Raw genomic sequence first — 57,671 nt, forward strand, 5'->3', positions numbered from 1 at the left:
TCGGATTGTCCGCGTATATTTTCACTCTCGTAATCTCGGAATTGAAATCGAGGAACACCTTGAATTTGGTATAGCTCCAATAAGCGTCCACGACTTGAAAAACGTCCTGGTACCGCGTCGTCGCCACGTCCTCCATATCGGTATCCAGGGAAAGCTGGTTCGAGAGCAGCATCGGCACGCCGAGCATCTCGAGCACGCGGCTTTTCACCCGCTCCACCGTGCTCTCCGCCTGTTCGGCCGCCCGCGTCAGCGCCGTTTGCCTGAATTCGTGCACGACGAAAAGCCCCACTATGATGAAGGGGAGAATAAAAAACAGCATATACGACCATACCATTTTGTTGCGGAGCTTCATATCGTTGAACCTTCTGGCGTATCCCCTCACCGCCCCTCCCCCTTTCACTACTAGTTATAGGCGGGTGCCAAAAACAATGCAAGCGGTTTCCCGATGTTATGTGATTGTCCGCTTCCTTAGAGGCGGTCGAGAATTCGTTCGGATTGTGCAAAAAGGGGCTGCTCCATAAGTAAGGTCGTATAGGATGATCGATGAAAAAAAAGAAGCATCCGTCTCCTGGAGACTGCCTCATACGTTCCTGAAATGACCCCTTCACGGGTTTATCGGTTCAACACTTCAGGATCGTATAGCAGCGGAAGAAGATAGATGCGACTTGCCTCATTCCATCGCTCATCGTTCGGTACGACTCTTTGGACTTATGGGACAACCTCTTGATTCCTTGCCTATTCAGCCCCGGCGCCGGCAAAGCTGCCCGCGCGCTCGGCAATCTGTCCGATCGAATAACGCTCCAGCACGTGCAGGATGGCGCGATCCATCTCGCCGGTCACCTCGTCGAAGATCGCGTTCATCTCCTGGCCGAAGGCGTGATCGCCCGCCGTCTCCCGGATGCCCGAGCAGAGCGGGTCGGCAACTTGAAGCACCGAGAATACCTCGGCAAGCGTGATCGAATTCGGATCTCTTCTCAATCGGTATCCGCCATCCCGTCCTTCGCGGGTTTCCAAAATTCCGCCTTTCGCGAGCAGCGACAGGATGCGTCTTAGCAAGGTCGCTTCCGATTGCAGCAGCTTGGCGAGCTCCGCGCTGGGACAGGTGCGTATGCAATCCTTCGACAGAACCACAAGCGCCTGCAGCGCCAGCCCGAACCACTTGGGATGGTAGGAACCGACGCACTTCTCCGGATTCATGCAATCGCCTCCAATTGCCTTGAATTGTACCGGATTGCTCTCTCCGGGGCAAGTGGCAAATTCTTATCTTTGCCGAAAACCCCGGCCGCATCAAGCCCGACAGCGGCCGGAACCTCCCGCTTTTTTTAAGGCTGGCGCATCGTCAAGCTGACGCGCCCCTTCTTCAGATCGACGCCGAGCACCCAGACGGTAACCGTATCGCCGACGGCAACCGCCTCCGTCGGATGCTTGACGAATTTATTGCTGATCTGCGAGATGTGCACCAGTCCGTCGTTCTTGATGCCGATATCGACGAAAGCGCCGAAATCGACGACGTTGCGCACCGTTCCCTGCAGTTCCATGCCCGGCTTCAAATCCTCGATGTCCAGCACGTCCGTATGGAAGATCGGGGGCGGCAGCTCGTCGCGCGGGTCCCGTCCCGGGCGCTGCAGACTGTCCGCGATGTCGCGCAGCGTCGGGATGCCGACGCCGAGCCGCTCCGCCACTTCCTCCAGGCGCATCGCGCCCAGCTTCGCCTTAAGCTCCTCCGTACCGATGTCCGCCGGCTTCAGCCCGAGCTCCTTGAACAGCTTGCCGACCACGCCGTACGATTCGGGGTGGATCGGCGTCCGGTCGAGCGGGTTCTCGCCGTCGGAAATGCGCAGAAACCCCGCGCACTGCTCGAACGTCTTGGCGCCGAGACGCGGCACCTTCTGAATCTGCGAGCGGTCGGTAAACTTGCCCTTCTCTTCGCGAAGCTTTACGATGTTGCGGGCCATCGTCGCGTTGACGCCCGACACGTAAGACAGCAGCGAAGGCGAGGCGGTATTGACGTCGACGCCGACGTGGTTAACCGCCGATTCGACAACCCCGGTCAAGCTCTCGTCCAGCCTCTTCTGCGTCACGTCGTGCTGGTACTGGCCGACGCCGATCGCCTTCGGCTCGATCTTCACCAGCTCGGCGAGCGGGTCCTGAAGCCGGCGGGCGATGGAGACCGCACTGCGCTCCGACACGTCCAGATCCGGGAACTCCTCCGCGGCCAGCTTGGACGCGGAATAGACGCTCGCTCCGGCCTCGTTCACGATCAAATACTGCAGGCTGCGCTCGGGCATCGCCTTGATGATGCCCACGACGAACTGTTCGGTTTCCCGCGACCCGGTGCCGTTGCCGATGACGATCAGCCCAACCCCGTACTGGTTGATCAACCGCCGGAAAACAACCTCCGCCTCCGCTTTCTTGTTATGAGGCGGAGTCGGATACGTAACGGCCACCTCGAGCAGCTTGCCCGTATCGTCGACGACGGCCAGCTTGCACCCGGTCCGGTAAGCCGGATCGACGCCAAGCACGACCCGGCCTTTGACGGGCGGCTGGAGCAGCAAATTGCGCAGATTTTCCGAGAAAATGCCGATGGCATGCTCCTCGGCCTTCTCCGTCAGCTCGCCGCGCAGCTCCCGCTCGATCGAAGGGGAGATCAGACGCTTGTAGGCGTCCTCCGCCGCCGCGGCCAGCACGTCGCGAGCGGGGCCCGGCCCCTTGATCGTCCTGCGGTTGATCTCGTCCACGATCCGGTCGGCCGGCACGTCGATCGAGACGGACAGAAACTCTTCTCGTTCCCCGCGGTTGATCGCCAGCACACGGTGCGGCGGCAGCCGCCGAACCGGCTCGGAATACTGGTAATACATCTCGTAGACCGACTCCGCTTCCGCGTCCTTGGCCTTACTGACCAGCACGCCCTGGTCCCAGGTGAACTTGCGCACCCAGCGCCGGATGCCGGCGTCGTCGGCCAGCCCTTCCGCCACGATGTCGGACGCGCCCTGGATCGCATCCTCAGCGGTGTCTACGCCCTTCTCGGCGTCGATGTATTTCGCCGCCTCCGCGCGCACGTCGCCCTGCCGCGGCTGCGCCAGCAGCCACAGCGCGAGCGGCTCCAGGCCGCGCTCCTTGGCCACGCTGGCCCGCGTCTTGCGCTTCTGCCGGTACGGCCGGTACAGGTCCTCGACCTCCTGCAGCTTAACCGCCTTCTCGATGGCCGCCCGCAGCTCGGGAGTCAGCTTGCCCTGCTCCTCGATGAGGCGAATGACTTCGCCCTTGCGGTCCTCCAGCCCTTTCAAGTATGTACGGCGGTCGTCGATCGCGCGAAGCTGCACCTCGTCGAGCTCGCCGGTCATTTCCTTGCGGTATCGGGCGATAAAAGGAATCGTGTTCCCGTCGTCCAGCAAAGCGGCGACCGTCCTGATCTGTCCCAGGCCCAGCCCCAGCTCGCCCGCGATCTGCTTGATCATTCTCTCCTGCGTTTCCTGCGCGGCGTTCTTTACCGCGCTCTCATTCCCCACGCTCATCGCTTCTTGCCCCCCGCAGCTCTAATATGCATCCTTTTATTATGTCTTTCCGCACGCGGTTAGGCAAGCCACTCCCCGTATTCGGGCCGCGCCGCGTCCTTCGCATCGCCTTCCGTTCCGAAACCTGTGGATCGCCGCTCCGTCAGCGGGTTACAATGGAATACAGCTTATTCCTTAGAGAAGTGGAGATGCACAGCCGATGCTTCATCTGAACGAGCACATCCAATTATGGAACCTGGCCCGCATCCGGCGGATCGAGGTTCGCAAGCTTGCCCTGAAGCCCGGGGAACGCGCTTCTTTCGCCGTTCGATCCGCCGGCTTCCTCTGCATGAGCAAGGGCGAAGCCTTGATTCTATTAAACAGACGCGCCTATTCCGTGAAAAACCTGCAAATTTTCCATATGCCTAAAAAAAGCTATTGCGAAATGAATGCCGGGGTAGACGGAGTCGAATATATGATCGTGGGCTACGAGGCCGATTGGGACAATCCGCCGACCGACGAAACGTTATCTTTGCTCAACCGATGCAGCCCGTTCGAGACGGTATACGATGTGATCCCCCATCAGCCGGTCGTTCTCTACGATCTCCTTGGCGAAATGCTGGCATTAAGCCGGCTCCCGGAGCAGACGGTATCCCTGCGGCTTAAAGGCGTTTTCTATCAATGGCTGTCCCACGTCATCGAGCAATTCCATGGCGGTCCCTCGCCGTCCAGAGCGTTCAGTCCGGCCGAACTGGTGACGATGACTCTGGAGTATATGCTCAAGCATTATTCCGAGCCGCATACGCTGGACACCTTGGCGCTTGCGGTCCATAGAAGTCCCGGCTATCTGTCGAATTGCTTTAAGCAGGTTCTGGATCGCGGGCCGATCGACTGTCTCATTCGCTTGCGGATTCGCAAGGCGTGCGAGCTGCTCGCCGGCACCCAGCTTCCGCTGCGCACGATCGCGGCCGCGGTCGGCTACCAGGACGCCTATTATTTCAGCAATGCCTTCAAGAAGCATGTCGGAATATCGCCGCATCGTTATCGAAAGCTGCCCCGAGAGGAAGATGTTACATTCCCGGAAGGGAGAAATCCCATTGTTGACCCTATGGCGTCGTGCTATATTCCTATACGTGATAACGAGAATCATTATCAACGTACAGATGGAGGGTCTACTCACATGTTCAATCACTCGACGAAGGTTCCGGCCAGCCTTCTGCTGGCTTTTGGTCTGCTGCTCGGAGGATGCGGAAGCAGCGCCGTTAACGATGCATCCCCAAGCGCATCTTCAAGCGTATCTCCGTCCCCGACGGCTTCGCAGGCCTCCGAATCCGCGAGCGCCGCTGCGTCCGCAGAGGCAGGCACGAGAATCGTCGCGACGTCGATGGGAGAGGTCGAGGTTCCGGCCGCGCCCGAGCGGGTCGTTACCGATTTCTACCTGGGCTACCTGCTGGAGTTGGGCGTGAAGCCCCTGGGAACCAATCGCATGTTTATGGAAAATCCTTATCTGGAGGATCAGGTCGAAGGAATCGCGGACATCTCCGACAATTTGGAGGCGATCGTGTCGCTTAATCCCGATCTGATCGTGACGGGCGATGCCGCCAAATACGAAGCCTATGCCAAGATCGCCCCTACCGTCTATCTCGAAGTGAATGCCAATATCCGCGAGCAAATGGATCAATTGGGCGTATTTCTGGGCAAATCGCCGGAAGCCTCCGCCTGGCTCGCGACCTTCGAAGAAAAGCTCGCCAAAGCGAAGGAACGGGTGAAGGCGCACCTGTCGGAAGGAGAGACGGTCACCGTATTCGACGGCGGCATCGACAAACAGATAACGCTCTACGGAAACGCCTATACGGGCAAAACCATTCACGGAGAGCTGGACATGCCGATGAACGAAAATGTCGTGCGGGACATCGATTCCAAGGTGGGCTGGATGAGCATCTCCAACGAAGTTGTCGACAAGTACGCCGGCGACCATATCTTCATGGCGGTGGACGCCAAAGCCGAGTCGTACGATTATGCCGGCGACTCCATCTGGGGAACGCTGCCGGCGGTTATCAACGACGAGCTGTACGAAATCGACGGCTACCGCTTCTACTTCTCCGATCCGATCTCGGTCATGGGACAGATCGAGGATGTTGCCGACATGATGGACGAGCGGGCGCAAGCCAAGGCCGCGCAATAATACCTTCGCCGTAAGCTTAAAACCCAGTTGCCCCGTGCCCCCCCCGGGGGAGACAGGCCGAGGTCCTGTCCCGTCTGCGTATGGCCTAAAACCCGCTGCCCCGAGCCTCCCCGGGAGACAGGCCTCCGTCCGGCACCCTCGCGACCTCTGTCCCCGCGGCAGCCCCACGGCACGACAGCAGTCCGGACGCCTCTTGCGCGCCCGGACTGTTCTGCTGCCGCCAGCCGATCCCAAGGCGCCGCTCGGCGCTTCCGGATCGCTTATTCGTAGATCGCGGCCTGGATCTCCTCATTGTCGATGTTAGATTGATCGTACCAGAAGAAGCCGGTGTCGATAATCGGATCGACCTTCTCGCCCTTCACCGCGGCGACAGCCGCCTTCACGGTTTCGTAGCCGATGCCAACCGGGTTTTGGGTAATCGCGCCGGCCATCTTGCCCGACTTGATCGCGTCGATCTGCTGCTTGCCGGAGTCGAAGCCGATGACGGTAATTTTGCCGTCAAGCGCGAGCTCCGTCACGGCGTTGAACACGCCGATCGCCGAGCCTTCGTTGGAGCCGAAAATGCCTTTCAGATTCGGATGGGCTTGAATAATCGCCTTCGCGAGGTCGGTCGACTTCAGATGATCGCCTCCGCCGTATTGGATGTCGACGATCTTAATGTTCGGATGATTCGATTCGATCTCGTTCTTGAAGCCGTCGCGGCGATCGACGCCGGTGCGGCTCGTCTGGTCGTGAACGATCATCGCGATCTCGCCTTCGTTGCCGATCAGCTCCGCCATCTTCTTGGCCGCCAGCGTGGATGCCGCCATGTTGTTCGTGGACGCGGTCGTGACCGGAATCGGGCTCTCGACGCCGGAGTCGAAGGCGACGACCGGAATGCCCGCGGACTGCGCCTGCTCCAGATATGGCCCCGACGCCTGGCTGTCCAGCGCCGCGAAGCCGATGGCGGACGGCTTTTTGTCCAGCGCCGCCTGCAGCATTTCGAGCTGCTTGTCGACCTGCGCTTCCGTCTCCGGACCTTCGAACGTAATTTCTACGCCCAGCTCGGTCGCGGCCTTCTCGGCTCCCGCCTTGACCGCCTGCCAGAATTGATGCTGAAACCCTTTCGAGATGATCGGAATGTACAGCTTGCCTTCGCTTGGCGCCGGAGCGCTGCCGCCGGCGGCCGGAGAAGCCGCCGAGCCCGATTCCTTATTGCCGCCGCAGGCGCTCAGCGTCAGAGCGACGAGCAGAGTCGTTGCGAGAAGCATGGTCCATTTTTTCATAACCGAAAGTCTCCCCTTTTCCCTTAATGGTTGTATGGAAACTCCGGGCCGCGGCCGCGGAGAACCTACCGTTTCAATGGTCACTTCTTCCGTCTGCGCAGCATGTCCGTGTACACCGCCAGCAGGATGACCAGGCCGACGACGACGGTCTGCCACTCCTGCGGCACGGACAAAATCCGCAGGCCGTTCGTCAGCACGCTCATGATCAAGGCACCGATGACGGTGCCGACGATCGTGCCTTTGCCGCCGCTCAGCGAGGTTCCGCCGATGACGACCGCCGCGATCGCTTCGAGCTCGTAGCCCGCTCCGAGCGCCGGCTGGGCGGAGCTGAGACGGGACGCGATCAGCACGCCCGCCAGGCCGGTGAACAGCCCGGTAATCGTGTAGATGACGACTTTCCAGAAATTCACGTTAACGCCGGACAGCCGCGTCGCTTCTTCGTTGCTGCCGAGAGCGAAGTTGTAACGGCCGATGATCGTGCGGGACAGAATAACGCCGGCGACGATCGCCGCCAGGAAAAAGATCAGCACCGCGTTCGGAATGGTGAAGCCCGGGATGAGCTCGCCGAGCACCGAGCCTTGCGCGATTTTGCGGAACCCCGGATCGTCGTTGAAGTAGATCGGTTTCGTCCCGGAGATGACGAGCGCCAGCCCTTTGGCGATCATCATGATCGCCAGCGTCGCGATGAAGGGCATAATCTTCAGCCTCGCCACGAGCGCTCCCGACAGGAAGCCGCACAACGCGCCGGTCAGTATGCCGCCGATCACGCCCAGCCAGACGGGGAAATCCCAGAAGGTGATGAATACGCCGGTCATGACGGCGCTCAGCGTCATCACCGTGCCGACGGACAAGTCGATGCCCCCGGTAATGATAACGAAGGTCGAGCCGAGCGCCAGAACGCCGATGACCGCGGTGGAGAGCAGGATGCCGACAATATTGGAAAACTGAAAGAAATTTTCCGATGCGAACGAAAATACCACAATAAGAACGATCAGACTCGTAAACGCCAGCAGCTGCTGCAGCATGCCCGAGCCCAGCTTTAGCGTCTTTTTCGCTTCTGCGGGTTGCATGATGACTTCCCCCTTCGATTGCTTGAATCAGCCGATTCGCGCGGTGGCCAGACTCATAATTTTCTCTTGCGTCGCTTCCTCGCGGGCCAGCTCGCCGGTAATCCGTCCCTCGCACATGACGACGACGCGATGGCTCATCCGCAAAATTTCCGGAAGCTCGGAAGAAATCATGACGATCGCTTTCCCCTGACCGGCGAGCTCTTCGAGCAGCTTGTAGATCTCGCTCTTGGCCCCGACGTCAATGCCCCGCGTCGGTTCGTCGAAAATCAGAATGTCGCAGTCCCGGGTCAGCCACTTGCCGATGACGACCTTCTGCTGATTGCCGCCGGACAAATATTTGACCTCCTGGTCGACGCTCGGCGTCTTGACCTTCAGCTTGTCGACGACGGACGCGGCGGCTTCGCCGATCGCTCCCGCCTTCATCCAGCTTCCGAGCCGCGTAAATTCGCGCAGGCTGGCGACGGCGACGTTCGTCTTCACGTCCATGTCGACCAGCAGGCCGAAGCGCTTGCGATCCTCGGACAGGTAGCCGATTCCGGCCCGAACCGCGTCGTGCGGACTCCGGATGCGCGCCTTGCGCCCGTGGACGCGAATCTCGCCCGAATCGACCGGGTCCGCCCCGAAGATCGCTCTGGCCAGCTCCGTTCGGCCCGCGCCGACCAAACCGGCGAAGCCGAGAATTTCTCCTTTGCGCACGGAGAAGCCGATATTTTGCAGCGCTTTGCCGCGGCTCAGCTCCGTAACCTCAAGCGCCGTCTCCCCGTACGACGCCGATTGGGCGCGGGACTCCTGGTAGACGGCCCGCCCGACCATCATCGAGATAATCCGCTCGATCGTCACCTCGTCCGTGCGGACCGTGTCGATATAAGCGCCGTCGCGCATGACCGTCACGCGATCGGTAATCCGCTTGATCTCGTCCATCCGGTGGGAGATGTAGACGATGCCGACGCCGCTTATCTTTAGCTCGCCGATGATCCGGAACAGGTCGGCGATCTCGCTGTCGCTCAGCGCCGCCGTCGGCTCGTCCATGACCAGCACTTTGGCGTTGAAGGACAGCGCCTTGGCGATCTCCACCATCTGCTGCTTCGCCACGGTCAGCTCGGCAACCGGAGCATCCGGCTCGAGAAACAGGTTCATTCGTCTTAGCAGCGCGCGAACCTGCTCGTTCAGCTTCTTCTCGTCGGTGAACAGCGGAAAGCCCTTCCTCCGCGGCTCCCGGCCGATATAAATGTTCTGGGCCACGGTCAGATCGGGCGCCAGATTCAGCTCCTGGTGGATGATACTGATGCCGGCGTCCTGCGCCGCCTTCGTGTGGGGAAACTCCGCTTCCTTCCCCAGATAACGGATCGTTCCGGCATCCTTCCTGTATACGCCGGTCAGCACCTTCATCAGCGTCGACTTGCCGGCGCCGTTCTCTCCCATCAGCGCGTGCACCTCGCCGGCCAGCAGCTCGAAGCGCGCCTGCTGCAGCGCCTGAACGCCCGGGAACGCCTTGTCTATGCCTTCCATACGGAGCAACAGCTCCTCCATCCTCTCACCCCTTTTCGCTCGCCTTGCGGCGTCTTTTTGGTCTATCCGAATTGTAATTTGAAACGTTTACAGGAGAAATGGAATATTCTCTTCGCATGGTTGAAAAATCTCTGATGATCGGAGAGCGCAGCAAAAAACCGCTTTTCCGATAACGGCGGTCGTCACTGGACGCCATTGCGGAAAAACGGTTTGGGAGACGATAAGCCTTAATTAAACGGAAAGACGAGCTGCTGGTTTTCCTCCTCGTACATGTTCGCTTTCGTAATGACGAGAGAGCCGGTGTCGATCGAGGCCGGCACCTTGCGGCCGGCGATCAGGTCGACCGCCGTTTTCACACCGAGATAGCCCATATTGAACGGACGCTGGACGACGGTCGCCTGAATGACGCCTTCCTCCAGCAGGCGGACTTCGTCGACCGAGCTGTCGAAGCCGACCAGCAGCGCTTCGCCGCCCCGCCCCATATCCCTGATCGCCCGGCCCGCGCCAACGGAGGAGGGCTCGTTCAGGCCGACGAAGCCTTTCAGATCCGGGTATTTCCGCAGCAGCTCCTTCGTCGTTTCGTAGGCGACGTTCTCGTCTCCGTCGCTGTAATACGTGCCGACGATCTCGAAGCGGGGATCCGCCTCCAGCACGCTCCGGACGCCGCTTTCCCGCTCGATCTGCGTGGCGGTCTCCTTCACATAGCTGATGATGGCCACGCGGGCCGGTCCGTCGAGCAGCTCCGCCAGCTTAAGCGCGGCCTTCTTCCCGGCTTCGACATTGTCGGTGGCAATAAAGCTCCGCGGTACCTCGCTGTTCACCGCGGAATCGATCGTGATGAGCGGAATGCCCGCGCGGTCGATCTCCTCGGCGAGCGGCGCCAGCCGGTTGTAATCGGCGGCGGCCATCAGAATGACGTTCGGCCTCTCGCTTACGGCCTGCCGCAGCATGCCGATCTGGATGTCGATGTCGGTCTCCCGCTGGGGACCGACGACGCTGGCGTTGACGCCGAACTCCTTGGCCGCGGCATGGACGCCTTCCATCAGCACCTGCCAGAATTCCATCTCCTTGGATACCGACTTGATCACGACGGTGACGCTGAGCGGCTTGGCCGCGTCTTCCCCGCGCAGCGCGCCCAGCCCGTAAATCCCCGCCAGCGTGAGGGCGACGACCGCCAGCACGAACGTCAGCAGCCGCTTCGTATCGCTTCGTCTGGCCATTACGCTTCCCTCTCCTTCCCCGGCGGCTCCGCGACGGCCGCAGGGCCGTCGAGAACCGGTATCGTCACCGTCACCGTCGTGCCCTCGTCCGGCTCGCTCTCGATCGTAAGCCCGTACGCCTTGCCGAAATACAGCCGGATGCGTTCGTGGACGTTCGTCAGCCCCACGCCTTTGCCCTGCTTCGGGTCGGCCGCCGGAGTCAACAGCGCTCTGCGGGTCGCTTCGTCCATGCCCACTCCGTTATCGCTGACCTGCAGCACGATCGTCTCTCCTTTTCTCTCTCCCGTAATCCGGATCGTCCCCGTGCCGTACCTGTTTTTGACGCCGTGGTAGATCGCGTTCTCGACCAGCGGCTGCAGCAGCACCTTTAAGGTCAGGCTGCTCTTGATGGCGTCGTCCACGTCGATGCGGAAATCGAGCTTGTCGCGGTAGCGCATTTTCTGAATCGTCAAGTAATTGCTGATATGCTCGATTTCGTTGCGAACGGGCACCAGTTCCGAGCCCTTGCTGATCGAGGCGCGAAACAGCCGGGCCAGGGCGGAGGTCATGCGAACGACCTCCGCCGACTTGTCGTTCTCTGCCATCCAGACGATCGAATCGAGCGTATTGTACAGGAAGTGGGGATTGATCTGCGCCTGCAGCGCGTTCAGCTCGCTCTTGCGCTTGAACTCCTGCTCCTTGACCACCTGCGCCATCAGCTCGCGAATGCGTACGACCATCAGATTAAAGGCGCGGGCCAGCATGCCGATCTCCCGCGTCGCATCGACCGGCACCTGGATGTCGAAGTTGCCCTTTTCCACCTCGCTCATATGCCTCTGCATCTGATGGATCGGACGGGTCAAATTGCGCGACAGCAGGAAGGACAGCAGCAGCGCCACGACAAGGCTGATGCCGCCCAGCGTAAAGAAAGACGTCTGCATCCGCCCTTTGTTGTTGACCAGCTCGCCGACGTAGGAGACGCCGACGATCTTCCAGCCGAAGCCGGAATCCTGAACCGTATAGATGCGGCTCTGGCCGCCTTCGTCCGTAATAAAGCTGCCGTTGCCGAGCGCCAGCACCTCGTCGATCTTCTCCGTCTTGAGGTTGCTGTAGAGCAGCTGCTGCTGCGGGTGATAGACGACGCGCCCGCCTCGGTCGAGGATATACACGTACCCCCGCTTGCCCAGCTCGATGCCGTTCAAAATATCGTTGATGACGCTGAAATTGAGATCGACCAGCAGAACCCCGATCCCCCGCGAATTGTCCGCGCTGCGGATTTCCCGGCTGAGCGAGACAACCCATCTGTAGTCCTCCTTGAAGACGGGCTGAACGTGCGACGGCGAGATGAACACCTTGCCCTGGCCCTCCTTCGCCTCGCGGTACCAGCTCTGGTCCGGCACGTTGACGTAAGGATTAAGATTGCCGCTGCCTCCGTCGGAGACGAAGCGCCCGTTATAGCCGAAGACGCCGATCGAGGCGATGTCCTTCCGCGACAAAATGATCGTCCGCAGAAAATCCGTCACCGACGCTTCGTCGTCGCTGTCTCCGGTCAGATAGCCGCTCACGCCGCGATGGTTCAGAGCCAGCAGCGAAATATTTTCCATGTTGTTGACGTAAGACTGGATGTTGGTGTTGACCTGCTTGATCAGCTCGGCCGTAAAGTCCTGCGCCGTCCGCTGAACGGCCGATGCCGACAGCCGGTAGGCGATGAAGCCCATGACGAGTGCCAGAATGACGATCATAAAAGCGAGCGCGGCGGCGATGTTGGATTGAATCGTCCGGAACCGAAACAGGTTCATGTGGCCCTCTCCCGTCCCGCGGCCCGGTTCCGGTATTCCGTCGGCGTGTCTCCGGTCGCTTTCTTGAAGAGCACGCTGAAATAATGGGGATCGGCATAGCCGACCTCGGCGGCGATCTCGTAGCTTTTCAGATCGGTGGCGGCCAGCAGCTCCTTCGCCTTCTCGACGCGGTGCCAGGTCAAATATTCGACAAACGTCTTCCCCGTCCGCGCCTTGAACATGGCGCTGAAATAGCTGTTGCTCATATGGACGATCTCGCACACCGTCTTCAAGGACAAGCCCGGATCGGCGAAGTTGTCCCGGATATACGCCTCCGCCTTGACCATGAAGCCGCGGGCCATGTCGCTGCGCTTCTCGGCCAGCATGCGGATCGACTCCCCGCACAGCTCCTTGAGCCACAGCTCGATCTCGTCAAGCGTCTTGAAGCGGTACACCTCGGTAATCGGGTTGACGCCGTCTCCGAACAGCCCGGCTCCGGCTCCCGATTCCTCCAGCGCGTTAAGCAGGGAGACGATCAGCTTCTGAATGCGGACGTACGCCTGTTCGATAGAAGGGGCCGCCGTCTTCAGCTGCGATACGATCGCCGCGGCCGCCTGCTCCGTCTCCTCCGCGGAGCCGGTCTTCACGCCGATGACAAGCCGTCTCTCCCAATCTCCCGTCGTATCCGCGGACAAGCCGCGGCGGCCTTCGAGGTCCGTAATGCTGATAACGCGGTTCGTCCCGAGCAGGACGCGGTAATCGAGAGCGGCGACCGCGGAGCGGTACGCCTGGCGAATGTCGGCCAGTCCGGAGACGGGAAGGCCGATGCCGACCGTTACCGTGAAGCGCAAATACGTTTCCACCGAGCGGCGGATTTCCTCCGCCAGCGCCTGCGCCCGGTCGAACAGCCGGTCGTCCGCGCCGCCGGACAGAATGCACACCGCCTTCTCCTCCCGGCTGCGGAACACGGCCGATTCCGCTTCGCGGGCGGCGATCTCCTGCACGATATTGTGCAGCGCGAAGCGGAGCAGCTCCCGGTCGGCGTCCGGGGCCGCTTCGCCGAAATGATCCGCGTCCGCCGCCAGCACCACGTACGCCGGGCCGGGCAGATTCAGGCCGAAATAGGCCATCCTTTGCGCCATCTCTCCCAGGCCGATCGAAGTGCCGACCATTCGTTCGAGAAATCTCTCCTTCAATACCGGCAGACTCTCTCTCAGCTGCCGTTCCAGCCGGACGAGATTTTCGCGCCGGTCCTTCTCCTCGTCCAGCTCCCCCTTGATGCTGTCGAGCACCCCGATCAGTTCTTCCCTTGTAATCGGTTTCAAAATAAAGTCCTTTACGCTCAGCTTCACCGCCCGCTGCGCGTAGTCGAAGTCGTCGTAGCCGGTCAGAATGACCACCTTCGTCCACGGAAGCCGCTCGGCCAATTGCCGCGTCAGCTCCAGCCCGTCCATAAAAGGCATGTTGATATCGGTCAGCACCACGTCGGGCTTGAGCAGCTCCGCCGCTTCGAGCGCATCCATTCCGTTCTCGTAATCGCCGACGCAATCGTAGCCGTGCTCCTGCCAGGCGATGCGATTGCGGATGCCCTCCCTGACTTCCGCTTCGTCGTCCACAAGCATAATCTTGTACATGCCGGTGCCTCCTCGTTCCGGGGGAAAATCGCCGCTGCTCCGCAGTCTGCGCATCCTTCTATTATGTCGCCGAAAACAAAGTCAGGCAAGCCTTTCGCGCTTCGGCAAGCAAAAACGCCTGCGGCGTCCATAGGACGGCGAATGCGTTTTTGTCGGAGAGGATTCGGATAAGGAAAGCGAATTTTATCCTTGCCGAACCGGCACAAAAAAACGGAGCCGCGACAAGCCGGCCCCGCATCCGTCTATGTTATTCGAAAATATCCGTCATAATCCGGCCCAGCTCTTCGATCGCCCGCTCCTCCTGCTCGCCGTCCGCCTCGATGGACACCTCCGCGTTCCGGGCCAGCCCGAGCGACAGCAGACCCAGCGAGCTTTTGCCGTTCACCCGGCGCCCGTTCGCAATCACATAGACCTCGCAGGGCAGAAGCTGCGCGCATTCGACGAAGGTTTTCGTCGGCCGCACATGGAAGCCCTGAGGGTTGGCTACAACAAACGTTTTCGTTATCATACCGATTCATGCTCCTTTTGCCTTTAAAATTTGCCGTTACAAACGATGGAGCGTCTGCAAATGCGCTTCGACCTCGGCCTGGCTGCCCATAGAGAGCGCCTGCTTCGCGAAAGGAACCAGCTCCTCGCGATTCAGCCCGCGAACCGCTTCGCGCGCCGCCAGAATCGAAGCCGCGCTCATGCTCAATTCATGCAGCCCCAGCCCGACGAGCAGCGGAATCGCCTTGGCGTCGCCGGCCATCTCGCCGCACATGCCGACCCATTTGCCATGCCGCCCGGCGGCTTCGGCAACCATTCCGATCAATCTCAGAATAGCGGGATGGCAAGGCTGATACAAGCCGGATACCGCTTCGTTCATCCGATCCGCCGCCATCGTATACTGGATCAGATCGTTCGTTCCGATGCTGAAAAAGTCGACCTCCCGAGCAAATTGGTCCGCCAACAGCGCGGCGGCCGGAACCTCGACCATCATGCCGAGCTCCAGCTCCTCGCTCACCTCGACACCTTGCCCGATCAGCCGCGCCTTCTCTTCCAATAAGATCGCCTTGGCCTGCCGCCATTCCTCCAATACCGCGATCATCGGAAACATAATTTTCAGATTGCCGAACGCGCTGGCGCGAAGCAGCGCCCTGAGCTGCGTGCGGAATAGATCATCCCGCGCGAGACAGAGGCGAATGGCCCGCTGTCCCAGGAAGGGGTTGCTTTCCTTCGGAAGCGACATATACGGCAGCTCCTTGTCGCCGCCGATGTCGAGCGTTCGAATGACGACCGGTTTTCCTTCCATGCGCTGAAGCGCGTGCTTGTAGATGCCGAACTGCTCGTCTTCGCCCGGCATGCTGCTGCGATCCATATACAGAAATTCCGTTCGAAACAGTCCGATTCCTTCCGCTCCGTTATCCAGAGCCTTCTCCAAATCTTCCAGCTTGCCAATATTGGCGGCCAGCTCGACGCGATGGCCGTCCCGCGTGACGGAAGGCAGATCCTTCAGCTTCCGCAGCTCTTGCCGCCGGCTCTCGTACCGTTCCATTTTCTCCGTAAATACCCGCTTCTGCTCTTCCGTCGGATGCACGATCAGCTCTCCGGTCAGCGCATCCACAACGACCTCCGCTCCCTGCGGAATGTCCGTCAGGCCGGGCCCCGCGCCGACGATCGCCGGAATGTCGAGCGAGCGGGCCATAATCGCGGAATGGGAGGTCCGGCTGCCGGCCTCGCTCACGATTGCTTTCACAATGTCCGGATTGAGGCGGGCCGTATCGGACGGCGCAAGCTCCTCGGCGATAAGAACGCAAGGCTCCGTCCATGCGGATACGTCGACATGGGGGAGGCCGCGCAGCCGGTTCATCACCCGCTCCGACACGTCGGCGATATCGATCGCCCGCGCCCGCAGCAGCTCATTGTCCATGCCTTCGAAAATCTCGATGTACATCCGGCTCACCTCCAGCAGCGCGTATTCGGCGTTCAGGCGCTGCTCGCCGATGTTGGCGACAACCGTATCCAGCAGCTCGGGATCGCGAAGCAGCAGCAGATGACCTTCGAAGATTTCCGCCTTGGACGCGCCGAGCTTCTCCTCCATCGCTTGCCTGATGCCGTCGATCTCGTTCACGGCGAAATCGACCGCTTCGCGGAATCGCTCCTGCTCCGCGGCGGGATCGGCGACGGACAAGCGCTCGGGAACGTACGGCTCCCGCTTCAAAATATAGGCCCGCGATACGGCGTAGCCGGGAGACGCGGCAATCCCTTGGCGCACGACGGTTTTATGATCGCTCATGTCGCCCCTCCTTCCTTATACTCGCATAACGCTCCGTAATGGCGGCGTGCAGCGGATGCTCCGGCCCGAGGCCCATATACCGGGAGACGACGATGCCGGGCCCGTATTCGCGCAGCGCGGCCTGCAGCTCCGCCGCCTCCGCGTCCTCAGAGTAATCGAAGCGCATCGCCGCCGCGATCGCATTCGTCAAGTTTTCCGTTGCCAGCCCCGCCTCGTAAGCCAGCACGGCCGGACGGACGAATCTCTCGTCCGGAGACAGCTTGCGGAGCGGCGATCTTCCGACCCGGACGACATCGTCCGCCAGCCGCGGATTTGCGAACCGTTCCAGCGTGACGGCGATGTAACGTTCGTGCTCGCTCTCGTCGAAGCCGTAGCGCCGAACCAGAAGCGCGCCCGTCTCCCGCAGCGCGCCGCCGACCGCGGCCGCGATCGTCCCGTTCGCGAGCGCTTCCCGTATCGTCCCGCAGCCCTGCAGATAGCCGTAATAAGCGGCGCATGCGTGGCCGGTATTGACGGTAAACAGCTTGCGCGAAATATACGGCTCCAGCTCGGCGACGTAATGTACGCCCTGAATGCCGGGAGACGGAGGCGAATCGGGCAGCTCCTCCGCCACCCACTCGCAGAACGGTTCGACCGTTACCCGCAGCGGATCGTCATGATGCTGCTGCGGCACGATGCGGTCTACGGCGCAATTGGGATAGAAGACGCTCGAGCCGGCGAGCCGCCGTTCCTCCTCGGTCAGCCGCGCGGCCACGGCCTGCTCCAGCCGGCTGCTGCCGCCGATCGCGTTCTCGCAAGCCATAATCCGCAGAGGCGGAGCGCCCGAGCGAAGCCGCTGACGAATGCCTTCGGCAAGCGCCGGCGCGATGGAGCCGAAGGCACCGACGCCGACGGCCGTCGTGACCAGATCCGCCCCGTCGACCGCCGCGGCCACGGCCTGCGCATCGGAGCCGTGAATGGCGTCCACTCCCGCGACCTCGTGCGCTTCTTCGCCGGAGCCGGCGTAGTCGACCCTGTAGCTGCGCCGCCGATTGAGCGCCTCCACGACGGCGTCGTTCACGTCGACGAAGGTCACCCGGTAGCCGGAACGCGACAGCAGCAGTCCGATAAAGCCTCTTCCGATATTGCCCGCGCCGAAATGGACGGCTTTCACGATCCGATCTCCGCCTGGAAAATATCCAGCACTTCGTCGGCCGACTTCGCCCGCAGAAGACGTTCGTTGGCCGCGTCGTCGGCCACGATGGAAGCGATGCCGGTCAGCAATTCCATATGGTCGTCCCCGACGGCTGCAATGCCGACGACGATATTCGCGGTCTGCCCCTCGCCGAAGTCGATCCCGTCCGGAGACAGCAGCACCGCCAGTCCGGTGGAGCGGATCAGCGGCTTCGCTTCATTCGTGCCGTGCGGAATGGCCAGCCCCGCCCCCATGAAGGTCGACAGCTCCTCTTCGCGCCGGATCATATAATCGATATACTCCGCGGGCACGTGCCCGGCGTCGACCAGCAGCTGGCCGACCAGCCGAATCGCTTCGTAGCGGTCGCCGGCGCGGACCCCCAGCCTGATTTTTTCTTTGGACAGTATTGTCATCGCTCTCTCTCCCCGCTTATGCTAATCTCTCTTGCAGAAACCGTTCGAACTTGTGCGAGAACATCCGCTTGATGGCGTCCTCGTTGCCCGTCTCCAGCCGTTCGATGACGTCCGGCTCGAGCAGCAGGGCGCTGATCTCGCTCAGAACCTCCAGCTTTCGGTTGTCGATCGTCCGCGGCCCGACCATGAGCAAAATATGGCTCACCGCCGCGCTCTCCTCCCGCGTCCAGCGGATCGGCCCGTCGAACCGAAACAGGACGATAACAGGCTCTTCGACGACGTCCGTGCGCGTATGGAAGAGCGCCAGCCCGGTGTCGGGAACGACCTGGCTCCCCTGCTCCTCCCGCCGGACGAGCAGGGCCGAGATTTCCTCGGCCGCGCCTGCCGGCAGTCGGCGCCCGATCGGCTCGAGCAGCCGGTCGACCAGCTCCTCCAACGGGACTATACCGTCCGCGGAGATGCCGGACAGCTTTACGACTTCGAATTGGTCGAGCAGCTGAACGCATATTTTCGAATATTGGACGATGCCGTTCAGCTTGTTGAGCGAGTCTCCGGAAGGCTCGGCTCTCCCCATTCTGTCGTCGGCCCGCTTGTACGCGTGATTGCGGATAAACTGTCCGAGCTTCTCCGCTTCTTCCGCCGTGAGCAGAGGGCTCGACTTGAAATATTGGTCGGCCGGAAGCGGAAGATCGACGGTGGAGATGATCAGATCGTAATCGTCCTCGGGCACGCGGGCCGCCTCAAACCAGGAAATATGGGCCAGCAGTTCGATCTGGGGCAGCTCCTTGTTGATCCGGATCGCCAGCAGCTTGGAGGACCCGATCCCGCCCATGCATACGAGCAGAGCCCTCACTTTCCGGACCACCCGGGAATATCGCTCCAGCGCCGCTCCGAAATGCATCGTCAGATACCCGACCTCCTCGTCGGGAATCGGCAGCTTCGGCCCGACCTGACGCACCGTCGCGCGGATGCCGTTGAACAGCTCTCCGTAGCTGGCGCGAATTTCGGGCAGCAGCGGATTGCGGATTCGCTCCCCGTTCGACAGGCGGCGCATCGCCGGCGTCATATGCTCCAGCAGCCCTTCGATCAGCGAGCGGTCCTCGCCGAAGTCGACGTTCAGCTTGTCGCCGACCGCTTGCACCAGCTTCGTGACGAACTCCAACTGGCGAAAGCCTTCGTAGAGCGGCCGTACGCCGCCGCTGCGGTCCGCGCCCTCCCACTCCCGGAACAAGCTCGTCAGCGCGAGCCGCTCCCGTTCGGGCAGCTCGAGGTCCAGCTCATCCGCCAGGCAGGCCAGCACCCGATCCCGGAACGGGGAAGCGAGTCCATCCGCCGTCGTCGCCGTCGTGCCCGGCTCCGGAAGATAGAAGCCGGCCGAGCAGCGGGCGAGCGCAATCGAGAGCCGGATGAGCAGCTCGGTGTACGCCGCTTCGGGCAGCGCCGTCGGATACGTCTCCTCCAGCTGCCACAGCGCTCGCTCCAGACGGATGAACCGCTCCTTGCCGACCAGCGCCAGAAGCCGCGTGCTCACCGGGTCGTAGCCGGATTCCAGCGTATTTCCGAACAAGGCGGAATGATCCAGCGATTCCGCCACCAGGTTCGCGATCGCCCGTCTCTTGCTCCCTTCCGGGCCGACGATTTCGATCCCGTAGCCCCTCTTGCGAATGAGCCGCAGCCCGTTGCGCTCGACCCACTCCTCCAGCTCATCCAGATCGCTGCCGATCGTCTGAACGGCGGCCTGCAGCTCGTGCGCCAGCGCAAACAACTTAATCGGCTCGCTCTGGCTCAGCAAGCTGCACAGAATCAGCGTCTGCCGTTCCTGCGGCGTAATTTCCGACAGGCCGTCGTCGGTGCTGCGGAACAATTCCGCTTGCAGCCGCTCAAGCTGCTCGGAGGAGGCGACCATTCGAATGCCGAAGCCCGTCTTCTTGACCAGGGTTATTCCGAAGCGTTCCAATACCTTCTCGATATCCATCAGTTCCCGATGAACCGTCCTTGAGCTTACTTGAATCCGCTGGGCCATTTCCGCTACCGTCATCTCGGTTGCGCGCTCGAAGAGCATCCCGATGATTTGGCGCTGCCGCTTCGTTACGTTCATGAACTTAGACGTTGAACCAGCTCATCGTATTTCGGGCTCTTCAGGAAGTCGGTAATGGAGATATGCTCCGCACCCGGAAGCTTGATCCTGGCCCGATCCGTAAGCGTCTCGTGCGTAATGACGATATCCGCATCGCCCGGCAGATCGTTGATCGCCGTATTGATGACCGTAATGGACAGCCCGGCCTGATTGATCTTCTTGCGAAGAATCGAAGCTCCCATCGCGCTCGAACCCATTCCGGCGTCGCAGGCGAAGACGATTTTGCGCGTGTCCGCTCCCGTCTTTTTCGTCTCTTCGGCCAAGCCTTTGGCCTCTCTCTTCATTTGCTTGATTTTATCGGACGCTTCCTCCAGAGACAGATTCGCATCCTTCTTGCTGCTCTTCAGCAGCAGCCCGGCAACGGCGAACGATACCGCGGTGGCCACGATGATGCCGGCCAGCACCGGAACGAACTCGCCTTTGGGCGTCATGATCATATAGGCGAAAATACTGCCCGGAGACGGAGCGGCGACCAGTCCCGTATGAAGCAGCGAGAACGTCAGGCTTCCCGTTACCCCGCCGGCAATCGCCGCCAGAATCAATCTCGGATTCATCAGAATATACGGGAAGTAAATTTCGTGAATACCTCCGAAGAAGTGGATGATGATCGCGCCCGGCGTCGATTGCTTGGCCGCGCCGCGGCCGAATATCCAGTAGGCGATCAGAATGCCCAAGCCCGGTCCCGGATTCGACTCCAGCATGAACAGGAGCGATTTTCCGGTTTCGGCCGCTTCCTTCAAGGCGATCGGTCCGAGCACGCCGTGATTGATCGCGTTGTTCAGGAACAGCACCTTGCCGGGTTCGATAAGAATGTTGGCAAGCGGAATCAGATTGTTTGCGACCAGCCAATCGACCGCATCGGACAGCACGTTGCTGAAGCCGGTGACGACGGGGCCTATTCCTTTGTACGCGATCAGCGCCATGATGCCGCCGAGGATGCCCGCGGAGAAATTGTTGACCAGCATTTCGAAGCCGGCCTTCACTTTGCCTTCGATGAGAGAATCGAATTTCTTGATCACCCAGGCGGCAGCCGGACCGACGATCATGGCGCCGAGGAACATCGGAATGTCCGAGCCGACGATCACGCCGATCGTGGCGATGGCGGCCAGAACGCCGCCTCTCGTGCCGTTGACCATCGTGCCTCCGGTATACGCGATCAGGAGCGGCAGCAAATACGTGATTGTCGGGCCTACGAGACTGGCCAGGTCTTCATTCGGAATCCAGCCCGTCGGAATAAACAAGGCGGTAATCAAGCCCCATGCGATAAAAGCGCCGAGATTGGGCATAACCATTCCGCTCAAAAAACGGCCGAACTGCTGCACTTTGATTTTTACTCCAGGTCTGCTGTTGGGCTGAACGGACAGATTGCTCATTGAGATTGCCTCCTATTGTTCGGATTATTGAACCTCGATCATTTTCCGCGGATCGGCTTTATTCCCCCTTAGCTCGATTTGGATGCCGCTGCGCAGCTTGCCGCTATTTGCGCCAGACCTTGCATGGCATAACGTGAAAGCCCAGTCGATTCCTGGCGAGGTAGGTTTGCCGCATCTGAGGAGCCTCTTTCGGTCGATCTTGCCAAAGCAAGCATATAATGAAGCGTTTACAATAGGCAACGATTACTAATCGGGGTAATGTCTACATCGTTATTGACAAAAGAGTGGTAAGTCGGGGAAAAGAGGGCAACTAAAATGATCGCAAAAAGAATGGGGATATATCTCCTGTAGAGCGAAGCGCCTGCCTCATACGGTCATGAAATTACCGGACAACCCGTTTTCATATTTGAAAATGCTGGGTATATATCAGCATGACGCACAAATCGCCTTAAAGACGCGTCCAAATATGGCCAAACAGTTGAGTAGAGGAGGATTTCCCGTGTCCAAAAAACTAACGCCCGTTTTACTCGCCGCATCCCTCATGCTGCTGCCGGCCCTGTCCGGAACAGCCTCCGCGCAGGAGTCGCCGACCATTACGGCCCCGGTGTACGGAAAGAACGATCGCGGCCACATCCTGATTCCCCTTCGCGTCGTCTCCGAAGGGCTGGGAGCCAAGGTAAAGTGGGACAAGCCGACGTTAACCGCGAAAATCTCCAAAGAGGACATCGAGGTCAACGTACCGCTGAATTCGAATTACGCTACGGTTAACGGCAAAAGCGTTCTGCTGGATGCGCAAACCATTATCGAACGCGGGGTCACCTACGTCCCTCTCCGCTTTATTGCCCAGTCGCTGGGAGGAGCGGTCACATGGAACAGCTCGACGCAAAAGGCGACCGCCTCGCTCGGCGACCGGAAAGTCGTCATTAACGCCCGGCAGTATCCGGAGATAACTCAGACGAGGCTGAACGCCCTCGTTCAGGCGGCGAACGATTCGGCCGATCTGTCCAAATACAAGCAGGTTCGAACGAAGTTCCAGCCTTATTTTACGGACGAATTCATTAACAAGCTCGTGCAGAGGAAAACGAACGTGACGAAGCATCGGTTCGTCTCGAAGCCCTACATCCATTACTACGAAGGAACGGGCCGCGGCAGCATCTCCCAGCTGGAAAGTCCTCGCGACGCCGGGGGCATGAACGTCGAACGCAACATTACGATCCGCTACGTCAACGGCAAGTGGATGGTGGACAGCATCGATTATCTGCTCGTCTCGCCTTAAAACATAAAGGGATTGTAACCGTCGCCAGGAACTGATACAATACAGAAAACTTCGTAACCAAAGGGCCATGCTTCGCTAGTCTAGCTAGAGACAACCCCGCTGCTTGCAGCCGGGTTGTCTTTTTAATTTCCATATCGAAGGCGGGATTGCCGTGAACGAAAAAAACGCAACGAAAGCTTGTCTTACGAAGGACGACCTTGTCGATCGATTCAGAGGGATCGGCCTGCGGGAAGGACAGGCGGTGATGGTCCATACTTCCCTAAGCAGGCTCGGATTTGTCATCGGAGGAGCGGAAACGCTGATTCGGGCGCTTCTGGAAATCGTCGGCCCCGAGGGCACCTTGATGATGCCCTCCCAAACGTGGAAAAACCTCGATCCGTCAACCGGGGTCCACGGGGATATTCCCACCGATTGGTGGCCGGCGATTCGGGACCACTGGCCCGCTTACGACAAAGAGACGACTCCGGCCGTCGGCATGGGGGTCGTGGCCGAAGTTTTCCGCAAATGGCCGGGGGCGCATCGTTCCGATCATCCCGCTCGCTCCGTCGCGGCCGTCGGCAAGCACGCGGCGTATTTGACGGAAGATCACGATTTGAGAAATATTTTCGGCGAGGGGTCTCCCTTGGACAAGCTGTACGGGCTGAACGGATACGTGCTGCTGATCGGCGTCGGCTATGACAAAAACACGTCGCTGCACCTTGCGGAAACCCGCGCCGACTTCCCCGGCAAGAAATTCGTCGGGGAGAGCAGCGCGATCCGAATTGACGGCAGACGTCAATGGGTGACCTATACGACGCAGGAGGTGGACGATCGGGATTTTGTCCGGTTGGGACAAGAGTACGACCGGGAGGCTAACGTTCGGATTCACAAGGTCGGAGACGCCGACGTTCGGTTGCTGGCGCAGCGGCCGTTCATCGACTGGGCGGTCTCCTGGATGGAGCGCAACCGGGCGTAAGCCGGCCCGGCGGGCAAACGTCCGGGCTCCGCTATCGCTCTCCCGCGCTTAGAACGCCCAGTTGCCCTTGCGGAATACCGGAACGACCGTGCCGTCGGCGCGCACGCCGTCGATATCCATACCGGCCGAGCCGATCATGAAGTCGACGTGTACGACGCTCGAATTGACGCCGGCCGCAGCCAGCTCCTCGGGCGTCATTTTTTTGCCGCCTTCCACGTTAAAGGCGTATCCGCTGCCGATCGCCAGATGATTGGACGCGTTCTCGTCGAACAGCGTATTCAGGAACAGTACGTTCGATTGCGAGATCGGGGATTCGTGCGGCACGAGCGCCACCTCGCCCAGGTAATGGGCCCCGTCGTCCGTCTCGACGAGCTGGCGCAGGTTCTCCTCGCCCTGCTTCGCCTCCACGCCAACGATGCGGCCGTTCTCGAACGTCAGCTTAAAGCCGTCGATCAGATTGCCGCCGTGACTGAGCGGCTTCGTGCTGGACACGTAGCCGCTGACGCCCGTCTTCAGCGGCACGGTGAACACTTCCTCCGTCGGCATGTTCGCCATGAACGGCACGCCCGCCTCGCTCACGCTGCTGGCCGCCACCCAGATGTGCGTCTCCGGCAGCTCGATCGTCAGGTCCGTGCCCGGAGCGCGGTAATGCAGCTTGGCGAACCGGTTTTCGTTCAGCCAGTCGCTCTTCTTATGCAGATTGGCGTCGTGCTCCGCCCAAGCCTGCACCGGGTCGGCCGCGTCGAGCCGGACCGCGCCGAAGATCGCCGACCACAGCTTGTCGACCGCCTCCTCGTCCGAAGCGCTGTCCGGGAACACCTTGACGGCCCAATCCTTCGTGGCGGCGGCGACGACCGTCCAACTTACCTTGTCGGACTGGATCGCCCGCCTGAACTGGGCCAGTCCCTGGCCCGCCGCCTTCTGATAATTGCCGATGCGCGCCGGCGCGATTCCCTTGAGCAAATCCGGGTTCGGGGAGGAGAAGGAGACGAACGCCGCGCCGCGCGCGACGAAATCGTTCCGCTTCGCCGTCTCCCATTCCGGGAACCGGGAGAATACGTCGTCGGCCGCTTTCTCGTATTTCAGCCGGGTCAGCGCTTCGTCCGACCAGTCCACATGCACGTTGCTCGCCCCGGCCGCATAGGCTTGAGCCGCCACGCGGCGCACCAGATCGGCAATCTCGATCGAGGCGATGACAAACACCTCCTGCCCCTGCTGCACGTTAACGCCTACCCGTACGATCAATTCCGCGTATTGATCCAATTGTTTTGCCCGATCCGCCATTTCCGGCACGCTCCGTTCTCTTGATAGTTTGGAAAAAGACAAAAACGACAGGCAGCCGCCCGTTCACGGCGTCGCCTGTCCGAATTTCGCCTTTAAAAGTCGATAAGGCCGACGCTGATCTGCAAGGCGTCGTTCACCTTGTTCATCGTCTCGTCGTCCAGATGAGTGATTTTATCCGTCAACCGCTGCTTGTCGATCGTCCGGATCTGTTCGAGCAGGATTACCGAATCCCGCTCCATGCCATGGGTTTTCGCTTCGATTTCAACGTGGGTCGGCAGCTTCGCTTTCTGGATTTGCGCGGTTATGGCCGCAATAATCACCGTCGGGCTGAACCGGTTCCCGATATCGTTCTGAATGATCAAAACCGGGCGCACTCCGCCCTGCTCCGAGCCTACGACCGGCGACAAATCCGCATAGAAAACATCCCCGCGTTTTACGATCAAAGTTTACACCCCGCTTACGAGGCGACCCAGTATGTTGTCCGCATCCTCTTCCGCGTGGAAAGCTTCCGATGCCATGTGAAGATTGATTTTAGCCATTTCCAAATACCCGCGCTGCATCGCGTCGCGAATCAGCCGCTTCTTGCGGTCGACCAGGTAATGCTTCATCGCCTGGCGTATGATCTCGCTGCGGTTGGTGTTTTCCTTGGCGACGACGAAGTCGACTTCGCGCAGCAAATGATCGGGAAGACTGATCATAATGCGTTTCGTATTGTGTAAATTGGCCACCGAACGGACACCCCCAAAGATTTTCCAACAAGCACCCTTTTTTCCAGTATGCATGAGTCTGGTAAGAATTATTCGAGATCGAGGGCAGACATTCCTGCCAATGCCGGCCAAATTTCGCTTCCAATTCGCATCCAATATTAACCAAGCAGCGGATTGACGACCGTTAAGACCTTTCCGTTGCTCATATAAACCCTGGGAACGCGCGCGGCGAGCATGCACGTCAGCTCGTAATTGATCGTCCCGAGCTTGTCAGCCACTTCATTCGCCGTGATCGCCTCGCCGCCCTGCCGCCCGACAAGCACAACTTCCTCTCCGGGTTCGATGGCCGGCTCGCCCGGAACGAGCGCGTCGTCCAGACGGATCATGCACTGATCCATGCAGATCGTTCCAAGCACCGGAACTCTGCGTCCGCGCACGAGCGCCTCCGCCTTGCCGCTAAGCATCCGGCTGAAGCCGTCGGCATAGCCGATCGGCAGCGTGCCGACCGTCTCCCGTCCGCGGGTGAAGTAGCGCGTGCCGTAGCTGACGCCCTCTCCGGCCGCAAGCTCCTTAACGTGCACGACGGCGGTCTTCAGCGACAGAACCGGCTCCAGCGGAACTTCGTCCGTCCGCACCTCGCCGCTCGGATACAGGCCGTACATGCCGATTCCCAGCCGCAGCATATTGCCCGTATGCTCGGGCAGATCGATGCCGGCCGCGCTGTTGCCCGAATGAACGATCGCGATCGCCATTCCGGCTCGGTCCGCGTAATCGGCCACGGCGGAGAACCGTTCGATCTGCATCTCCGTATACGCCTTGTCCGCCTCGTCCGCTCGGGCAAAATGGGTGTAGAGCCCTTCGACCTCGATCTGCGGCAGCGCGAACGCCCGCTCCAGGAAGCTTTCCGCTTCCCGCCCCGGAAGCAGGCCAAGGCGGCCCATGCCCGAATCGATCTTCACATGGATTTTCAGCTTGGGACCGGAGGCCGGCAGCGCCGCCGCCGCGTCCAGCATTTCATTGCGATAGAAAGTTAACGTAATTCCCCGCTCTCTGGCCAGCGAATACCCCGCCGGAGGCGTGTAGCCCAGCACCAGGATCGGCGCGGCAATGCCCGCGTTCCTGAGCTGCAGGGCTTCGTCGAAAAAAGCGACGCCCAAATAATCGACGCCCGCCGCAACCGCTCTTCTTGCGATCTCCGCCGCCCCGTGCCCGTAGGCATTCGCCTTGACCGAAGCCAGCAGCTTCGTGCCGGGGCGCAGTCGCCCGCGAAAAGCTGCGATGTTGCGGTCGAGAGCGTCGAGGGAAATCTCGGCCACGGTCGGCCGGAAATAACAGTCCACGGACCGTTCACCTACCCTGCTGCGCAAAAACTGCAATAAATCAATGTTACCGGGCGGACGTTGGACTGTCAACGATATTCGGGCAGGCAACCTTTGCCAGCTCGCTCTCCGCCGAAGCCGCTCCCGGCCGCGGACCGCGATTAAAAACCGGGCTGTCCGCGGCCATGGCTCGATGACCGGCGGGACAGCCCGTGGGACTTGCCGTTATTTGCCCGACGAATCGACCATCGATTGGGCGATACGCGCCATGTCGGGATAGGTGAGATCCTCGCTGCTCAAGCGGAATTCAATGCCGTCGTAGGTCCAGGTGAGCGTGTTGACCGCGCCGCTCGTCAAGTGTCCGAGCGTAAAGCCGAGGTCGAGCGATTCGCCCTCGCTCAAGGTGACCGCCTTGACTTTGGCCTGGCTCTGCGTAATCGTGAAGTCGTAGCTTCCCGTATACCGAAGCATATAGCCCGGGCTGTCGACCATCTGCAGATCGATCTGATCCAGCAGCTCGACGCCGGCCGGCAGCGCTTCGATGTCCGGTTCGATCAGCGAGAACGAAGCGCTCTGCGCGGGCGTCGGGGAGTCTTCCCCTTCTTCCGACGGCTGAGCTGTCGCGCCCGGAGCATCCGTGGCACCCGGAGAAGCGGTCGCGTCCGGAGCGGGGCTTCCGTCCGGGGAAGCCGCGGCATCCGGGCTCGAGCTGCCCTCGGAGGGCTTCGAGCCTGGCGCCGTTCCCATGTTCTTATCCATATCGAACGCGGATTTATCGAATTTTTTGCCGAATTCGAACGAGTTGAACACGACCTCTACCATCTTGTTGCCGTTGGCGTCCGAGACTTCGACGTGCTTGGGCGCGTAGTCCTCCTGGGACAGCCAGATCTTCTGCCGGGCGAACGATCCGTTCTGATAGTTGCCGGCCATGACGTCGAACACGTAGCTGTCCTTGTCCTTCGCGAACTGCCGCGAGTTGTCCGTAATGATGCTGTGCGTCAGCGTCTGGTACAAGTACACCTGGCCCTGATTGTCCGGCCAGTCGCTCTGGAAGCGGTAGCTCTTGTTCAGCTGCGGGGTGAGCACGAACACCCCGTCCTCGTTGCGAAGAACGATCTGCGTAATGTCGCGCTTCGCGTTCGTCAGCGCGATTCGGTACATGTCCGGCTTCTGGTACCATACCTCGACCTTGTACTCCAGCGGCTGTTGTCCCGTATACAAGGTCATTGTGCCGTTGCCTTCGTAGCTTTCCATTTTGTTCACGACTTTGTCCAGATCCTTCACGACAGAATCCGCGTTCTTGCTCCCGCAGCCGGCTAGAAATACGGCTAATGCGACGGCAAGGGCAGCGATCCATGTAATCCGACGATGCATGCGTTCCACCCCTCAGCACATTAATCAATCCATGCTTCATGTTTATGGGTGGACTTGACCATTTATTCGGACAATCTTGACGAGCCGCTTCATTATTTTTTGAAAATGTCCGCTTGTGTTGGACGCCCGTCTTATTCCAAAAATCCGATCTCCCGCATCAATCTCTCCAGCATAACCGCCGCTTGCGCTCGCGTCGCCGTTGCGGCGGGCGCCAGCCGGTTCCCGTTCACGCCTTGAACGATGCCGGCCGCTGCAGCTTCCGCTACCGCATCCCTGGCCCATGGCGAGATTTGCGCGGCGTCGTCGAATCGGCTGAGTGCGTTCGTCGCCGGATTGTTTTGCGCCGTCTTCCCGGTTGCAAGGGTGCGCGCATTCGCCAGCATAACGGCAATTTGCTCCCGGGTTATCCGTTCCTCCGGAGCAAAGCGCGTCCCGCTCACCCCGGTGACGAGTTCAGACCTGGCCCCCGCTTCTACTGCAGCCGCATACCAGGCGCTTGCCAGAACATCCTCGAACACATTCCCGGCTGCCGCCGCTTCCGTGCGAATGCCCAGCGCCCGCACCAGCAGCGCCGTGAACTCCGCGCGGGTAATGGAGCGATCCGGAGCATACAGCGTCTTCGACACGCCGCTGATGATCCGCTTGGATGCCATATGTTCAACCTCCAATTTGGCCCAGTGCGCTGTCATATCGGCAAACTTGACCGGCTCCGTTTCCATGATGGCATAAATACTATTGTGCGGCACCCGCATCACCGACTCCGCACGTCCGTCGCTTAGATTGGCGGTAACCGCCGGTACGAATGTAAAGGTTTGGGCAAGCGGATCGTACAGAACCGCCGTGTAGCTCCGCTTCGCCGCGCTTTCGTCCAACACAATGGATTTCACCATGTACGTGCCGCCGAAGTCGCTCACCTCCAGTGTCCGTCCGCCTCCCGAAACGATCAGTTGGAACTCGATTGCTTCGCTGAGCCGTTTCATCCCCTGCGTATTGGCGGCTTGCACCAACGCGTCCAGCTCGGAACCCGCCAGAGTCTTGATGTGGATATTCACAAGCAAGTCATTCGCATCCACGCCCAATTGTGCGGCCAACTGCTCCAGATCGAGAACATTCACTTCCAGTTGGAAGCTGGAACCTTGCAAGCGAGCCTCGAACGCGATGTCCGGATGTGCGGACATCCAATCGCCCAATAAGCCTGCAGGCAGCTGCAGCCTTACCTCCGGATGTCGATCCGGAATCTCGATGCGCACGAAAGGTCGATCCGCTTGATCCAGCAGTTTCGGCAGTTGGTCGATGATCTCTTGGGGCAAATCCACCACATCGATGACGCGGCCATCCGGCTGCTTCGTTTCCTTGATCTCTTTCGGGATCACCTTGATAACGATGATGCCTTTGTCTATGAGGACTGCAGATTCGGGTTCCGGTTCTTTCGCAGGCTCGGCTTCACCCGCTGCCGGATTCGACCCCGAAGGCGACGGCGTATTGGGAATGCCGATGTTCGCGATCGCAATCGTCTCCACCGCTTCGTTACCGGCTTCGTCCCTCGCGTAAACCGTATACGTTCCATTTTCGTTCACCGTGAAATGATCCACAAAGTCCGTCCCGCCGCTGACGAAGAAATCCGCCGTTCTCTCCCCGTCCGTCCACTTCTGGCCGGCAATTCCGCTGCCTGTGCCATAGACCGCAGCGGTTACCGTTACATTGCCGTTCGTTGGACTGGTCGGGCTCGACGTCAACTCGATTGCGGGATCGGTGCGATCCACCTCCAGCACGATTTGATATTGTTCTGCTGATCCATCCGGAGCCTCCACGTCAACAGTAATCGTCTCCGTCCCCTCGGCAAGATGGATCGGCCCCGAGCTCGATCCGTAAGGAATGACCACCTGATTGATCTGAACTTCCGCGAGCGGGACAACCGGGGTTGCCGTCACCACGACAGAGGCTGCATTCGTCACCAGGTTGAAGTTCCGCTCATTCGGATCGAAGTGCAGTCCCGGTATATCCAATTCCAAATTTCCCAGCTGCGCGCCAATCTCCCGAAAGAGATGACCTTTATCCACAGCATAAGCTTTTGCAGTAGAAGGATCTTCACCGTATATCGTGACTTCGATGGAGTTTTCAAAAATAAGATCCCCTCCCAGAACGATATCAAAAAGGTTGTCTCCCAATACTGCGTTTGGATTGATAACCATCAGATTACGAATTTCGTTAGCTCCGAAGGCCGACATTCCAACCGACGTTACACTGGCCGGAAGCGTCACTTCCGTCAATTGATTGTATACAAACGCATACGGATCAAGGGTTTCCACACCTTCTTGAATTGTCAGCCTGGCCAGATGGTTGGTATTGAATGCCGCCGGGCCAATGGACTTTACACTGCCTGGAATCGTCAACTCTGTCAGTTCGTTTTCCGCGAATGCAGAGGGTCCGATCGTCTCCAGACCTTCCTCAATCGTTAACTCGCCGATTTGATTGTGGCCGAAAGCCATCTGTTCGATCTCTCTTACCGAGCTCGGAATGACCAGTTCCGTGAGTTGATTGGCTTCGAATGCACTTTCACCGATTTTCGTTACTGTATTCGAAAGCGCAAGATGCTGGATTTGATTGTCCCAGAATGCCATAACGTCAATCTCCGTTACCGAGTTCGGGATCGTTACCTCGGTGAGTTGATTGTTACTGAACATTCCGGCACTGATCTTCGTTAAGCTATTGGAGAGGGTCACCCCAGTCAGGTTATTGTCACTGAACGCTCCTGTGCCGATTTCCGTTACATGATCGGGAATCACCAGTGTGGATAACTGATTGTCCCGGAAGGCGTCTTCCCAGATCGTCGTTACCGAGCTTGGGATGTTCAACGTCGTTAACAGATTGTTGGCAAATGTATTTGAATTGATCGTTGTTAAATGGTTTGATATTTCCACACTGGTCAATTGATTGTTATCGAAAGCGGCCCAACCGATCTCCGTAACGGAGTCTGGAAGGCTCAACGATGCGAGTCGGTTGTCTCTGAACGCCTGCTCGCCGATTGTTGTTAAGCTGCTTGGGAGCTCCACAGCGGTCAATTGATTTCCATAGAATGCCTGTGGCCCAATCTCCGTTACCGTATCCGGGAGCGTGACCGACGTCAGCTGGTTGTTTCGGAATACTCGCTCGCCAATTGACGTTATACCGCTTGGAATCTCTACATGGGTCAATTGATTTCCCTCGAATGCGAGTCTGTCAATCTCTATTACCGAGTTCGGAATAAGGATCTCCGCGAGCAGATTGTCTGCAAAAGCTGCATAACCGATTCTCTCTACCGTGCCCGGAAGGGTCACTGACGTTAACTGCTTGTTTTGGAAGGCGCCCGTGCTAATTTCAACTACGTTCAACCCATTCAATTGGGCAGGGATATCCACTTCTTCATCATTTCCGTTGTAGCTTGAGATCCGAACGACGCTTCCATCGTCAACCTGAAAGTATTCATAATCCCCTTCTATAGCTGCCTGCGCGCTTGGTCCAGCATACAACAGATGACTCCCCAGCATCAGCGACACCGCCAGCAAATATACGCCAAACTTATGAAGGATTCCTCGATTCATTGCTCCGATCACCTTTTCTATAGTTATTCAGGCTGACAGCGCCAGCGCCTGTCGTTTAGTGTATCAGGGAGCTATGAAAGAACTATGAAAGAATAGGGATGTCCTCTGCCGCCTATCTCGAAAAAGCGGGAATGTGCCGATATAAAAGGTATAATGAGAGAGGAGGGTTTTGCATGCCAGGACCATCCGTCTTTGTATTTACGGGAATAAGCGGAGCCGGACGCAAGACGATAGCCCGCAAAGTGGGCGAGGCGCTCGGCTGGATAGCGGTTCGTTCCTGCACGACTCGCGAACCGAGAAATCCTGCCGCGCCGGACAGCGACTATCGTTACATGAGCCGCGAGCAATTCGACGAGTGGGACAGCGAAGGAAAGTTTGCGCAAACCGCAAGCATCAGCGGCAACCGCTACGGAGTGCTGAGGCATGAGCTTGAAGCTGCTCTCTCGGCAGGCATTTCCGTCTATGTTGTGTTGAACCGGGAAGGCGCAGAGGCCATTCGCAAGCAATATGGGGACCGCACAATTAGAATTTTCATCTATGTGGATAAAATAACGGTGCGAGAGCGGCTGGAGAGCAAGGGGACGCCTTTCGAGACGGTACAACGCTATCTGGACAGCTACACCGATGAAGTGACCTACCGCAGCAAGTGCGAATATACGTTTGAAAATGTGAATGCGGATCGGACGGCGGAGCTGATCCGCGCGGCCGTTACCCGCTAGAAGGAGCAATCAGGTGACGGTTTATATTGCGCTGATTCGCGGCATTAACGTAGGCGGCAAAAATAAAGTCCCGATGGCCGAGCTAAGAGAGGCTTATGAACAAATCGGGCTTACGCAGGTGAAGACGTACATTCAAAGCGGCAACGTTGCGCTTGCATCGGAGTTAAGCGCGGAGGAGCTGCGGCCGCAACTGGAGAAGGCCATTCTGGATCGCTTCGGCATAGCTGCGGCCGTTGCCGTCCGCACGGCCGCGGAATGGGACAGTGTGATGGCGCGCTGTCCCTATGACGCGCAGGCGCTTCAGGACAAGCAGACCATTCAGGTCGCCTTCTTGACCGAGCCGCTGTCCGCCAAAGCGCTGGACGTTCTGGAAACCAACAAGATCGGGCCGGACAAATACACCGTTACCGAAGCGGAAATCTACTTCTTCTTCAGCCAGAGCATGCTGGACTCCAAGCTGGCGAACAGCCTCCAGAAGATCGGGAAAACGATGACGATGCGCAATTGGAACACGGTCGTCAAGCTGGAGGAGCTGAGCCGGACGATATCCGGTTAAACTCGAAGCAGAAGCCTCCATTACAGATTCTTTAATCCGCCCAGGCTCGCGCCTTGTACGAACAGCCGGTCGACGCTTCGCTCGACCGCCGGATCGGCAACGAGCGGCGGCGCTTGATGAGGCTTGGAGCGAGCGTCAATGATGACGTTGTCGCACGCCCAATGCTTGAATTCGTAACCGCTGTTCACTCCGTAAATATCGTGCGAAGGATTGCTCCGCGTAAACGTCGCCCACAGGAAATTGGCCAACGTCCCGCTCAGAAATTCGCTGTCGTCGGCGATCACGATCGCCGGGCAGGAGCCCGGCGCGCCTCTGGCGGCGATAGCCGCGCACAGCTCGCCGATCTCCCGCTCCGCCGCGGCATAGTCGGAGAACGCCGGGCCCTGGAGCGCGACGATGCCCGGCAGAACGAGCCGGGCGCCTTCGAAGCTTCGCAGCCCCTTCAATTCCTCCGGCACTTCGCGGCACAGCTCGCGCCGCTTGTCCCCGTATGCCGCGAATACGACCTTGCTCCCCGCGTTAAGGCCCGTTCCCGAATAGTCGAGCGTATCGATCGTCGTATTCGTCTGAAAATGGATATCCCGGCGCAAGTCGATTCGCTCGAGAATATAAGTCAGAAACTCCTCTTCGCGATGCGTATCCAGACGCTGCCGGTCATCCGCGGCAATAAACAAATATTTCGCCAGACTGAGCTGGCCCGTTCCCAGAATCCGATTGGCGAGCGTAAGCAGCTCCGCGGGCCGCTTGCTCTCGCTGTACGGCGTATAGCGCTCGCTGCCGATTGCGAACAGCAGCGGGTGAACCCCCGCCGCGTCGACCGCGTGAACCTCCTGCACGCCGGGAATCTCCTGCCTGATCGCGTCGCCGGTCAGCTCGTGAATGAGCTGGCCGAACGACGTATCCTCCTGCGGCGGACGGCCGACGACGGTGAACGGCCAGATCGCGCCCGGCTTGGCGTACACTTTGTGCACTCTCATCACGGGGAACGGATGCGTCAGGCTGTAATAGCCAAGATGATCTCCGAATGGGCCTTCCGGCTTCGTCTCCCCCGGATGAATCTCCCCGGTGATGACGAAGTCGGCGTCGTTGCTGATGCAGAAGCCGTCCGCATAGCTGTACCGAAAACGGTTCCCCGCCAGCATGCCGGCCACCGTCATCTCGCTGAGCCCCTCCGGCAGCGGCATAACGGCCGCCAGCGAGTGCGCCGGGTGCCCGCCCACGAAGCAGCTCACCTTCAGCGGAACGCCCAGCTTGTTCGTCTTCGTCTGATGGATGCCGATGCCGCGGTGAATCTGGTAGTGGACGCCGATTTCCTTGTCCGTCTCGTATTCGTTGCCGTTAAGCTGGATGCGATACATGCCCAGATTCGAGTTCATGATGCCCGGCTTGTCCGGATCTTCCGTATACACTTGAGGCAAAGTCACGAAGGCTCCGCCGTCCATCGGCCAGCTCTGGATGAGCGGAAGATCGGAAATCCGCACCTCGTTGGCGGGCGCGGCCAAAGCTCCGGGCGTTTTTTGCGGCAGCGCCTTCCAGGCCGTGAGGCCCGCTCCGGCATTCTGGAGCGGACTTTTCAAGGCTTTCATCGGATCGTTGCGCACTTCCATCACCTTCTGGACGGCGTCCCAGGTGCTGCGGAAAATAAACCGGCTGCGCTCGAGCGTGCCGAAAATGTTGGAGGCGGCCCGGAATTTCGAGCCTTTGACGTTCTCGAACAGCAAGGCGGGGCCGCCCGCATCGTATACCCGCCGGTGAACGGCGGCCATCTCCAAATAGGGATCGACCTCTTCGCGGACGCGGACCAGATGTCCGTGCCTCTCCAGATCCGCCAAGCATTCTTCCAAACTTCGATACATCGGGGGCCCCCACCGTTCTAAGCGTATTTTTATCGTCTGCAGTCTATTGTTCTATTGTATCGGGACGTCCGGCTCGCCACAACCCGTCCATCGAACTCGGGCCGTTGCCTCTTAGTCGAACCCCCGCTTGTAGAACAGCTTGATCGAGCTTCGCGCGCAGACCAGCGAGAACACGGCGAACAGCAAGCCCCAGAAAAGCGCGGGTATGTAGGTTGCGCTGTCCAGATTGGTCGCGTCTCCGGCCGCTCCGGGCTGCTGCAGCGACAAGGACAGAATAATCAAGGCGCTAATGACCGATTCTACCAAACAGATAAACGCAATGAGCAAATAATAGCCTTTAATGAGCCCCGGCCGCGACAGGACGACGATCAGGATCGTCAGCACGGCGAAACCCGCGCACCATGCCGCTCCGAAGCCGTTGCGGACGAACAGCGCAAGGCCCAGCACCGCGATCGTCGCGATCGCGATCAGACCCGCCCGTTCCTTGCGAAGGGAATGCAGATAAAAGAGCAGCGTCGCGAACAGCGCCGAGCCGAAATAGCCGGCCAGCGAGATCGGAATGGACTTCCAATGTCCCGCATAGGCGGTGTACGTGAGACCGCTCTGATCGGAATACAGATGAATGTACCGGACGTCGCCGGACAGCAGCAGCGTCACGATCGCATGGGACATCTCATGCACGAGCGTGTCCACATTGCGGAAAAAATCCGAAAACGGAAGCAATCGGGTTAGGAACGCCGTTATTCCGAGGAATAGGGCGACTCTGAGCCATGACTTGATCGCAATCCCCTCTTTCTTCGACTCGATTCTCGGGCCAGCGGTTCGAATAACCGAATTATACCATAGACGACGAGGAATAAGACCATGAATCCTGCCGCATAACGGTACATTTCGCCGTAACCGGTCGCCGACGAGATCGCGCCGAGAATGAACGCTCCCGAAGCGACGCCCAGGTCGGTCGCGTTATAGAACAGACTGTTGGCCGTTCCGTATTGCTCCGGAGCGGAAACCCGCAGCATCCATGCCTGCAGCGTCGGCTGAATCGCCCCGAATCCGAGCCCGTACAGCAAGGCGGATACGATCAGCAGCGGGAGAGTCGTCGCATAGGACAGAACGGTCAAGCTGGCGATGACGCAGACGACGGCGGGAATCAGCACGGCGGCATGCCCCCTTCGGTCGAACAGCCTTCCCGACACGGGCCGCACGATAATGATCGTAACCGCGTTGAACAGGAAGAACAGACCGACCTGCTCCAGGTGGACCGACTCGCCGTACAAAGCGATAAAGCTGAGCACGCCCCCGTACGTAATCGCCAACAGCACGTTCAGGCACGCCGGAAACAGCAATTGGCCGTTCGTTCGCGCTCCGGACTTGGCCGGCCTTGCCTCTCTTTTCGCTCTTGCAGGCTCTGCCGCCGCTTCGGCCGTCTGGGCGCCTCTCCTCTTGCGATCCGAAGGCACCGAACGCGTGAGCAGCAGCAGGGGAAACGCGATCAGCAGCGTCAGCGTCGCCACCACGGACAGGCTGTTAAATCCCGCTTCGCGGAAAACGTTGAGCCCGACCATCGGCCCGATCGACATCGCCAGGCTCGTGGACAAGCCAAAGTAGCCGATCCCCTCGCCCATGCGGTCGGAAGGGATCATCTGCGAGACAAGCGTCGGGACAATCGTGCTCGCCATGCCGAAGCCGATCCCGTAGCCGACGCGCATGAGCAGCAGCGACCCGATCGAATCGGCCAACACGTAAACTCCGGTAACGGCGGCGGCGATGGCGAGTCCCGCGTACAGCAGCGTCCCCCGGCCGAACCTGCGCATCAGCGCGGCGGTCAGAAACCGGGCCGCGATCGCGGACAGCGCGAACAGGCTGGTGACGAGACTGACCGTAAGATCGTCCGCTCCGAATTCGTTTTTGACGTACGTCGGGAAAGCCGACAGCATCATTTGCAGGTTCAGAAACAACAAGAGAGAGCTTACCGACAAAGCGATAAAAGCTCTCGTCCACAATTTTGTTTGCGGTTGCGGGCGCTGCATGTTTTCTCCTACTCTCTCTCTAAGATGTCTATCATATGACGATCGATTCGGATCAGCAGCCGGATCAACGTGTCGTATTCCTCGTCGCTCATGCAGCGGCGAACCTCTTCGTTCGCCCGCCTCTCGATCGGCAGCGTCTCCCGAATGAGCTCTTTTCCTTTGTCCGTTATGCCCACCTGAAACGACCTGCGATCGCGATCGCCGGTGCGCCTGCCTACCAGTCCCTTTTGCTCCAGATGATCGAGAATTCTCGTCGTCGTCGGCCGGTCCTTGCCCGCGCGCTCCGCGATGTCCTTCTGAATGAGGCCGTCCTCCAGATTAACCTGGTACAGAACCGACCATTGCTCCGGCGTAATGGCGTGAGGCTTCAGCCGGCTCTGGAACAAGGCGGATACTTTGCGATAGGACGTCCCCAGCATGAAGCCTGCGGAACGGGTAAGATCGTATCTTTCATCCGTCATCGATGGTTCACCCCATATAGTTGTCATAACAACTATATCTCAAACAACAATATTTGTAAAGCCGGCGGACGGGCGTTAAGTCAGGAAAACGGGAGACTTTTCTTCTTCCATAAAAAGCGGCCCCTGCCGGGAAGGCAGGGGCCGTTAAGATCAAATAATAGATTCGATTAATTGCGTGGCAGCTCGACGGATACTTCGCGGCCGGATTCGGCGGAGCGCAGCACGCCGTCGATGATCGCCTGCTGGATCAGGATTTGCTCGCCCGGAATCGGGGCCGGACGGCCGTCGCGTACCGCTTCCGCGAAATCGCGAACCTTCTCGTCGAACAGGTTCAGCTTATGCTCGATAAGCGGAATCGGGGTCTGCGTATGAGCACCGTATTCGTCATGGTACAGCGTAATCGAGCCGACCGAGCCGTCCCATACGCCCGACCACGGACCGGTGCCCGCCGACGTAACCTTGAGCCCGGCGTCGGTGCCGAGGAACATCGTCGCGCCGAGCGTGTCCATGTGCATTGCCCAGGAGATTTTGAACTGCAGCACAAGATCGTTCTCGAAACGAACCATCGCCACGCCGAAATCTTCCACCTCGAATTTCGCGGCCTCCGGATGGTAGAGCGGATTGCGTCCGAAGTGGTTCGAGGTGAACGCGGAGACGGTCAACGGGCGAGGATAGCCCATCGTGTTCAGCGCCATGTCCAGCGAGTAGCAGCCGATATCGGCCATCGCGCCGGCTCCGGCCAGCTTCTTGCTGATGAACGTGCCGCCCGGCATGCCGCGGCGGCGGCCGCCGCCCGTCTCGGCGTAGTAGACATTGCCCAGTCTTCCGGATTGCACGATCTCCTGCAGCAGCTTCATGTTCGGATCGTAGCGCGGCTGGAATCCGATCGACAGCATATTGCCCGTGTCGCGGGCGACCTGGGTCATCTCCAGCGCTTCGGCCAGCGTTACGGACATCGGCTTCTCGAGCAGAACCTGCTTGCCCGCCTTAAGCGAGTCAACCGCCGTCCGGTGGTGCGAGACGTTCGGCGTACAGATGCTGACGCCGTCCAGGTCCTGCTCCAGCAGCTTCTCGTGGCCGTCGTAGGCCGCCGCTCCGACCAGCTGCAGCGCCTCGACGAATTCCGCCGCTTTGCCGGGAATAACGTCGGCAACCGCGACGATCTCCACGAACGGCAGCTTGCGGTAAGCCGATACGTGGGCTCTGGCGATTCCGCCGCTCCCGATAATGCCAATGCGTAAATGTTTGCTCATTGAATCGTTTCCTTCTCTCATTTGGAATGGGACGCCGCGGCATGCTCTCCGGCGTGCATTTTGCGGTAAGCGCTCGGCGTCACTTCGTATTTGCTCTTGAACACCGGATACAAGTAATTCGGATTGGCGTAGCCGTGGGAGATGGCGATCTCCTCGATGGCCTTGTCCGTAAGCAGCAGATCCGAACAGATCGCCGTCAGCCGCGTATGCTCCAGATAGTCGCGGAACGTCGTCCGTCCTTCGCTGCGAAAAATGCGCTGGAGCTGCCGCGAACTGATCCCGATCGCTTCCGCGACCTGTTCGAGAGAGAGCGGCATGCTCTCGTTATCCTGAATGTACTGTGTGGCCATCCGATATCGGTGAAAGCTCATATCCCGCTCCGGAATTCCCGTTCTGCCGTCCGCGCCGTCCAGCACACGGACGGTGCGCAGCATAATTTGCACGATGGCCTGCTTGAGCAGCGTGTAGAAGCCGATCGGCTGCTCCTCCAGCACCCGGTACGCCTCCAGAAATCCGTTCATCGCATGAAAGCGATCGACGGCCGGACCGAGCGGTATGCGTTCGAGCGCGGCTATGCAATCGCTCGCCTCCGCCGCCTCCAGCTCGTCCCCCCAGCCGCTTGGCTCGGCGTCCGCCCCCAGCGGCACGATGTCCAGATGAAGGCAAAGCTCGTACATCGGGTCCTCCGGGTCGGATTCCTGGTAATGAACCAGATCCGGTCCGGTCAAGTAAAACATGCCCTCGTGAAGGTCGTAGGCCTGATCGACGAGGATCACCTTCCCCTTGCCCTTCGGAATATAATGAAATTCGTATTCCGAATGCTTATGGAAGTTAATAATATGACCCGGCGGAAAAGAAGCCAGATGGCAGCGCAGCACGCGAATTCCGTACCCTCCCCACCGGAACTGCAGTTCCAGCCGGTCGAGCGCGTCCTGCCGCTCCGCCATCCGGGCATACGGAAAGGGGCTCGCGCTTCCGGTCGCTTTACGGTCGGCCGGCTTCTTCCCCGTCGACTCGCGGTGATCCCGATGATCCGCTTGCATTCCCCTTCCCCCTTCTCCGCCGAAGCTTGTTTATTCCGCCAGCTCGTCGATCCGGATCGGGCGTCCCTCCGCCACCGACCGGTTCGATGCTTCCATCAGCTTGGTCAAATCGATCGCGGCAGCGATATTTTCCGTCGCTTCCGTGCCCTGGTTAATATGCTCCACCCACTGGCTGAAAGCATACGGCTGTCTCTCTTCCAGCGCCAGCTTCTCCCACTGACCGCTTCCCCCGTTGTAACGAACGACCGGAACCTCCTCCGGGAATCCGTACAGCAGCGTGCCGTCGGTTCCGTGAAGCTCGATGGAGAACGGAGAATGGCTGTTGACGAAGCCCGCTTCCACGATTCCGACGGCGCCTTCCGCATAACGAAGGACGGTTACCGCGTTGTCTTCGACTTCCTTGCCCGTTACATATCCGAAATTGGCGATAACGCTCTCGGGCATGCCCAGGAAACGTCGAACGAGATACATCGGGTGACAGCCCAGATCGATGAGAGCGCCTCCGCCGCATTGCTCCTTCGAGTAGAAGTGGGCCGGCAGCCAGTTCGCGGTCGCACCGTTATGCGACAGACGCACTCTTGCGAGCGTCAGCTTGCCGAGCTTGCCTTCGCGAAGCACGCGATCGATCGTTTGCGTATAGTTGTCGTAGAGGCGCGGAAGGGATACCGTCAGCTTGACGCCCGCTTCCTTGACCGCCGCGATAATCTCCGACACTTCCTTCGCCGTAGGGGCGATAACCTTCTCCGTGAAAATATGTTTGCCTGCTTTGGCCGCCTTTACCATCACGTCGCGATGAATATTCGTAGGCGCGTCCACGATGACGGCGTCGATTCCGTCCTGGGCAAGCATCTCGTCGAGCGACGCGTAATACGGCACTCCGTACTGCGCGGCTTTGGCTTGTCCGCGTTCCGGCTCTTCGTCCCAGATCGCGGCGAGCTCCGTCCCGGGGTGCTCCAACGCTTGCTTCGTGTAATCGTCCGCATGAACGTGCCAATAACTGATTTTACCGATCCGAATCATAGTGCGCCTCCTTGGCCGTTGACTTAAAATATACGACAACAATGACAGATTACACAACTTTCTTTGCTATTATAATTAGTTTTCGTGCCATTTAAACTATAAAATAGCGACATGAACACCTCAACTCGCCTCCCTTGATTGTAAATGCGCGAAGGGATACGATTAGAGGAGCAACTTTAATCGACCGAACAGAAGGAGATCCGTCATGTCCGAATTGAAGCAGATCGTTCACGACCATATCCAAGCTTACTCCGGCCGTCTTGCGGAGATCGCGGCGTTCATCGGCGCACATCCGGAGCTGGGGCACGAGGAAAAGCAGGCCTCCGCCTTGCTTGCGGCCGAACTGGAGACGCTTGGCTTCCGCGTAGAGCGAGGCGTGCTGGGGCTCGCGACCGCGTTCGTCGCGGAATACAATTCCGGGGCGCCCGGCCCGGTAATCGCGTTGCTTGCCGAATATGACGCCCTGCCGGAAATCGGCCATGCGTGCGGACATCATCTGATCTGCACGATGGCGCTCGGGGCCGCCGCCGGCTTAAGGGCAATCGCGGACCAAACGGGCGGGGCGATTCGCGTCTACGGAACGCCCGCGGAAGAAACGAAGGGCGCCAAGGTGGACATGGCCGCCGCGGGTCTGTTCGACGATTGCGATATCGCGATTATGGCGCATCCTTACCATAGCTATGAGCGGTCCGGCTCCTCTCTGGCCATGGACGCGCTGCAATTCGAATACCGGGGCAAAGCGGCTCACGCCGCGGCGAATCCGGAGGACGGCATTAACGCGCTGGACGCCGTTATCCAGTTGTTCAACTCGGTGAACGCCCTGCGCCAGCAAACGCGAAGCGACGCCCGCATCCACGGCATTATTTCGCACGGCGGGCAGGCTCCGAATCTGATCCCTGATTACGCTGAAGCCCGTTTTTATGTCCGCGCCGCGACGCGCGCCTATACCGACGAGCTGGTTCGCAAGGTCAAAGCCTGCGCCGAGGCGGCCGGCATCGCGACGGGCTGCCCGCTGTCCGTCAGCAATTACGAATATTCCTACGACGAGCTGCGGACGAACGAGGCGCTGTCGGCCGCTTTTACGGCGAACTTGATCGCCAGCGGTATCCCGGAGGAGGAAATCCGCCGCGGCCACGACAACGGCTCTCTCGACCTCGGCAACGTCAGCCTGCGTTGTCCGTCCGCGCATCCTTACATTAAAGCGGTCGACGAGCCCTATCAGCTGCACACGGTCGAGTTCAGAGACGCCGCGCAAACGGCCAAAGCCTACGAAGCCATGGTTTTCGGGGCGACGATGCTCGCATACACCGGCTGCGACGTGCTGACGGACGCCTCTTTGCTGCGGCGGATCAAGGAAGAATTTGCGCGTCCATGACCCGAATATTGTTTTGACACGATTCGATTCTTGGCATAAAATTCAGATATACCCGCAAAACGCAAACATAAGTTCGATTGGCTTCATTCCAATTCCAAGGGGAAAGGCGGCGCTGGAAGGTGAGCGAAATGCAGGAAGTTCTGCTGGAACTGCGGAAAATAAACGGTCGCATCGGCAATCTCGAGGACAAGTTCGATTCTTTGGAAAACAGGTTCGACACTCTCGAGGGCAGATTCGATACTCTGGAAAACAGGTTCGATACTCTCGAGAAAAAGGTCGACCGGATCGACAGCAAGCTCGATGAGTATCACCTGGAAAATATCGCTGCCGACGAGAAGCTGTTGTCAGCCATCCAGCTCACCAACGAACGTTTGGACTACCAGCGCGCTCGGTTGGCCAAAGCCGAGGAAGATATTCATTTGCTGCAGCAGCGATAAGCGAGCGGCTTCCATGAGGCGGGACCTTCGGGTCCCGTTTGTTATGACGATTACATAGGCAGAGGAGCGACATCATTGAACCGACGGCTTATTTCTATCCTTCTTGCCATCGTTCTGGTTACGACCGGATGCGCACTAGCGCAAAAGCCGCTTTCCGATGCGCCGCAGCAGGCGGCGCAAGGCGATTACGATTATGAACTCCTGTTTCCGAGCGACGATTATCCCGAGACGGCGCTGCATATTTCCGGAGCGATCGAGCAAGGCTATTCCGACGTCTGTACGATCGATCGGAAGGGCGCGGAAGAGAACCGCAAGCAGTCGCTTGCCGGAATCGAGACGCGCCGCGGCTATGATCGCGACGAATGGCCGATGGCCATGTGCAAGGAAGGCGGCGCCGGAGCAAGCGTCGCATACATCGCCTCCAGCGACAATCGCGGCGCCGGAAGCTGGGTCGGTCACCAGCTCTCGGCTTACGAGGACGGGACTAAAATTCTTTTTATCGTAAAGAAACCCAAGGTGCTCTTCCCGAATCAGCCGCCGGCCAAAGCCTCTTCCGACAAAGACGAAGTGAGTTTTCCGAACTGCGCCGCCGTGCGCGAAGCGGGCAAAGCCCCCCTGCGCAAAGGCGATCCCGGCTACTCCGCGAAGTTGGACCGGGACGGCGACGGCATCGCTTGCGAGTAAAAAACAAAAGTTCTCGCTCGGTCGATATTCGAGGCAGCCAATGCTCTTATTCTTCCTACTTAACAATTCGCGTACGGAACAGCTTCCTTGGGTTAACGTTGCAAGCGGCGCCGTTCCCGGGATTTCTCCTTCAAAGCCTCACTCCGACGCAAAATCGTCCCAAGTGCTCTGCAGGTCCTGGAATAGCTGTTCCTGCCCGATCCGCTTGCCGATGTAAGACTGAACGTGGACCGCCATCTGATAGGTGTTGGCCTCGTAGCCGGGATAACGCTGCCACATCCAGGGCAGGATTTTGTTCTGCTCGATATAGGTCTCGACGTCCGCGGCGAGCGGTCCGATCTGCTCCTTGCTAAAGGGGATACTCTTAAAAGGAGGAATAAATTTAACATCGGCGAAAAACTTCCGTCCCTCGGCAGAGGAAACGAGCCAGTTCAAAAAAGTTTTCGCCTCCCGCTTCACCTTGGAGCTGCGGCTGACGACCCAATAGTTCGGCACGCCCACCTGCAGCTTGTCCATCGCCGCGCGGTCGTCGTTAATCGGCATCGGCAGCAAGCCGATGTCCATGCCGGGATTGAGCTTGTCCATCATTCCCTGCACCCATACGCCCTGCTGCATCATCGCCGCCTTGCCGTTCGCAAAGTTGGCGACCTGCGACGTATAGTCCGTCTGCAGCGGGTTGGGCTGGCCGAATTCCACGGTCAGGTCGATCAAGTCGGTCCACTTGCGCAGCACGGGGTTACCGGTCAGCTTCTCCCGGCCCGTTCTCACGTCCTCCACGTAGGCGATCGGGTCCGGCTGCAGCGCAAACGCCACGTTTACCAAATGATTGCCCACGACCCATCGCTCCGCATAGCCGTTCTCGAACGGCTGAATGCCCGCCGCCTTCAGCTTGACCGCCGTCTCCCGCAGTTCCGTCAGCGTAACCGGAAGCTCTGCAATGCCCGCCTGCCGGAACAAAGCTTTATTGTAGACAAATCCCCAGCCCTCGATCACCAGCGGCATGCCGTAGATCACGCCGTCCTTCGTAATCGCCGGCTTCGTCAGCTCCAGCATGTCGCTTGTCCACGGCTGATCCGACAAATCCTCCAGGTGCTCCTGCCAGAGATTGAGATCGGAATAACCCGCCACGAAAAATATATCCGGCCGGTCGCCGGAATTGAACCTCGTCTTCAGCCCGGCCCCGTAATCGCAGCCGCCCCCGCACGTCTCCACTTCGATGTTCACGCCGGTTTCCTTGGCATACAGCTTAACGAGCGCGTCAAGCTGCTCGGACATTTCCACCTTGAAATTGTAAAGCTTGATTACCGTCCCGCTCTGCTCCTCCTGGTCCGCTCCGATGCCGTCTCCGAAACGAGTTTGTCCCTCGCTCCTGCCGAAGCCGCACGCGGACAAAGCGAGCAGAAGCCCAACAACCGTCAACATTCTCAGACAGCGTCTCGTCATCTCCGTCGGTCGACCCCCTTCGCACCCGTTTTCGTGCCTTTATTTTTTCATTATACACGCTGTTTTCCGAAAATCATTTCACGTCCTCGGCGTCCCAGCCTGACGCAGCGACAACAAGGAGCAAACCGCTGCAACAGCGACCTGCTCCTTGCTTCCCGTGGTATGGAATTATCCTTATCGCGGCCAGCGCTCTTCCTTGCTCATCAACGGCGCGAACGGCTGATGCGGATCGATCTGATACCAATACGCGACCGTCGCGACATCGTCCTGCCGCTCGAACAGTCCTTTTTTGTACACGCCGATCTGCTGAACCGTCACCTTAATATCCTCGTAAAAACGGATCGGATCGAGAATATGCCAGCGATAAAAGCCGCGCATCGGCGGAACGTCGTCGTTGTGATACAGGTTGTGCACGACGTCGTCGTGGCTCGAGTAATACGGATAGCCCATATACGGCGTGCAGTAGGTGTTCTCGACCGTTTTGCCGTTCTGCTGGGTAGCGAAGCTCCATGCACCGCCGAAATAATCCTCGGTGCCGGTGCCGCAAATCGTCGGGTACTCGTCGTCGCCGTCGATAAACATTTTGACTTCCCCTTCGCCCCACCAATGCCGTTCCAGCGTCGTCAGCGCCATGTACGTCCCGACGTACTGGCCTCTGCCCTTGACGTCATCGAGGATGACGTAGTCGTCCTGCTTGGCGGTGAGCCGCTGACGCTTCCATTGCGCGTGGAAGTAGGCCGTATTTTCCGGAAGCTCGTCATGCAGGCAGTAATCGATCTGGTAAAATAACGCCGGAATCGCCGCTTCGTGCTGATTCTCGATCGTGATTTTCGCTTTTTTGCGGAACGGCATCGGGAAGTAGCAGTTAAAGCCGCGCGTTGGATTGACGACGATCGGAATCGAGTTGACCGTGCAGCCCCGGGCAAAGCCGTTGCAGAAGAAGTCCCCGAGCGGGCTTTCCACGGAAGGCTCGGTCTCGTCGTCCCAATACATCCGCAGCACCAGATCGCGCAGAACATAAGTATCCTGCTCCGTCCGATCGGTGACCGTGACCCAAATATGCTCGATGATCCCGGGGCCCTCCATCTCCGCCAAAGTGACGGTCGCGCCCGACGCTACGTCCCGCAGGCAGGGAGCGCCTTTGCGGGAAGGGCCGAGAGGGCTGGCGGCCATGCCGCCCTTGCCTTTCTCCCCATGGGGGTTTTCCGCGTTGATGGCCCGGCTTCTTCCGCTTTTCAGCAGCGGCAGCGCAGTCAGGCCGCCCATGAATGGGTTGTCGATCATAATGTGCAGTCTCCTTTAGATGAGATAATGAAACGGGATTACCCTTTGACGCCGCCCGCCATGATGCCTTCCATAATTTGCTTCTGGAATACGGCGACAAAAACAATAATCGGCAAAATGATGATCCAGCCCATCGCGCTGACGAGATCCCACGGTACGGCGTACATATTGTCCCGCAGCGGCAATTGCGTAATCGCCGTCGACAGCACCGAGATGCCGTTGGAATAGAACAGCGGCGTAAAGAAATTGTTCAGGCACGTAATGAAGTTGACGATACATACGGTCGCCAGCGCCGGACGCAGCAGCGGCAGCGTCACGTAGTACAGCGACTGGAAAAAGCCGCAGCCGTCGATCGAAGCCGCTTCCTCGATGGAAACCGGAATATCCTTGAGATAGTTTTGCAGGATCAGAATCGTGAACGGCAGAATGCCGCTGATGTACAAAACGATCAGCCCGGTATACGTGTCGTACAGATGCACGTAGCGCAGGAAATCGTACAGCGGACGAGCGGTGACGATGTCGGGAATGAGCATCGACGCCAGCAGGAACGCCGCCGCGAACGTCAGCCATCTGCTCTTGAAGCGCGCGAAGCTGAAGGCGGCCATGACGGAGATGATCATCCCGACCAGAATCGATACGCCGACAATGATCGCCGTGCTGCCGATTTTCTTCATCAGACCTACGTTGTCGATCAAATACTTGTAGCTGTCCAGCGTCGGATGGAGCGGCCAGTAGCGGATCGGCTTGGAAAACAGCTCGCCCGCCGGCGTAATGGAGGAAATGAAAATCCACCATAACGGAAATAGGATGAGAAACGCCACAACGGCCGCCAGCAGCCACTTGAATCCGTGGAGAAACAACGGGCGTGAAAACTTGGTCACCATATTCGTTCGCTCCTTAATAATCGACGCGTTGGGCGGCCTTCATGCTGAGACCGCTGAGCAGAGCCATCACGATGAAGAGAACGACGGCGATCGAAGCGGCGTAACCCGTATTCAAGTTCGTGAACGCCTCTGTCGTAATCCGGTAAGCGATCAGCGCGGTACTCTCGCCCGGGCCCCCGCTGGTCATCGCGTAGACGACGTCGAAGGAAGTAATTCTCCACATCGTGAAGAAGATGCTGAGCACCCATATATTTTTCGAAAGCAGCGGTAAAGTGATGCGGAAGAAGGAACGGATCGGTCCCGCTCCGTCGATTTTGGCCGCTTCGTACATGTCCGAAGAGATAAATTGCAGGCCGGCGAGAATGAGAATGGCGAAGAACGGCAAGTCCTTCCACAGGTCGACGGCAATGACGGCATAGCGGGCCGTATTCGTATGAATGAGCCAGTCCATGCTGAACGACGGGTTAAACCAGCGCACGAAATCGTTGATCAAGCCGTAATCGTTGTTGAACGCCCATTTCGAAGCCATGGCGATGACGACCATCGGCATCGCCCAAGGCAGCAGCACGATCGTGCGCAGCAGCTTCTGGGCTTTGATCTTCATGTTCAGAATCAGCGCCAGGGCAATGCCCAATACCAGATGCCCGATCATCGATCCGACCACGAAAATAACCGTAAACTCAATCGAAGTCAGCATCTTGGAATCGTGAAACATATCGACGTAGTTGCGGAAGCCGATAAACTCGTTCAGCCCCCGAAGCAGCTTGATGTCGTAAAAGCTGACCCGAAACGTCTCGAGAATCGGGTAGATGGTCGTGAACAATCGGATGATCAGCGCCGGGAGGACGAGGACCCAAGCCAGGGTCAAATATTTTCTGCTTAAGTACATGGCAAAGCGCCTTTCCTTGTGGAGTATCGATGCGGGCGGCGGCCCGCAAGCAAGCCGGGGATGAACGAATTGCCGCCTCGATCATCCTCCGGCCGATTGGCTTGCGGAACAGTGCCTGCCGAGCCTGCCTTATTTGTATCTTTCGACGGCTGCTTGAGCCTTCGTGCAGAATTCATCCAACGTAATTTTGTCCTGAATGTAGTTCTGGAACAGCGTGCCCATCTCGGAGATGAACTCCATCGTCTGCGGAAGCATCGGACGGCCGCGAACTTCGCTGGTCTGTTGAATCTGCGTGTAGACTTCCTTGATGTCGCCGGATACCGCTTCGTTCCCGGCGGCATCGGCTCTTGCCGGATACTTGCCGAAGTATTTCCAGCCATCCAACTCTCCGTCGACGCTGGCGGCGTATTTCAGGAACTTGGTTGCCGCTTCTTTGTTTTTGGAGGAGGAGTTCAGCACAAAGCTCCAGGAATCGGTGAAAATGCTGCGTTTGGCGAATTGCGGCATATTGATCATATGGATCTGATCTTTGCCGTAGCGGCCCGCTTGCTCGTAATCGGTGCCGGTGCCCCACATAAACACCATCGCGTATTTGCCGTCGATGAACTTCTGGTTCATCTGCTCGTATTTGTCGGCGATCTGATCCACCGGGGTGACCTTCCACGTATTGGCCATGTCGTACATGAATTGAATAGCTTTGCGGCTGCCCTCGTTCGTCCAGTCGAAGTAATCTCCGCCGAACAGGTTCACGAAAGTCGCGATTTCGTTAAACACGTACGTTTTTTCCCAGGAACCGCCGTAGCCGTATTGTCCGTCTTTCGTGGCGGCTTTCATAAACTTGACGAAGTCCTCTTCGGTCTCGATCGAGGTCATGCCCGCTTCATCCAGCTTCTTCTGGTCGACCCAGAGGCCTAAATAACCGGAATAGCTCGGTACGCCGATTACATCGCCCTTGGTCGACGTCAGCATGTCCTCCATGTAACCTTTCGGAAGCTGGCTGTAGACGTCCTCGGTCAACACGGTATTTTGCAGCGGCTCCAGCCAGTTGGCATTTTTGAAGGAAGTCGCCATTTCGTCGTTCACTTCGAGAATATCGACCGAGCTGTCTCCCGACGACAGGATGGTCGAAACCTTCTGCTGACGCGTATCGGAATCGGTCGGGGCGGCTACCCAGTTGATCTTGACGCCGCTTTTCTCCTCCGCTTCCTTCAGCCACTCTTGAAAGCCCGGCTTGGTCGACTGGATGGTGTAGAGCGTGATTTCATCCTTGCCGCCCGACGGGTTCTCGGAGCTGGCTGCGGGGTTTGACGAAGCGGCTCCGTTGCCAGCCGCGTTCTTGTCGGAGTTGGAGCTCGAACAAGCCGATAATAGGACGGCAGCCGCCGTCAACGTTGCCAAAACCAAGGATGCTGACTTTTTCACGTGATTTTCTCTCCCTTTTCATTTTGAACTTCGCGGCGAACCACGGGGTTCGGGGCGCTTCGTACAACTCCAGTATAGAAGAGCCGCAAATGCGAAAATACAACCGATATTGATCAAAAATGTGTAAGATTGTGAGGTGCCTTGAACTTTAAAAGAGGCGATGTTAGACTGAAAGCCAAATTCCGCAGACGGGAGAACCGCTATGAAAATTCGCAGCAGCATCCGCTATAAGCTGAGCGTTTTTCTGTTGATTTCCATCATCCTTCCGATCGCCGCCTCCATCTTCCTTTCCTTTTTCTACACTAAGCATTCCCTAAAGGAAGACGCCATACGCGAAAATTCCAATATCGTGCACCAGGGAGCGACCAGTCTGATCAGCCAGCTGAATCAGATGAACAGTCTGTCCCTGTCCGTCTATACGAACGTCCACGAAGCGAGCAGCCTGTACAACATCCTGAACCGGGGCCGCAGCGATTACATGGTCGAACGAAACCTCTACTCCGGCCTGCACGCCATCGAGCAATCCGCGAAGGAGGTTCAGCAGGTGTACCTGTACTCCGATCTCGCCGATCAGTCTTACTTGCTCATTAACGGCTTTCTGAAGCGCGACGTCGGCCAGGCGGGCCTCGAGGGCCATTACGTGCAGCCGCTGAACAAGGACGACCCCTATTTCGAGCCGCCGCACACTTCTCACAATTACGGCATGGAGGAGTTTCCCTACAGCCCGGTCAACACGGTGCTGACGATTCATCGTCCGGTGTACCGCGCTCCGCTGAAGGAGCGCATCGGGGTGCTGTCGATCGATTTCAAGCTGGACATGCTGCGCAATCTGAGCGATATGCTATATGATAAGGACAACGAACATTTGTATTTGCTGGACGATACCGGAACGACCGTCTACTCCTCCGAGACCGAGTGGATCGGGCAGAAGCCGCCTCAGGGCTGGCTGCAGCATGCTCGCTTCAACCTGTTTCAGTCGGGCTATTTTGACTGGAAGGACGACGATTTTCACGGCATTGTCGTCTACGAGAAGTTTGAGTTGATCGGCCGGGTGTGGACGATTGCCAAGCAAATTCCGAACGACTATCTATACTCCAACGCCTCGCGCGTGCTGCGGATCAACATGATTTTGCTGGTGTCGTTCCTGATCGTGGCCATCGCGGCCACGCTGTTCGTCTCCGTCAAGCTGACCGCGCCGATCAAGCGGCTGACCGAATCGATCAAGAAAATCAAGCTGGGCAAGCTGCAGCTCGATCTTGTGCCGGACCGCAGCGACGAGGTCGGCGTGCTCGGCCATACGATCAAGAACATGGTGGACACCATCGACAATCTGATCATGCGCGAGCTGCGGCTGGAGCTGGCCAACAAGGATAATCAGCTTAAAGCGCTGCAAGCGCAGATCAACCCGCATTTTATCTACAACACGCTGCAATCGATCGGCTCCGTGGCGCTGCATCATCAGGTGCCTAAAATTTACGAGCTGACCTCCTCGCTCGGAGCGATGATGCGCTATAACATGAACACGGAAGAGTCCGTCGTTCCGCTGTATAAAGAGATTTCGCACGTCGAAGCCTACTTGGAGCTGCAAAAGCAGCGTTTCAAGGAGCGGCTCGGCTTCCAGATACGGACGGATGAGGCCAATCTGGCGTTCAAAATGCCGAAAATGATTTTGCAGCCGTTGGTGGAAAACTGCTTTAAACACGGCTTTGAAAATAACAGCGGTCCGCTTGAAATTACGCTGGTCTGCCGAAGCGACGGCGAAGCGCTGCGAATCGTCATCGAAGACAACGGCTTGGGCGTGCCTCCGGAACGCCTGCGACGGCTGAGCGAGTCCATTGAGCAAGGGGAAACCGACAGCGCTGCGGACGGCAGCATCGGCCTGATCAACGTCGTCTCCCGGCTGCGGCTGTACAATGGGGAGGAGTCGCGATTGCTCGTCCGCAATTTGGAGCCATCCGGCTTCTCCGTCACCTTGATTATCCCGGCCGGAAAGGAGGGCGCATCCGTATGAAGGTGCTGATCGTCGACGACGAACAGGACGTAAGAGACTCGATCCGGCTGCTTGTCAACTGGGCCGAATTCGGAATTACACGCATTCTGGAGGCTTCCGACGGCGCGGCGGCGATGGAGCTGATTCGCAGCGAGAAGCCGGAAATTATTTTTACGGATATGAAAATGCCAAACGTGGACGGAATCGGGCTGCTGCAGTGGATCGAGACCGAGGCTCCCGAGTCCAAGCGCATCGCGGTCAGCGGCTACGACGATTCATTGTATATCCGCAAGACGATGAAGCATGGCGGACTCGACTATCTGCTGAAGCCGATCCAGCGGGGCGAGCTGTTGGAGGCGCTGCGCAACGCCGTCAGCTCCTGGCGGCAGGCGGAGGAGAATCGTCGTCTGACGATTCAGAAGAACGTGGAGATCAATCAGACCAAGCCCGTCTATTGGGACAAGGTGCTGACCAAGGTGGTATCTCAGGAAAGCTACTATCGGACCGTTGCCGAGGAGCTGCAAGCGGCCTTCGGTTGGGCGGAGGTTCGCGAATGCCAGCTTGTCATGCTGCTGACCGACCCGCTGCCGCGCGCCATTATGGAGAAGTTCGGGCATAACCCGGACCTGCTCTACTTTCTGATGGCCAACATCTGCAACGAAATTCTCGGCTCGGCCAGGAACGGCTACGCGTTTAAGCATACCGATCCGAACTGCGGGATTGTGCTGCTGTGTACCGGCGAGCTTGCCTCCCTGCCGGACAAGCTCAAGGCGATAAACGAAGCGCTGTATCGCGTGCTTGATGTCCGGTTTTATTTGGCCTGCGGAGCGGTCCAGCGCTTCCCGGATCGAATCGCCTTGGGCTTCTCGCAAGCGCTGCAGACGGCCCGCTCCGTATCGTTCGCCGGCGACGGCCGCTGGATTCGCCCTTATGTCGAGATGGCTGCGCCCGCCGAGAAACGGGTCGTGCTGGCCGAGTACAGCGAGAGCATGATCGTCGCTGTCTACAGCGGGGACCGGCAGCGCATCGCAACTGCTGTGGCCAACTGGATGCAGGCGATCGGGCAGCTTCAGGCCGTCACCTGGGATCACCTCAAATATTGGCGGTACGAGTTCGAGCTGCTGTACAATCGGCTGCTGGAAAAGCTGGACTACTCCGGCGACAATCCGCCGCCTCCGCTGCCTCGCCGCCTATTTCTGCTCGAGAAGGACGGCAGCATTTCCTTGTCGGAATGGGGACGGGAATGGACGGAGGCTTTGATTCGCATCGCCGATGCGCTGAAGCTGGGCCGACAGCAGGAGCATAACGCCATCCACGCCGTCAAAGCGTTCGTCGATACGCATTACCGCCAAACGCTGTCCCTGCAGGAGATCGCCAGCCGCTTCTTCCTCAGCCGGGAGTACCTGTCCCGCAGATTTAAGCAGGTGTACCACGAAAATCTGTCCGATTACATCGAACGGGTGCGCATCGAGAACGCCAAAGTGCTGCTCCAGAACGAGCAGTATTCGATCGCCGCGGTGGCCGAAATGGTCGGCTATCAGGACGGCCGCTACTTCAGCAAAATTTTCGGCAAGCTTACAGGCATGACTCCCCGGGAGTATCGGAAGGGGCTTGGGAGCGGGGGATAGCTCAGAGCAACTCGTTGAGGCTTAGTCGAAGCATCTGTACCCAGCAATTCTATTATCGGATATAATGATAGATACCAGAGGCAGCCCAAATAATATCGTAACGGAGGAGATACGAAATGAGCGAACAAATTATGCAACAGATTCTTTCTGAACTGCAGACGATTAAAACTGAAGTGGCTGGAATTAAAACCGAAGTGGCTGGAATTAAAACTGAAGTCGCCGAGATAAAGTCTGAACAAAAAAGCATGGGGGCGCGCCTTGATCGGATGGAATCCGACATTGCAGAGATCAAAAAAGACACCGCGCTAATCCCGCTCGTACAGCGAGCCGTGTTGGAGAGCCACAGCGATGTGACTACGATCAAGAATAACCAACAGGAGCAGCAGAAGATTCTGGAGCGCCTAACCTATCGTTCCGTATCTCATGAAGCAGACATTGCGGAGCTGCGCCGCATTTAAGTAGGTCCATTCAGGAAATTAATGAAGCAAGTTAATCTGCACGTTGCCAAGCGCCAAAAGAAAGAAGCCTCCCAGAAGTTCACCGAACTTCTGAAAGACCTCTAACCAAACCGACGTTACCCAAATGTTATCTTTTCAGGATCCTGCGAGCGGGAACCCTTGATGCTACAGGCTTTTCAGCCTAAATTACATCATGCCGCCCATACCGCCCATGTCAGGCATGCCGCCGCCTGCAGGAGCTTTGTCTTTTTCCGGCTTGTCGGCGATAACCGCTTCGGTCGTCAGGAAGACGGACGCTACGGAAGCCGCGTTTTGCAGAGCGGAACGCGTTACTTTCACCGGATCGATGATGCCGGCTTCGAACATGTTCACCCATTCGCCGTTAGCCGCGTTGTAGCCCGTGCCTACCGGCTCTTTCTTCAGGCGCTCGACGATAACGGAGCCTTCTTGGCCGGCGTTAGCCGCGATCGTGCGGATCGGCTCTTCCAGAGCGCGCAGGATGATGTTAACGCCCGTTTTCTCGTCGCCGTCGGCTTGAACGCCGGCAACCGCTTCGTATACGTTAACCAGCGCCGTGCCGCCGCCGGATACGATGCCTTCTTCGACAGCCGCGCGAGTCGCGTTCAGAGCGTCTTCGATGCGCAGCTTGCGCTCTTTCAGTTCGGTCTCGGTAGCCGCGCCGACTTTGATAACCGCAACGCCGCCAGCCAGCTTGGCCAGACGCTCTTGCAGCTTCTCGCGGTCGAAGTCGGAAGTCGTTTCTTCGATTTGCGCTTTGATTTGGTTTACGCGAGCGTCGATGTCGGCCTTGTCGCCGGCGCCGTCAACGACGATCGTGTTTTCTTTGTTTACGCGTACTTGACGCGCCGTGCCCAGCTGCTGCAGGGAAGTGGATTTCAGCTCGAGACCGAGCTCTTCCGTAATCACTTGGCCGCCCGTAAGAGCCGCGATGTCTTGCAGCATCGCTTTGCGGCGATCGCCGAAGCCCGGAGCTTTAACGCCGACGCAAGTGAACGTGCCGCGCAGACGGTTCACGACAAGCGTGGACAACGCTTCGCCTTCGATGTCTTCCGCGATGATCAGCAATTGCTTGCCGGATTGCACGACTTTCTCCAAAATAGGCAGAATTTCTTGGATGTTGGAGATTTTCTTGTCGGTGATCAGGATCAGCGGGTTTTCGAGCACGGCTTCCATCTTGTCCGTATCCGTGATCATGTACGGAGTGATATAGCCGCGGTCGAATTGCATGCCTTCAACCACTTCGAGATCGGTGTTGAAGCCTTTGGACTCCTCAACCGTAATAACGCCGTCTTTGCCCACTTTCTCCATTGCGTCCGCGATCAGTTCGCCGACTTCTTCGTCCGCTGCGGAGATCGCCGCGACTTGAGAGATGTTGCTGCGGCCTTCGACCGGCTTGGAGATTTCTTTCAGTCTTTCGACAGCCGCTTTAACCGCTTTGTCGATGCCTTTGCGGATAACCATCGGGTTAGCGCCGGCCGTTACGTTTTTCAAGCCTTCGCGAATCATCGCTTGAGCCAGAACGGTAGCCGTCGTCGTACCGTCGCCGGCGATGTCGTTCGTTTTCGTTGCAACTTCCTTAACGAGCTGCGCGCCCATATTTTCGAACGCGTCTTCCAGCTCGATTTCTTTGGCGATCGTAACGCCGTCATTCGTGATCAGCGGAGAGCCGAATTTCTTCTCCAGAACGACGTTGCGGCCTTTCGGTCCGAGCGTGACTTTTACTACGTTCGCCAATGTATCTACGCCGCGAAGCATGCCGCGACGAGCGTCTTCGCTGAAACGAATTTCTTTAGCCATCTTTAAAAACCTCCTTGAGTATTCTAAGTATTAGCCGACGATCGCGTGGATGTCGCTTTCCTTCATGATCAAATACTCTTTGCCTTCGTATTTGATTTCCGTGCCCGCATATTTAGAGAACAATACACGATCGCCCGCCTTTACTTCCAGCGCGACCCGCTCGCCATCTTTGGTCAACGATCCGACGCCTACCGCAACGATCGTTCCTTCTTGCGGCTTCTCCTTGGCCGTATCCGGCAATACGATGCCGCTAACCGTTGTTTCTTCCTTGGCGTTCGGTTCCACGAGAACGCGGTCCCCTAGAGGTTTAATCATGTAAATAGCCTCCTTCTAAATTTTCTTCATTGGATTTGAAGCCATTTTGTTAGCACTCAATTGTCTCAAGTGCTAATAACCATTTTCTATGATACGGAATTTGAAGCAGGTTTTCAAGTCCTTTTCCGTTAAACCTGCACAAAAAAATGCGGATCCGCGATCGTCGCGAATCCGCATCGAACTATTGGCTTTTGTAGTGTAGCCGTTATACGCCTACTCTATTCAAGCTTTGAAATTGCCGACGAGGCCCTTCATGCGGGAAGCCATAGAGCTTAAGTTGTCGGCGGTCCGGGCCATCTCCTCGGTCGAGGACAGCTGCTCCTCCGTCATAGCCGAGACCTGCTCCGTGAAGGAGGCCGTCTCCTCCGTGATCCGGGCGATATCGTGAATCGACTGGACGACGCTGGCGCTGCCGGCAGACATCTGCTCGACGGACGCCGCGACCTCTACGATGTTGGAGCTGAGCAGGCCGACCTTGTCCACGATGTCGCGGAACGTTTCCTCGGCGTTCTGCATGCCCTCCACCGCGGCGAATACTTGGCCGGCGCTCTGTTCGAACATCGCGGCCACCTGCTCGATGTCTCCCGACATCGTGCCGATCGTATCGCCGATCTGAACGGCGGATTGCTGGGTCTGATCCGCCAGCTTGCGGATTTCCCCGGCGACGACGGCGAAGCCGCGTCCGTGCTCGCCCGCTCTGGCCGCTTCAATCGCGGCATTCAGCGCAAGCAGGTTCGTCTGGTTGGCCACCTCGGAAATGTACCCGATAACCTCGCGCACTTGCTCGGATTTATGGTTCAACCCTCTGACGACCTCCTGCAAGGAACGGAACGCCTTGCCGACCTGATCGATCTCGGAGGATGTCGACTGCAGCAGCTCGGAGCCCGCGGCGGCGCGGCTGACGGTCGTTTGGGCCGCGTCCGACACGCTCGTCGTCGTGCCGGCCACCTGGTTCAGGCCGTCCATCGTCTCCTGCATCGTCGCCGAAATTTCTTGCGACTGGGCGACTTGCGTCTCGGAGCCCGAGGCGACTCTCTCCACCGCCTTGGACACCTCGCTGCTGACCCGCGCGTTCTCTTCGGTGCCCTGCTTCAACAGAATCGCCGAGGCGGCGAGCTCCGCCGTGCTGTCCTTCAATTCCTTCATCATTTTCTGCAGTCCGTCCAGCATTTGGTTCGCGGCGTTCGCCAGATCGCCCATCTCGTCGGACGATGAAATATGTATGCGTCTTGTCAAATCTCCTCCGGAGGAGGCAATGTTTCTGAGCGTGGCCGTTACGTTGCCGATCGCGGCCGACAGATTGCCGGACAACCACTTAAGTCCTATGCCGCCTCCGACAATCAGCAGCAAGAAAATGACGATAACCATAATGAACGTGCCCGTATTGCTCGTCAGATCGCTTCCCGACAGCAGCAGCACAAAGGCGGCCGCCAGCAGCAGGATGAGTACCAAATAGCCAATCGTTAATTTGCGTCCCAATGTCATATCCCGCATCCTTGTCCCTCCCGAGATTCTCGCCCTACTGAAAGCCCTTACTTGAGACAAGTGTATCATAATTCTTCCATTTGGAATATCGGAAATTGACACTTTTTGTTCGATATCGGGCAAAATGGCGCATTTCGGGAGTCGCATGGGCTCTAGCCGCAATTTCCTATTCTTCGAGTTCCATTTCCAGCTCGCGCTGCTTCCGCTGTCTCATGCGCTTGCCGTAGGCCATCGAGGACAATAAGACGCTGAATTCGTACAGCAGAATGAGAGGAACGGCGACGAGCGAATCCGACACGACGTCGGGAGGCGTGACCAGCACGCCGATGAAAATCAGAATAAACCAGGCCACCTTGCGCATTTTCCTCAGCATGGCCGGATTCAGGATGCCGATCCGCGTCAGGAACAGAATGAGCAGCGGAAGCTCGAACAGCAAGGAGATCGGCAGCAAAATATTGAACAGAAACGAGAAGTACTGCGTTACTCCGTAGGTCTGCTCCAGGCCCAAATTGCCCGTCACCTTCTCCGTGAACAGAAACGCCATCGGAAAGACGACGAAATAGGAGAAGGCCAGGCCGACCAGGAACATCGCGAGCGCGCCCGGCACGAATTGCAGCGT

General features: G+C 58.5%; 48 protein-coding genes and 1 pseudogene (2 of these 49 cut by a window edge). 12 read left to right on the top strand and 37 right to left on the bottom strand.

Translation table 11 applies throughout. The features are described 5' to 3' along the window. From ACFFT4_RS14125 to ACFFT4_RS14135, 3 genes are all read right to left on the bottom strand, one after another. Positions 1–382 carry the 5' end (the start) of a sensor histidine kinase gene (locus ACFFT4_RS14125; RefSeq protein ID WP_378048610.1) on the bottom strand. It extends 1,421 nt beyond the left edge of the window, so only the first 382 of its 1,803 coding nucleotides appear in the window; its start codon is at positions 380–382; the stop codon falls past the left edge of the window. Positions 383–735: 353 nt separating this feature from the next. Beyond that, complete coding sequence (locus tag ACFFT4_RS14130; protein ID WP_378048611.1) at positions 736–1,197, bottom strand: RrF2 family transcriptional regulator; 462 nt, start codon at positions 1,195–1,197, stop codon at positions 736–738. Between the two features lie 125 nt (positions 1,198–1,322). Next, positions 1,323–3,515 (bottom strand): Tex family protein, encoded by a 2,193-nt coding sequence (locus ACFFT4_RS14135; RefSeq protein ID WP_378048613.1) that lies wholly within the window; start codon positions 3,513–3,515, stop codon positions 1,323–1,325. Positions 3,516–3,714: 199 nt separating this feature from the next. Between ACFFT4_RS14135 and ACFFT4_RS14140 the strand changes: the two genes are divergently transcribed. Beyond that, positions 3,715–5,679 carry a helix-turn-helix domain-containing protein gene (locus ACFFT4_RS14140; protein WP_378048615.1) on the top strand — a complete coding sequence of 655 codons (1,965 nt, stop codon included), beginning with the start codon at positions 3,715–3,717 and terminating at the stop codon, positions 5,677–5,679. Between the two features lie 260 nt (positions 5,680–5,939). On the opposite strand, the gene ACFFT4_RS14145 is transcribed toward ACFFT4_RS14140, so the two are convergent. The 12 genes from ACFFT4_RS14145 to ACFFT4_RS14200 form a co-directional block, all read right to left on the bottom strand. Next, positions 5,940–6,944, bottom strand: a complete 1,005-nt coding sequence (locus ACFFT4_RS14145; RefSeq protein WP_378048616.1) for an ABC transporter substrate-binding protein — start codon at positions 6,942–6,944, stop codon at positions 5,940–5,942. A gap of 80 nt (positions 6,945–7,024) precedes the next feature. After that, positions 7,025–8,014, bottom strand: a complete 990-nt coding sequence (locus tag ACFFT4_RS14150; protein WP_378048618.1) for an ABC transporter permease — start codon at positions 8,012–8,014, stop codon at positions 7,025–7,027. Positions 8,015–8,041: 27 nt separating this feature from the next. Further along, positions 8,042–9,544 carry a sugar ABC transporter ATP-binding protein gene (locus ACFFT4_RS14155; protein WP_378048620.1) on the bottom strand — a complete coding sequence of 501 codons (1,503 nt, stop codon included), beginning with the start codon at positions 9,542–9,544 and terminating at the stop codon, positions 8,042–8,044. A gap of 206 nt (positions 9,545–9,750) precedes the next feature. After that, a complete protein-coding gene (locus ACFFT4_RS14160) occupies positions 9,751–10,743 on the bottom strand; it encodes a substrate-binding domain-containing protein (protein WP_378048621.1) in 993 nt (330 codons plus the stop codon). Further along, a complete protein-coding gene (locus tag ACFFT4_RS14165; RefSeq protein ID WP_378048623.1) occupies positions 10,743–12,521 on the bottom strand; it encodes a cache domain-containing sensor histidine kinase in 1,779 nt (592 codons plus the stop codon). The genes ACFFT4_RS14160 and ACFFT4_RS14165 overlap by 1 nt, the downstream gene beginning before the upstream one ends. Next, positions 12,518–14,134: a response regulator gene (locus ACFFT4_RS14170; RefSeq protein WP_378048624.1), complete on the bottom strand. Its 1,617-nt coding sequence runs from the start codon at positions 14,132–14,134 to the stop codon at positions 12,518–12,520. Before ACFFT4_RS14170 ends, ACFFT4_RS14165 begins: the two co-directional genes overlap by 4 nt. 247 nt (positions 14,135–14,381) lie before the next feature. Beyond that, positions 14,382–14,642: an HPr family phosphocarrier protein gene (locus ACFFT4_RS14175; RefSeq protein WP_378048626.1), complete on the bottom strand. Its 261-nt coding sequence runs from the start codon at positions 14,640–14,642 to the stop codon at positions 14,382–14,384. Between the two features lie 36 nt (positions 14,643–14,678). Next, a complete protein-coding gene (gene ptsP, locus ACFFT4_RS14180; protein WP_378048628.1) occupies positions 14,679–16,409 on the bottom strand; it encodes a phosphoenolpyruvate--protein phosphotransferase in 1,731 nt (576 codons plus the stop codon). Then, the gene (locus tag ACFFT4_RS14185; RefSeq protein ID WP_378048630.1) at positions 16,396–17,562 is read right to left on the bottom strand and encodes a mannitol-1-phosphate 5-dehydrogenase; all 1,167 of its coding nucleotides are present in this window, start codon (positions 17,560–17,562) and stop codon (positions 16,396–16,398) included. Before ACFFT4_RS14185 ends, ptsP begins: the two co-directional genes overlap by 14 nt. Next, on the bottom strand, positions 17,559–17,996 hold the full coding sequence (locus ACFFT4_RS14190; protein WP_378048631.1) for a PTS mannitol transporter subunit IIA: 438 nt from the start codon (positions 17,994–17,996) through the stop codon (positions 17,559–17,561). The genes ACFFT4_RS14185 and ACFFT4_RS14190 overlap by 4 nt, the downstream gene beginning before the upstream one ends. Positions 17,997–18,012: 16 nt before the next feature. Then, positions 18,013–20,094: a BglG family transcription antiterminator gene (locus ACFFT4_RS14195; protein WP_378048632.1), complete on the bottom strand. Its 2,082-nt coding sequence runs from the start codon at positions 20,092–20,094 to the stop codon at positions 18,013–18,015. After that, positions 20,091–21,506, bottom strand: coding sequence for a PTS mannitol transporter subunit IIBC (locus ACFFT4_RS14200; protein ID WP_378048633.1), 1,416 nt, complete (start codon positions 21,504–21,506; stop codon positions 20,091–20,093). Before ACFFT4_RS14200 ends, ACFFT4_RS14195 begins: the two co-directional genes overlap by 4 nt. 499 nt (positions 21,507–22,005) lie before the next feature. Between ACFFT4_RS14200 and ACFFT4_RS14205 the strand changes: the two genes are divergently transcribed. Together ACFFT4_RS14205 and ACFFT4_RS14210 are read left to right on the top strand one after the other, a co-directional pair. Continuing rightward, positions 22,006–22,782 (top strand): copper amine oxidase N-terminal domain-containing protein, encoded by a 777-nt coding sequence (locus tag ACFFT4_RS14205; RefSeq protein ID WP_378048634.1) that lies wholly within the window; start codon positions 22,006–22,008, stop codon positions 22,780–22,782. A gap of 151 nt (positions 22,783–22,933) precedes the next feature. Continuing rightward, positions 22,934–23,737, top strand: coding sequence for an AAC(3) family N-acetyltransferase (locus ACFFT4_RS14210; RefSeq protein ID WP_378048636.1), 804 nt, complete (start codon positions 22,934–22,936; stop codon positions 23,735–23,737). 48 nt (positions 23,738–23,785) lie between these two features. On the opposite strand, the gene ACFFT4_RS14215 is transcribed toward ACFFT4_RS14210, so the two are convergent. The 6 genes from ACFFT4_RS14215 to ACFFT4_RS14240 form a co-directional block, all read right to left on the bottom strand. Then, positions 23,786–25,021 carry an aminopeptidase gene (locus ACFFT4_RS14215; protein WP_378048638.1) on the bottom strand — a complete coding sequence of 412 codons (1,236 nt, stop codon included), beginning with the start codon at positions 25,019–25,021 and terminating at the stop codon, positions 23,786–23,788. Positions 25,022–25,113: 92 nt separating this feature from the next. Continuing rightward, positions 25,114–25,464: a type II toxin-antitoxin system PemK/MazF family toxin gene (locus ACFFT4_RS14220; protein ID WP_378048640.1), complete on the bottom strand. Its 351-nt coding sequence runs from the start codon at positions 25,462–25,464 to the stop codon at positions 25,114–25,116. Positions 25,465–25,467: 3 nt separating this feature from the next. Next, a complete protein-coding gene (locus ACFFT4_RS14225) occupies positions 25,468–25,749 on the bottom strand; it encodes a CopG family ribbon-helix-helix protein (protein ID WP_094048007.1) in 282 nt (93 codons plus the stop codon). A 137-nt stretch (positions 25,750–25,886) separates the two neighbouring features. After that, positions 25,887–27,068 carry an alanine racemase gene (gene alr, locus ACFFT4_RS14230; protein ID WP_378048641.1) on the bottom strand — a complete coding sequence of 394 codons (1,182 nt, stop codon included), beginning with the start codon at positions 27,066–27,068 and terminating at the stop codon, positions 25,887–25,889. Positions 27,069–27,272: 204 nt separating this feature from the next. Beyond that, positions 27,273–28,421, bottom strand: coding sequence for a LolA family protein (locus ACFFT4_RS14235; protein ID WP_378048643.1), 1,149 nt, complete (start codon positions 28,419–28,421; stop codon positions 27,273–27,275). Positions 28,422–28,552: 131 nt separating this feature from the next. Then, positions 28,553–32,002 (bottom strand): leucine-rich repeat protein, encoded by a 3,450-nt coding sequence (locus ACFFT4_RS14240; RefSeq protein WP_378048645.1) that lies wholly within the window; start codon positions 32,000–32,002, stop codon positions 28,553–28,555. Positions 32,003–32,175: 173 nt separating this feature from the next. Here ACFFT4_RS14240 and ACFFT4_RS14245 point away from each other — a divergent pair, with 173 nt between their 5' ends. Both ACFFT4_RS14245 and ACFFT4_RS14250 read left to right on the top strand, forming a co-directional pair. Further along, on the top strand, positions 32,176–32,721 hold the full coding sequence (locus tag ACFFT4_RS14245; RefSeq protein WP_378048646.1) for a guanylate kinase: 546 nt from the start codon (positions 32,176–32,178) through the stop codon (positions 32,719–32,721). A gap of 13 nt (positions 32,722–32,734) precedes the next feature. After that, positions 32,735–33,277 carry a DUF1697 domain-containing protein gene (locus ACFFT4_RS14250; protein WP_378048648.1) on the top strand — a complete coding sequence of 181 codons (543 nt, stop codon included), beginning with the start codon at positions 32,735–32,737 and terminating at the stop codon, positions 33,275–33,277. A 20-nt stretch (positions 33,278–33,297) separates the two neighbouring features. Here ACFFT4_RS14250 and ACFFT4_RS14255 read toward each other — a convergent pair whose 3' ends face one another. The 7 genes from ACFFT4_RS14255 to ACFFT4_RS14285 all read right to left on the bottom strand — a co-directional run bounded on the left by ACFFT4_RS14255 (position 33,298) and on the right by ACFFT4_RS14285 (position 40,940). Continuing rightward, the gene (locus tag ACFFT4_RS14255) at positions 33,298–35,133 is read right to left on the bottom strand and encodes a UbiD family decarboxylase (protein WP_378048650.1); all 1,836 of its coding nucleotides are present in this window, start codon (positions 35,131–35,133) and stop codon (positions 33,298–33,300) included. Positions 35,134–35,244: 111 nt separating this feature from the next. Beyond that, a complete protein-coding gene (locus tag ACFFT4_RS14260; protein ID WP_378048697.1) occupies positions 35,245–35,991 on the bottom strand; it encodes a M50 family metallopeptidase in 747 nt (248 codons plus the stop codon). Further along, positions 35,874–37,163: an MFS transporter gene (locus ACFFT4_RS14265; protein ID WP_378048652.1), complete on the bottom strand. Its 1,290-nt coding sequence runs from the start codon at positions 37,161–37,163 to the stop codon at positions 35,874–35,876. The genes ACFFT4_RS14260 and ACFFT4_RS14265 overlap by 118 nt, the downstream gene beginning before the upstream one ends. An 8-nt stretch (positions 37,164–37,171) precedes the next feature. Then, positions 37,172–37,624 (bottom strand): MarR family winged helix-turn-helix transcriptional regulator, encoded by a 453-nt coding sequence (locus ACFFT4_RS14270; protein ID WP_378048654.1) that lies wholly within the window; start codon positions 37,622–37,624, stop codon positions 37,172–37,174. Positions 37,625–37,791: 167 nt separating this feature from the next. After that, entirely contained in the window at positions 37,792–38,877 is a 1,086-nt protein-coding gene (locus ACFFT4_RS14275) for a Gfo/Idh/MocA family protein (protein WP_378048656.1), read from the bottom strand. A gap of 17 nt (positions 38,878–38,894) precedes the next feature. After that, positions 38,895–39,920 (bottom strand): helix-turn-helix domain-containing protein, encoded by a 1,026-nt coding sequence (locus ACFFT4_RS14280; RefSeq protein WP_378048658.1) that lies wholly within the window; start codon positions 39,918–39,920, stop codon positions 38,895–38,897. A gap of 30 nt (positions 39,921–39,950) precedes the next feature. Further along, positions 39,951–40,940, bottom strand: coding sequence for a Gfo/Idh/MocA family protein (locus tag ACFFT4_RS14285; protein WP_378048659.1), 990 nt, complete (start codon positions 40,938–40,940; stop codon positions 39,951–39,953). A gap of 205 nt (positions 40,941–41,145) precedes the next feature. On the opposite strand from ACFFT4_RS14285, the gene ACFFT4_RS14290 reads away from it, so the two are divergent. From ACFFT4_RS14290 to ACFFT4_RS14305, 4 genes and pseudogenes are all read left to right on the top strand, one after another. Further along, complete coding sequence (locus tag ACFFT4_RS14290) at positions 41,146–42,315, top strand: M20 family metallopeptidase (RefSeq protein WP_378048660.1); 1,170 nt, start codon at positions 41,146–41,148, stop codon at positions 42,313–42,315. A 119-nt stretch (positions 42,316–42,434) separates the two neighbouring features. Continuing rightward, on the top strand, positions 42,435–42,752 hold the full coding sequence (locus ACFFT4_RS14295; RefSeq protein ID WP_378048661.1) for a hypothetical protein: 318 nt from the start codon (positions 42,435–42,437) through the stop codon (positions 42,750–42,752). A gap of 75 nt (positions 42,753–42,827) precedes the next feature. Next, positions 42,828–43,259, top strand: a pseudogene (locus ACFFT4_RS14300) (excalibur calcium-binding domain-containing protein); the annotation flags it as partial. A 60-nt stretch (positions 43,260–43,319) separates the two neighbouring features. Then, positions 43,320–43,436, top strand: coding sequence for an excalibur calcium-binding domain-containing protein (locus tag ACFFT4_RS14305; RefSeq protein WP_378048699.1), 117 nt, complete (start codon positions 43,320–43,322; stop codon positions 43,434–43,436). 138 nt (positions 43,437–43,574) lie between these two features. Here the strand turns inward: ACFFT4_RS14305 and ACFFT4_RS14310 are convergent, their stop codons facing one another. From ACFFT4_RS14310 to ACFFT4_RS14330, 5 genes are all read right to left on the bottom strand, one after another. Then, complete coding sequence (locus ACFFT4_RS14310) at positions 43,575–44,879, bottom strand: ABC transporter substrate-binding protein (protein ID WP_378048663.1); 1,305 nt, start codon at positions 44,877–44,879, stop codon at positions 43,575–43,577. Between the two features lie 174 nt (positions 44,880–45,053). Next, a complete protein-coding gene (locus ACFFT4_RS14315) occupies positions 45,054–46,163 on the bottom strand; it encodes a glycoside hydrolase family 172 protein (RefSeq protein ID WP_378048664.1) in 1,110 nt (369 codons plus the stop codon). Positions 46,164–46,201: 38 nt separating this feature from the next. Continuing rightward, a complete protein-coding gene (locus ACFFT4_RS14320) occupies positions 46,202–47,047 on the bottom strand; it encodes a carbohydrate ABC transporter permease (protein WP_378048665.1) in 846 nt (281 codons plus the stop codon). A gap of 13 nt (positions 47,048–47,060) precedes the next feature. Beyond that, positions 47,061–47,936 carry a carbohydrate ABC transporter permease gene (locus ACFFT4_RS14325; RefSeq protein WP_378048667.1) on the bottom strand — a complete coding sequence of 292 codons (876 nt, stop codon included), beginning with the start codon at positions 47,934–47,936 and terminating at the stop codon, positions 47,061–47,063. A gap of 129 nt (positions 47,937–48,065) precedes the next feature. Continuing rightward, positions 48,066–49,358: a sugar ABC transporter substrate-binding protein gene (locus ACFFT4_RS14330; RefSeq protein ID WP_378048669.1), complete on the bottom strand. Its 1,293-nt coding sequence runs from the start codon at positions 49,356–49,358 to the stop codon at positions 48,066–48,068. 202 nt (positions 49,359–49,560) lie between these two features. On the opposite strand from ACFFT4_RS14330, the gene ACFFT4_RS14335 reads away from it, so the two are divergent. The 3 genes from ACFFT4_RS14335 (at position 49,561) to ACFFT4_RS14345 (ending at position 53,434) form a co-directional block, all read left to right on the top strand. After that, positions 49,561–51,369, top strand: coding sequence for a cache domain-containing sensor histidine kinase (locus tag ACFFT4_RS14335; protein ID WP_378048671.1), 1,809 nt, complete (start codon positions 49,561–49,563; stop codon positions 51,367–51,369). Then, a complete protein-coding gene (locus ACFFT4_RS14340; RefSeq protein WP_378048672.1) occupies positions 51,366–52,976 on the top strand; it encodes a response regulator transcription factor in 1,611 nt (536 codons plus the stop codon). The genes ACFFT4_RS14335 and ACFFT4_RS14340 overlap by 4 nt, the downstream gene beginning before the upstream one ends. Positions 52,977–53,092: 116 nt before the next feature. Then, positions 53,093–53,434: a histidine kinase gene (locus ACFFT4_RS14345; RefSeq protein WP_378048674.1), complete on the top strand. Its 342-nt coding sequence runs from the start codon at positions 53,093–53,095 to the stop codon at positions 53,432–53,434. A 186-nt stretch (positions 53,435–53,620) separates the two neighbouring features. On the opposite strand, the gene groL is transcribed toward ACFFT4_RS14345, so the two are convergent. From groL to tatC, 4 genes are all read right to left on the bottom strand, one after another. Further along, positions 53,621–55,252, bottom strand: coding sequence for a chaperonin GroEL (groL, locus tag ACFFT4_RS14350; protein ID WP_378048676.1), 1,632 nt, complete (start codon positions 55,250–55,252; stop codon positions 53,621–53,623). Between the two features lie 30 nt (positions 55,253–55,282). Beyond that, positions 55,283–55,567 carry a co-chaperone GroES gene (gene groES / locus ACFFT4_RS14355; protein WP_378048678.1) on the bottom strand — a complete coding sequence of 95 codons (285 nt, stop codon included), beginning with the start codon at positions 55,565–55,567 and terminating at the stop codon, positions 55,283–55,285. Between the two features lie 222 nt (positions 55,568–55,789). Continuing rightward, positions 55,790–57,061 (bottom strand): methyl-accepting chemotaxis protein, encoded by a 1,272-nt coding sequence (locus ACFFT4_RS14360; RefSeq protein ID WP_378048680.1) that lies wholly within the window; start codon positions 57,059–57,061, stop codon positions 55,790–55,792. 157 nt (positions 57,062–57,218) lie between these two features. Further along, positions 57,219–57,671, bottom strand: partial view of a twin-arginine translocase subunit TatC gene (gene tatC / locus ACFFT4_RS14365; protein WP_378048682.1) — the 3' portion only. It continues 330 nt past the right edge of the window; only the last 453 of its 783 coding nucleotides appear in the window; its start codon lies beyond the right edge, outside the window; the stop codon is at positions 57,219–57,221.

This window comes from Cohnella cellulosilytica (assembly GCF_042431195.1).
Lineage (GTDB): Bacteria > Bacillota > Bacilli > Paenibacillales > Paenibacillaceae > Cohnella > Cohnella cellulosilytica.

Coding starts and splice junctions, on each gene's coding strand:
- ACFFT4_RS14175 (WP_378048626.1), bottom strand. CDS start 14,642: ATGATAACGAAAACGTTTGTTGTAGCCAACCCTCAGGGCTTCCATGTG.
- ACFFT4_RS14290 (WP_378048660.1), top strand. CDS start 41,146: ATGTCCGAATTGAAGCAGATCGTTCACGACCATATCCAAGCTTACTCC.
- ACFFT4_RS14140 (WP_378048615.1), top strand. CDS start 3,715: ATGCTTCATCTGAACGAGCACATCCAATTATGGAACCTGGCCCGCATC.
- ACFFT4_RS14160 (WP_378048621.1), bottom strand. CDS start 10,743: ATGGCCAGACGAAGCGATACGAAGCGGCTGCTGACGTTCGTGCTGGCG.
- ACFFT4_RS14255 (WP_378048650.1), bottom strand. CDS start 35,133: ATGTATCGAAGTTTGGAAGAATGCTTGGCGGATCTGGAGAGGCACGGA.
- groL (WP_378048676.1), bottom strand. CDS start 55,252: ATGGCTAAAGAAATTCGTTTCAGCGAAGACGCTCGTCGCGGCATGCTT.
- ACFFT4_RS14240 (WP_378048645.1), bottom strand. CDS start 32,002: ATGAATCGAGGAATCCTTCATAAGTTTGGCGTATATTTGCTGGCGGTG.
- groES (WP_378048678.1), bottom strand. CDS start 55,567: ATGATTAAACCTCTAGGGGACCGCGTTCTCGTGGAACCGAACGCCAAG.
- ACFFT4_RS14285 (WP_378048659.1), bottom strand. CDS start 40,940: ATGATTCGGATCGGTAAAATCAGTTATTGGCACGTTCATGCGGACGAT.
- ptsP (WP_378048628.1), bottom strand. CDS start 16,409: ATGAGCGATCATAAAACCGTCGTGCGCCAAGGGATTGCCGCGTCTCCC.
- ACFFT4_RS14325 (WP_378048667.1), bottom strand. CDS start 47,936: ATGTACTTAAGCAGAAAATATTTGACCCTGGCTTGGGTCCTCGTCCTC.
- ACFFT4_RS14170 (WP_378048624.1), bottom strand. CDS start 14,134: ATGTACAAGATTATGCTTGTGGACGACGAAGCGGAAGTCAGGGAGGGC.
- ACFFT4_RS14275 (WP_378048656.1), bottom strand. CDS start 38,877: ATGAGCAAACATTTACGCATTGGCATTATCGGGAGCGGCGGAATCGCC.
- ACFFT4_RS14150 (WP_378048618.1), bottom strand. CDS start 8,014: ATGCAACCCGCAGAAGCGAAAAAGACGCTAAAGCTGGGCTCGGGCATG.
- ACFFT4_RS14155 (WP_378048620.1), bottom strand. CDS start 9,544: ATGGAGGAGCTGTTGCTCCGTATGGAAGGCATAGACAAGGCGTTCCCG.
- ACFFT4_RS14195 (WP_378048632.1), bottom strand. CDS start 20,094: ATGAACGTAACGAAGCGGCAGCGCCAAATCATCGGGATGCTCTTCGAG.
- ACFFT4_RS14235 (WP_378048643.1), bottom strand. CDS start 28,421: ATGCATCGTCGGATTACATGGATCGCTGCCCTTGCCGTCGCATTAGCC.
- ACFFT4_RS14165 (WP_378048623.1), bottom strand. CDS start 12,521: ATGAACCTGTTTCGGTTCCGGACGATTCAATCCAACATCGCCGCCGCG.
- ACFFT4_RS14345 (WP_378048674.1), top strand. CDS start 53,093: ATGAGCGAACAAATTATGCAACAGATTCTTTCTGAACTGCAGACGATT.
- ACFFT4_RS14360 (WP_378048680.1), bottom strand. CDS start 57,061: ATGCGGGATATGACATTGGGACGCAAATTAACGATTGGCTATTTGGTA.
- ACFFT4_RS14340 (WP_378048672.1), top strand. CDS start 51,366: ATGAAGGTGCTGATCGTCGACGACGAACAGGACGTAAGAGACTCGATC.
- ACFFT4_RS14245 (WP_378048646.1), top strand. CDS start 32,176: ATGCCAGGACCATCCGTCTTTGTATTTACGGGAATAAGCGGAGCCGGA.
- ACFFT4_RS14130 (WP_378048611.1), bottom strand. CDS start 1,197: ATGAATCCGGAGAAGTGCGTCGGTTCCTACCATCCCAAGTGGTTCGGG.
- ACFFT4_RS14190 (WP_378048631.1), bottom strand. CDS start 17,996: ATGACAATACTGTCCAAAGAAAAAATCAGGCTGGGGGTCCGCGCCGGC.
- ACFFT4_RS14280 (WP_378048658.1), bottom strand. CDS start 39,920: ATGCAAGCGGATCATCGGGATCACCGCGAGTCGACGGGGAAGAAGCCG.
- ACFFT4_RS14200 (WP_378048633.1), bottom strand. CDS start 21,506: ATGAGCAATCTGTCCGTTCAGCCCAACAGCAGACCTGGAGTAAAAATC.
- ACFFT4_RS14335 (WP_378048671.1), top strand. CDS start 49,561: ATGAAAATTCGCAGCAGCATCCGCTATAAGCTGAGCGTTTTTCTGTTG.
- ACFFT4_RS14215 (WP_378048638.1), bottom strand. CDS start 25,021: ATGGCGGATCGGGCAAAACAATTGGATCAATACGCGGAATTGATCGTA.
- ACFFT4_RS14145 (WP_378048616.1), bottom strand. CDS start 6,944: ATGAAAAAATGGACCATGCTTCTCGCAACGACTCTGCTCGTCGCTCTG.
- ACFFT4_RS14320 (WP_378048665.1), bottom strand. CDS start 47,047: ATGGTGACCAAGTTTTCACGCCCGTTGTTTCTCCACGGATTCAAGTGG.
- ACFFT4_RS14270 (WP_378048654.1), bottom strand. CDS start 37,624: ATGACGGATGAAAGATACGATCTTACCCGTTCCGCAGGCTTCATGCTG.
- ACFFT4_RS14315 (WP_378048664.1), bottom strand. CDS start 46,163: ATGATCGACAACCCATTCATGGGCGGCCTGACTGCGCTGCCGCTGCTG.
- ACFFT4_RS14135 (WP_378048613.1), bottom strand. CDS start 3,515: ATGAGCGTGGGGAATGAGAGCGCGGTAAAGAACGCCGCGCAGGAAACG.
- ACFFT4_RS14310 (WP_378048663.1), bottom strand. CDS start 44,879: ATGACGAGACGCTGTCTGAGAATGTTGACGGTTGTTGGGCTTCTGCTC.
- ACFFT4_RS14265 (WP_378048652.1), bottom strand. CDS start 37,163: ATGCAGCGCCCGCAACCGCAAACAAAATTGTGGACGAGAGCTTTTATC.